General features: G+C 72.5%; 49 protein-coding genes and 2 tRNA genes (2 of these 51 running past the window's edge). 30 read left to right on the forward strand and 21 right to left on the reverse strand.

Annotated elements, in window-relative coordinates; genetic code table 11:
- The 3 genes in view from ACIO5D_RS26615 to ACIO5D_RS26625 are tightly spaced (at most 37 nt apart) and all read left to right on the forward strand, a layout consistent with a single transcriptional unit that may run on beyond the window.
- A protein-coding gene (locus tag ACIO5D_RS26615; RefSeq protein WP_400655861.1) for a LodA/GoxA family CTQ-dependent oxidase crosses the window boundary here: on the forward strand, window positions 1-653 show its end. 2,389 nt of this gene lie to the left of the window's left edge; only the last 653 of its 3,042 coding nucleotides appear in the window; the start codon falls outside the window, past its left edge; its stop codon occupies window positions 651-653.
- Window positions 654-673: 20 nt separating this feature from the next.
- Window positions 674-1,861, forward strand: a complete 1,188-nt coding sequence (locus ACIO5D_RS26620; RefSeq protein ID WP_400798207.1) for a tryptophan 7-halogenase — start codon at window positions 674-676, stop codon at window positions 1,859-1,861.
- Between the two features lie 37 nt (window positions 1,862-1,898).
- Window positions 1,899-3,830: a hypothetical protein gene (locus ACIO5D_RS26625; RefSeq protein ID WP_400798210.1), complete on the forward strand. Its 1,932-nt coding sequence runs from the start codon at window positions 1,899-1,901 to the stop codon at window positions 3,828-3,830.
- Window positions 3,831-4,100: 270 nt separating this feature from the next.
- Here ACIO5D_RS26625 and ACIO5D_RS26630 read toward each other — a convergent pair whose 3' ends face one another.
- On the reverse strand, window positions 4,101-5,153 hold the full coding sequence (locus tag ACIO5D_RS26630; protein WP_363608059.1) for an alpha/beta hydrolase: 1,053 nt from the start codon (window positions 5,151-5,153) through the stop codon (window positions 4,101-4,103).
- A 112-nt stretch (window positions 5,154-5,265) separates the two neighbouring features.
- On the opposite strand from ACIO5D_RS26630, the gene ACIO5D_RS26635 reads away from it, so the two are divergent.
- Together ACIO5D_RS26635 and ACIO5D_RS26640 are read left to right on the forward strand one after the other, a co-directional pair.
- Entirely contained in the window at window positions 5,266-5,892 is a 627-nt protein-coding gene (locus ACIO5D_RS26635) for a TetR/AcrR family transcriptional regulator (RefSeq protein WP_363608060.1), read from the forward strand.
- A 368-nt stretch (window positions 5,893-6,260) separates the two neighbouring features.
- Window positions 6,261-7,595 carry an NAD(P)/FAD-dependent oxidoreductase gene (locus ACIO5D_RS26640; RefSeq protein ID WP_400798213.1) on the forward strand — a complete coding sequence of 445 codons (1,335 nt, stop codon included), beginning with the start codon at window positions 6,261-6,263 and terminating at the stop codon, window positions 7,593-7,595.
- Between the two features lie 184 nt (window positions 7,596-7,779).
- Here ACIO5D_RS26640 and ACIO5D_RS26645 read toward each other — a convergent pair.
- Window positions 7,780-7,863 (reverse strand) — tRNA-Leu (locus ACIO5D_RS26645).
- A 62-nt stretch (window positions 7,864-7,925) separates the two neighbouring features.
- Entirely contained in the window at window positions 7,926-9,260 is a 1,335-nt protein-coding gene (locus ACIO5D_RS26650) for a hypothetical protein (RefSeq protein WP_400655845.1), read from the reverse strand.
- A gap of 388 nt (window positions 9,261-9,648) precedes the next feature.
- On the opposite strand from ACIO5D_RS26650, the gene ACIO5D_RS26655 reads away from it, so the two are divergent.
- On the forward strand, window positions 9,649-11,418 hold the full coding sequence (locus tag ACIO5D_RS26655; RefSeq protein ID WP_400798216.1) for an amidohydrolase: 1,770 nt from the start codon (window positions 9,649-9,651) through the stop codon (window positions 11,416-11,418).
- A gap of 130 nt (window positions 11,419-11,548) precedes the next feature.
- Here the strand turns inward: ACIO5D_RS26655 and ACIO5D_RS26660 are convergent, their stop codons facing one another.
- Window positions 11,549-11,998 (reverse strand): hypothetical protein, encoded by a 450-nt coding sequence (locus ACIO5D_RS26660; RefSeq protein WP_400798219.1) that lies wholly within the window; start codon window positions 11,996-11,998, stop codon window positions 11,549-11,551.
- A gap of 34 nt (window positions 11,999-12,032) precedes the next feature.
- Between ACIO5D_RS26660 and ACIO5D_RS26665 the strand changes: the two genes are divergently transcribed.
- Window positions 12,033-12,542, forward strand: coding sequence for a hypothetical protein (locus tag ACIO5D_RS26665; protein ID WP_400655837.1), 510 nt, complete (start codon window positions 12,033-12,035; stop codon window positions 12,540-12,542).
- Here ACIO5D_RS26665 and ACIO5D_RS26670 read toward each other — a convergent pair.
- Window positions 12,539-13,504 (reverse strand): GlxA family transcriptional regulator, encoded by a 966-nt coding sequence (locus ACIO5D_RS26670; RefSeq protein WP_400798222.1) that lies wholly within the window; start codon window positions 13,502-13,504, stop codon window positions 12,539-12,541. The genes ACIO5D_RS26665 and ACIO5D_RS26670 overlap by 4 nt on opposite strands.
- A gap of 150 nt (window positions 13,505-13,654) precedes the next feature.
- On the opposite strand from ACIO5D_RS26670, the gene ACIO5D_RS26675 reads away from it, so the two are divergent.
- Complete coding sequence (locus ACIO5D_RS26675; RefSeq protein WP_400798225.1) at window positions 13,655-14,266, forward strand: cysteine hydrolase family protein; 612 nt, start codon at window positions 13,655-13,657, stop codon at window positions 14,264-14,266.
- On the opposite strand, the gene ACIO5D_RS26680 is transcribed toward ACIO5D_RS26675, so the two are convergent.
- The gene (locus ACIO5D_RS26680) at window positions 14,267-14,434 is read right to left on the reverse strand and encodes a hypothetical protein (RefSeq protein ID WP_400798228.1); all 168 of its coding nucleotides are present in this window, start codon (window positions 14,432-14,434) and stop codon (window positions 14,267-14,269) included. It abuts the gene before it with no gap.
- A 736-nt stretch (window positions 14,435-15,170) separates the two neighbouring features.
- Here ACIO5D_RS26680 and ACIO5D_RS26685 point away from each other — a divergent pair.
- Complete coding sequence (locus ACIO5D_RS26685; protein WP_400655830.1) at window positions 15,171-16,088, forward strand: helix-turn-helix transcriptional regulator; 918 nt, start codon at window positions 15,171-15,173, stop codon at window positions 16,086-16,088.
- Between the two features lie 56 nt (window positions 16,089-16,144).
- Here the strand turns inward: ACIO5D_RS26685 and ACIO5D_RS26690 are convergent, their stop codons facing one another.
- The gene (locus ACIO5D_RS26690; protein WP_400655828.1) at window positions 16,145-16,663 is read right to left on the reverse strand and encodes a DinB family protein; all 519 of its coding nucleotides are present in this window, start codon (window positions 16,661-16,663) and stop codon (window positions 16,145-16,147) included.
- Window positions 16,664-16,695: 32 nt separating this feature from the next.
- Window positions 16,696-17,271: a nucleosidase gene (locus ACIO5D_RS26695; RefSeq protein ID WP_363608070.1), complete on the reverse strand. Its 576-nt coding sequence runs from the start codon at window positions 17,269-17,271 to the stop codon at window positions 16,696-16,698.
- 268 nt (window positions 17,272-17,539) lie between these two features.
- Between ACIO5D_RS26695 and ACIO5D_RS26700 the strand changes: the two genes are divergently transcribed.
- The 10 genes from ACIO5D_RS26700 (at window position 17,540) to ACIO5D_RS26745 (ending at window position 30,951) form a co-directional block, all read left to right on the forward strand.
- Window positions 17,540-18,943 (forward strand): hypothetical protein, encoded by a 1,404-nt coding sequence (locus ACIO5D_RS26700; RefSeq protein ID WP_400798231.1) that lies wholly within the window; start codon window positions 17,540-17,542, stop codon window positions 18,941-18,943.
- A 16-nt stretch (window positions 18,944-18,959) separates the two neighbouring features.
- Window positions 18,960-19,919 carry a glutamate ABC transporter substrate-binding protein gene (locus ACIO5D_RS26705; RefSeq protein ID WP_400798234.1) on the forward strand — a complete coding sequence of 320 codons (960 nt, stop codon included), beginning with the start codon at window positions 18,960-18,962 and terminating at the stop codon, window positions 19,917-19,919.
- Window positions 19,920-20,139: 220 nt separating this feature from the next.
- Window positions 20,140-21,555, forward strand: coding sequence for a hypothetical protein (locus ACIO5D_RS26710; RefSeq protein WP_400798237.1), 1,416 nt, complete (start codon window positions 20,140-20,142; stop codon window positions 21,553-21,555).
- Window positions 21,556-21,560: 5 nt separating this feature from the next.
- Window positions 21,561-24,098 carry a tetratricopeptide repeat protein gene (locus ACIO5D_RS26715; RefSeq protein ID WP_400798240.1) on the forward strand — a complete coding sequence of 846 codons (2,538 nt, stop codon included), beginning with the start codon at window positions 21,561-21,563 and terminating at the stop codon, window positions 24,096-24,098.
- A 3-nt stretch (window positions 24,099-24,101) separates the two neighbouring features.
- Entirely contained in the window at window positions 24,102-25,397 is a 1,296-nt protein-coding gene (locus ACIO5D_RS26720) for a protein phosphatase 2C domain-containing protein (protein ID WP_400798242.1), read from the forward strand.
- A gap of 77 nt (window positions 25,398-25,474) precedes the next feature.
- A complete protein-coding gene (locus tag ACIO5D_RS26725) occupies window positions 25,475-26,830 on the forward strand; it encodes a VWA domain-containing protein (RefSeq protein WP_400655822.1) in 1,356 nt (451 codons plus the stop codon).
- A 72-nt stretch (window positions 26,831-26,902) separates the two neighbouring features.
- Window positions 26,903-28,252 (forward strand): FHA domain-containing protein, encoded by a 1,350-nt coding sequence (locus tag ACIO5D_RS26730; RefSeq protein WP_400798245.1) that lies wholly within the window; start codon window positions 26,903-26,905, stop codon window positions 28,250-28,252.
- A gap of 131 nt (window positions 28,253-28,383) precedes the next feature.
- Window positions 28,384-29,301, forward strand: a complete 918-nt coding sequence (locus ACIO5D_RS26735; RefSeq protein ID WP_363608078.1) for an ABC transporter ATP-binding protein — start codon at window positions 28,384-28,386, stop codon at window positions 29,299-29,301.
- Window positions 29,298-30,458 carry an ABC transporter permease gene (locus ACIO5D_RS26740; protein WP_363608079.1) on the forward strand — a complete coding sequence of 387 codons (1,161 nt, stop codon included), beginning with the start codon at window positions 29,298-29,300 and terminating at the stop codon, window positions 30,456-30,458. Before ACIO5D_RS26735 ends, ACIO5D_RS26740 begins: the two co-directional genes overlap by 4 nt.
- Before the next feature lie 88 nt (window positions 30,459-30,546).
- Window positions 30,547-30,951: a globin gene (locus ACIO5D_RS26745; protein WP_363608080.1), complete on the forward strand. Its 405-nt coding sequence runs from the start codon at window positions 30,547-30,549 to the stop codon at window positions 30,949-30,951.
- Window positions 30,952-31,005: 54 nt separating this feature from the next.
- Here ACIO5D_RS26745 and ACIO5D_RS26750 read toward each other — a convergent pair whose 3' ends face one another.
- From ACIO5D_RS26750 to ACIO5D_RS26770, 5 genes are all read right to left on the reverse strand, one after another.
- Entirely contained in the window at window positions 31,006-31,698 is a 693-nt protein-coding gene (locus tag ACIO5D_RS26750) for a hypothetical protein (protein ID WP_363608081.1), read from the reverse strand.
- 46 nt (window positions 31,699-31,744) lie between these two features.
- Window positions 31,745-32,218 (reverse strand): thioesterase family protein, encoded by a 474-nt coding sequence (locus ACIO5D_RS26755; protein ID WP_363608082.1) that lies wholly within the window; start codon window positions 32,216-32,218, stop codon window positions 31,745-31,747.
- Window positions 32,219-32,327: 109 nt separating this feature from the next.
- A complete protein-coding gene (ettA, locus tag ACIO5D_RS26760) occupies window positions 32,328-33,992 on the reverse strand; it encodes an energy-dependent translational throttle protein EttA (RefSeq protein WP_363608083.1) in 1,665 nt (554 codons plus the stop codon).
- A gap of 342 nt (window positions 33,993-34,334) precedes the next feature.
- A complete protein-coding gene (locus ACIO5D_RS26765) occupies window positions 34,335-35,690 on the reverse strand; it encodes a Cys-Gln thioester bond-forming surface protein (RefSeq protein WP_400655813.1) in 1,356 nt (451 codons plus the stop codon).
- A 452-nt stretch (window positions 35,691-36,142) separates the two neighbouring features.
- The gene (locus tag ACIO5D_RS26770) at window positions 36,143-36,817 is read right to left on the reverse strand and encodes a single-stranded DNA-binding protein (RefSeq protein WP_363608085.1); all 675 of its coding nucleotides are present in this window, start codon (window positions 36,815-36,817) and stop codon (window positions 36,143-36,145) included.
- Window positions 36,818-37,319: 502 nt separating this feature from the next.
- Here ACIO5D_RS26770 and ACIO5D_RS26775 point away from each other — a divergent pair.
- Window positions 37,320-37,392: transfer RNA gene (locus tag ACIO5D_RS26775), tRNA-Arg, on the forward strand.
- 491 nt (window positions 37,393-37,883) lie between these two features.
- On the opposite strand, the gene ACIO5D_RS26780 is transcribed toward ACIO5D_RS26775, so the two are convergent.
- Complete coding sequence (locus ACIO5D_RS26780; RefSeq protein ID WP_400798248.1) at window positions 37,884-38,540, reverse strand: TetR/AcrR family transcriptional regulator; 657 nt, start codon at window positions 38,538-38,540, stop codon at window positions 37,884-37,886.
- A 96-nt stretch (window positions 38,541-38,636) separates the two neighbouring features.
- Between ACIO5D_RS26780 and ACIO5D_RS26785 the strand changes: the two genes are divergently transcribed.
- From ACIO5D_RS26785 to ACIO5D_RS26800, 4 genes are all read left to right on the forward strand, one after another.
- Window positions 38,637-39,185, forward strand: a complete 549-nt coding sequence (locus tag ACIO5D_RS26785; RefSeq protein ID WP_363608087.1) for a GNAT family protein — start codon at window positions 38,637-38,639, stop codon at window positions 39,183-39,185.
- Between the two features lie 22 nt (window positions 39,186-39,207).
- Complete coding sequence (locus tag ACIO5D_RS26790; protein ID WP_363608088.1) at window positions 39,208-39,345, forward strand: hypothetical protein; 138 nt, start codon at window positions 39,208-39,210, stop codon at window positions 39,343-39,345.
- Window positions 39,346-39,381: 36 nt separating this feature from the next.
- Window positions 39,382-40,191: an enoyl-CoA hydratase/isomerase family protein gene (locus ACIO5D_RS26795; RefSeq protein ID WP_400798251.1), complete on the forward strand. Its 810-nt coding sequence runs from the start codon at window positions 39,382-39,384 to the stop codon at window positions 40,189-40,191.
- Between the two features lie 154 nt (window positions 40,192-40,345).
- Window positions 40,346-40,933 carry a phosphatase PAP2 family protein gene (locus tag ACIO5D_RS26800; protein ID WP_400798254.1) on the forward strand — a complete coding sequence of 196 codons (588 nt, stop codon included), beginning with the start codon at window positions 40,346-40,348 and terminating at the stop codon, window positions 40,931-40,933.
- A gap of 89 nt (window positions 40,934-41,022) precedes the next feature.
- Here the strand turns inward: ACIO5D_RS26800 and ACIO5D_RS26805 are convergent, their stop codons facing one another.
- Window positions 41,023-42,246: an acyl-CoA dehydrogenase family protein gene (locus ACIO5D_RS26805; RefSeq protein WP_400798257.1), complete on the reverse strand. Its 1,224-nt coding sequence runs from the start codon at window positions 42,244-42,246 to the stop codon at window positions 41,023-41,025.
- Between the two features lie 220 nt (window positions 42,247-42,466).
- Between ACIO5D_RS26805 and ACIO5D_RS26810 the strand changes: the two genes are divergently transcribed.
- The gene (locus tag ACIO5D_RS26810) at window positions 42,467-43,132 is read left to right on the forward strand and encodes a TetR family transcriptional regulator (protein WP_400798260.1); all 666 of its coding nucleotides are present in this window, start codon (window positions 42,467-42,469) and stop codon (window positions 43,130-43,132) included.
- Between the two features lie 68 nt (window positions 43,133-43,200).
- On the opposite strand, the gene ACIO5D_RS26815 is transcribed toward ACIO5D_RS26810, so the two are convergent.
- Window positions 43,201-45,225: a M3 family metallopeptidase gene (locus tag ACIO5D_RS26815; protein WP_400655802.1), complete on the reverse strand. Its 2,025-nt coding sequence runs from the start codon at window positions 45,223-45,225 to the stop codon at window positions 43,201-43,203.
- 125 nt (window positions 45,226-45,350) lie between these two features.
- Between ACIO5D_RS26815 and ACIO5D_RS26820 the strand changes: the two genes are divergently transcribed.
- A complete protein-coding gene (locus ACIO5D_RS26820) occupies window positions 45,351-47,066 on the forward strand; it encodes a bifunctional 3'-5' exonuclease/DNA polymerase (RefSeq protein WP_400798263.1) in 1,716 nt (571 codons plus the stop codon).
- A gap of 50 nt (window positions 47,067-47,116) precedes the next feature.
- On the opposite strand, the gene dhaM is transcribed toward ACIO5D_RS26820, so the two are convergent.
- Window positions 47,117-47,509, reverse strand: a complete 393-nt coding sequence (dhaM, locus tag ACIO5D_RS26825) for a dihydroxyacetone kinase phosphoryl donor subunit DhaM (protein ID WP_400655796.1) — start codon at window positions 47,507-47,509, stop codon at window positions 47,117-47,119.
- 139 nt (window positions 47,510-47,648) lie between these two features.
- Between dhaM and dhaK the strand changes: the two genes are divergently transcribed.
- The gene (gene dhaK, locus ACIO5D_RS26830) at window positions 47,649-48,644 is read left to right on the forward strand and encodes a dihydroxyacetone kinase subunit DhaK (RefSeq protein WP_363608096.1); all 996 of its coding nucleotides are present in this window, start codon (window positions 47,649-47,651) and stop codon (window positions 48,642-48,644) included.
- A gap of 22 nt (window positions 48,645-48,666) precedes the next feature.
- Window positions 48,667-49,344 (forward strand): dihydroxyacetone kinase subunit DhaL, encoded by a 678-nt coding sequence (gene dhaL, locus ACIO5D_RS26835; protein WP_400798266.1) that lies wholly within the window; start codon window positions 48,667-48,669, stop codon window positions 49,342-49,344.
- Between the two features lie 22 nt (window positions 49,345-49,366).
- Here dhaL and ACIO5D_RS26840 read toward each other — a convergent pair whose 3' ends face one another.
- Entirely contained in the window at window positions 49,367-50,539 is a 1,173-nt protein-coding gene (locus ACIO5D_RS26840) for a PP2C family protein-serine/threonine phosphatase (protein ID WP_363608098.1), read from the reverse strand.
- A 243-nt stretch (window positions 50,540-50,782) separates the two neighbouring features.
- Between ACIO5D_RS26840 and ACIO5D_RS26845 the strand changes: the two genes are divergently transcribed.
- The gene (locus ACIO5D_RS26845; protein ID WP_363608099.1) at window positions 50,783-51,001 is read left to right on the forward strand and encodes a cation transporter; all 219 of its coding nucleotides are present in this window, start codon (window positions 50,783-50,785) and stop codon (window positions 50,999-51,001) included.
- 79 nt (window positions 51,002-51,080) lie between these two features.
- Window positions 51,081-53,399, forward strand: a complete 2,319-nt coding sequence (locus tag ACIO5D_RS26850; RefSeq protein ID WP_400798269.1) for a heavy metal translocating P-type ATPase — start codon at window positions 51,081-51,083, stop codon at window positions 53,397-53,399.
- A gap of 72 nt (window positions 53,400-53,471) precedes the next feature.
- Here ACIO5D_RS26850 and ACIO5D_RS26855 read toward each other — a convergent pair whose 3' ends face one another.
- The 3 genes from ACIO5D_RS26855 to ACIO5D_RS26865 form a co-directional block, all read right to left on the reverse strand.
- Window positions 53,472-54,191, reverse strand: coding sequence for an SDR family oxidoreductase (locus ACIO5D_RS26855; protein WP_363608101.1), 720 nt, complete (start codon window positions 54,189-54,191; stop codon window positions 53,472-53,474).
- Between the two features lie 522 nt (window positions 54,192-54,713).
- Window positions 54,714-56,003: a citrate synthase gene (locus tag ACIO5D_RS26860; RefSeq protein ID WP_363608102.1), complete on the reverse strand. Its 1,290-nt coding sequence runs from the start codon at window positions 56,001-56,003 to the stop codon at window positions 54,714-54,716.
- A gap of 224 nt (window positions 56,004-56,227) precedes the next feature.
- Window positions 56,228-57,270, reverse strand: the final stretch of a protein-coding gene (locus ACIO5D_RS26865) for an ATP-dependent RecD-like DNA helicase (RefSeq protein WP_400798272.1). 1,195 nt of this gene lie beyond the right edge of the window; only the last 1,043 of its 2,238 coding nucleotides appear in the window; the start codon falls outside the window, past its right edge; it ends in the stop codon at window positions 56,228-56,230.

Raw genomic sequence — 57,270 nt, forward strand, 5'->3', positions numbered from 1 at the left:
ACCCGGCGGCGCCTCCCCCGCCCGACTACGGCCAGACCCTGACGCCGGAGCTCGCGCTCTCCCTCGACGGCCCGCTGCACGCCCAGGGCCCGGGCGACCTGACCCGGTGGATGGCGGTGCCGTGGCAGACCGACACGGCGAGCTGCCGGTCGGGCTACGAGTACGGCGTCTCGCTCGGCTTCGGCCCGTACGACCCGTACCTGCCCACCTTCTGGCCGGCCCGGGTGCCCAACCACGTGCTCGCCGAGGAGGACTACGACGTGGTGATGGACACCTCCCGCCCGATCGCCGATCGCCTGGCCGCGTTCCAGAACCGGCGGACCTGGCTCCGCTGGCTGCCCCGCGACTACACGGCCGCCATCAACGCGATGGTGCAGGACTTCGGCAGGCTCGGGGTGGTCGAGCGTCGGCCCGGCCCCAGCGACGATCCCCGTCTCCCGGCGGAGGTCCTGGTGGAGTCCGAGGTGAGCTTCCCCGCCGAGCCCGCCCCGCCGGCCGGGCGCAACCTGGTCACCGTGCACGTGGACCGCGGCGCGGACCCCGTCCTGGGCGCGGCCGCGCTGGCCACCGCGGCCACCATGGCGGACGCTCCCGACGAGGAGGTCTCGGCCGGGTTCATCGACAAGGTCAAGCGCCTGCGGCCCAGCCGGTGAACCCTCGCCCGCCGGTTCGCGTGCGCCCGTCCGGCCCCGTCGACGCCGTCGACGCCGTCGTGGCGGGCGGCGGTCCGGCGGGCGCCGTGGCGGCGCTCGTCCTGGCCCGGGCCGGCCACCGCGTCGTGCTCCTGGACGACGGCGGCCACTCCCCGCCACGCGCCGCGCCCCCCGCCCGGCCCGCGTTCAAGATCGGGGAGTTCCTGCCGCCCGCCGCCCGGCCGCTGCTCGGCGGCCTCGGGCTGCTGGACGCCTTCCTGGCGTCCGGTCACCCCGTCTCCACCGGCACGTACGCCGCCTGGGGGTCGGAAGCGCTGCACGGCCGCAGCCACCTGTTCGACCCGTACGGGCACGGCTGGCACCTCGACCGGCTCCGCTTCGACGCCTTCCTGCGGGACACGGCCGTCGCGGCCGGCGCCGAACTGCGGCAGGCCACCGCACTGGAGCGGATCGACGACCGCCTGATCGTCCGCGAGCGGACCACCGGCGCCGTGGCGGAGCTGTCCGTCCGCTGGACGGTCGACGCGACCGGCCGACGCTGCGTCATCGGCCGACGCGGCGGCCACCGCCGACGGCAGGACCGGCTCGTCGCCGCGTACGCCGTGTTCCCCGACCGCCACCCGTCGGGCCCGGCGCAGCCGGCCGGCCCGGAGGGCCCGGGGGACGCCGAGGCCCGCACCCTGGTGGAGGCGGCGCCGCACGGCTGGTGGTACACCACCCGGATCCCGGCCGGGCGCCTGGTCGCCCATCTGACCGACGCCGACCTCGCCGACCCGTCCCTGCGGACCCCGCAGGGCTTCTGGCACGCACTCAGTCGCACCGTCCACGTCCGGCGCCGCCTGACCGGACACGGTCCGGCCGCGACGCCCGTGCCGCGCTGGACGCCGGCCCACGGCCTGCGGCTCACCCCGGCGGCCGGGCCCGGCTGGGTGGCGGCCGGGGACGCCGCCCTCGCCTTCGACCCGCTCTCCTCGCAGGGCATCCTCACCGCACTGCACACCGGTGCCCGCGCCGGACGGGCCGTGGCCGACTGCCTCGCCGACGGGGAACGGACGAGGGCATCGCTCGCCGACTACACGGCGTTCCTGGACGGCATCGCGGCGGCCTACCGAAGGAATCATGCGTACGCGTACGGCCAGGAGCGGCGTTGGCCTCTGAGTCCCTTCTGGGGTCGCCGCCGAACGGCGGACAGCCCTGCGGCGGCATAGCCTGAAAGGGCCGGAACGCTCCTCCAAGGGGTCAGTCATGACTACTCAGACGCTCGCCGTACTGGACGCCACGGAGGTCACCCAGGCCATTCAGGACCTCCAGCACAGCGTTACCCTGATCGCCGGCAAGGTCACCGTGATCCGCGCCTACGTGAGCGGCGCGAGCGGCCCCGCCACCGGCGTGAACGGCACCGTGACCCTGCTCCGGTCGCCCACCGATCCCCCGATCACCGTTTCCTCAGCCAATACCGTTTCCCTCGATCCGGCCACGCCCAAGGACCTGCCCACCCGTCGGGCCGACGCAAGTCTGAGCCTCAACTTCGTCGTGCCGAGCGTGCTGACGGCCGAAGGGGCACTCAGCGCGAGTTCGATCTCCCTGACCGACACCATGACGGGTGCCGACGTCCCGTTCAACGGGTCGTCCGGCGGCCCGACCGTGTGGTTCCACACGTCCCCGCCGCTCCGGGTGCGGGTCCTGGGGCTGCGCTACACCATGGCCGCCGCCGGGAACCCCCCGGTCACCTACACCCCGCGGGACATGGACCACACCTTCCTGATCAGCTGGCTCAGGCGCGCCTACCCGGTGGCCGACGTCGTCGAAGCACCACACGCCGTCATCGACGTCACGGCCACCCCGCCGTTCCAGTGCACCGACACCAACGCCCAGATCGCCGCCATCCGCGCGCTCGACATCAGCGCCGGCGGTGACCGGCGCACCCACTACATCGGCCAGGCGGCCGACGGCGGGTTCTTCATGCGCGGATGCGCCTCCGGGGTGCCCGACACACCCGATCCCACCACCGTCGCCTCGTCGCCGTGCGGTGCGGCCACCTGGGGCTGGGACTTCGACGGCACGTACGCCGACTGGTACGGCGGGCACGAACTCGGCCACACCTACGGCCGCAAGCACCCGGGATTCTGCGGTGAATCGAAGGACGACCTGCAGAACTACCCGTTCCAGAACGGACAGCTGGCCGACGACGCGAACAGCTTCGCCGGATTCGACGTGGGCGACCCCCAGCTGAATCTGCCGATGGCCGCCAAGCCAGGGGTGCCCTGGCACGATGTCATGACCTACTGCAACCTCCAGTGGCCCTGCAGCTACACCTACGAGGGCATCCGCCGGCGCCTGCTGGCCGAGGACTCCCTCGCAGCCGGCGCCCCGGCGCCCACCCCGGTGGCTCCGCTCCGCGAGGCCGCCCACGAACTGAGAGTCACCACGCGGAGCGGTGGCCGCCCCGACGACCGGTTCCCGAAACTCTCGGTGACCACCGTGCCGGCCCCGATACCGGCGGCCGACGAAGCGGCACGGGGAGCGGCACCCGACGCCGGGCAACTCGTCAGCGTGGTCGGGACGGTCAACCTCACCCAGCGTGCCGGTGCCATCCGCTTCGTCAACCCGGTGTCGGCGGCGGCCCAGCAACCGGCCCGGCCGGCCCCGGCCGGACAGGCCGAACAGCCGGACGGCGCCGGCCCGGACGGAGGGGTCCCGGTGGTCCTGCGGATCCAGCAGGCCGGCGGCGCACCGCCGCAGGACTTCCCGGTCACGGTCAAGCTGTCGTCGGACCCGGAACCGGGGCAGGATCGCACCGGCCTGGTCGACGCGGTCCTCCCGGTGGGGACCGACCCGGCGTCCGTCGAACTGCTCGTCGGCGGACAGGTCGTGGACACCTTCCGCCCCGGAGCCCCGCCCCCGGTCCTGCGCGGCGCCCGTCCGACGACGGCACAGGACGGGAACGTCGGGCTTGATCTGGACTTCGGCCCGGTACCGCAGGACGGTCAGACCTTTGCGACCCAGGTCAGCACTGATGGGGGACGGACCTGGCAGACCGTCGGGGTCGGCCTGAAGAACCCGACGATCACGATCGACCGAAGCCAGTTCTCTCCGGGGACACAGGTTCAGGTGAGGGTCATTTCGACCAACGGCTTCACGAGCTCGACATCGGACATCCAGAGCTTCCAGGTGTGAAGTGAAGGAGTTGCAGGAAGCGACGGAAAACAACGAGGCCGGTCAACCGTGGGGTTGACCGGCCTCATCTGTTCGTGGCCAACCGACGCAATCCTCCACCAGCAGCAATCCACCGGCGCTCCCGTCTGCGTTCCCGGCCGGATGGAGATCATTTCCCGGACGCCGCTCACCGTTCGGACGCTCACCCGCGGCTGGCTGCTCGCCCGGAGCAGCCCCTTCGCTCTCCTGAGCCGGCCGCCGCGGTGAGCTTCCCGTGGCAGGAGCGCCGAATCAGCCGGTCAGGGTGTCCTTCAGCCAGGGGGCGATCACGGCCATCGCCTCGTCGAAGCGCGAGATGGCGCAGTGGCCGGTGTCCGGGATCAGTTCGACCCGGGTGTCCCGGCGGCCCTCGAACACCAGGGTGTCGTCCTGGGGGACGTGGACGTCCTCGGCGCCGTTGACCACCAGCATCGGCCCGTTGGCGTCCTGGTCCAGCAGCGGGCGCAGGTCGAATGCCGCGAAGGCCTCGTCGAGCTCAGCCCTGGTCGGCACGGCGTCGAAGCCCAGGGCGTTGCCGACGATGCCGTCCATGCCGAAGGCGAAACCGCGACCGGGAGCGAAGGAGCGCTCCACCGGGCCGCCGAGCACCACGGAGGCGTCCACCGCCCCGGTCAGTCCGGTCCGGGCGGAGTAGTAGCCGCCCATCGAGATGCCGAAGTGGCCGACCTTCCCGTTGCCGGCCGCGCGGGCGAAGCCGACCAGTGCGGCGATCACCTCGGCCCCGGCGTCCGGGGTCATCGGCAGGTGTGCGGTCTCGCCGGTGCCGGGGAGGTCGAACAGCAGCAGCCGCGCCGGCAGGGTGAACGCGAGCTGCTCCCACATGCCGTGCAGGTCGGTCTTCCAGGAGTCCACGCCGCCGCTGGCGAGGACGACCGGGGCGTCGGCGGGCAGGCCGGGGGCGGCCATCAGGTGGACCGGCAAGGTGGCGTCGCCGCCGCGGTAGGGGACGGTGAGCGTGCGGCGCTCGAACTCCACCGGGAAGCCGGGGGCGGCGAGCACGTACTGCTCGACCTGGCGGGCGAGCGCGGTGCGCTTCGGGTCGTCGGCGAGCGAGGGGAACTTGGCCCAGCCGTACGCCTGCGCGGCCAGGCGGTGGCGCCCGGCCTCGGCGTGGCGGGCGGCGAGGGCGGACCACTCGTACACCCAGCCGCCGGGCCGGTCGGGCCACATCTCGGTGACGGCGGCGCGGACCGCGTCCACCTCGTCGGCGGGCAGGCCGAGGGCCATCTGCGGGTAACGCTCGACGAACAGGTCCTGCGGGTCCAGGGGCCAGGTGAAGGACATGGTGGTGCCTCCTGTCGCACTTAAAGCCGGAATTCCTGCGTTAACGACTATGCGCCCGGGCGACGCCTAACGCAAGCATCCTTGCGTTAATGTGGTGGCCGAGGTGATCCGCATGACCGAAGAAGAGCCGGAACCGATCCGCCGCCGCCCGGGCGGCCGTGCCGCCCGCGTGCGCCAGGCCGTTCTGGCGGCCGCCGCGGAGCTGCTGGCCGAGGAGGGCGTCGACCGGCTCAGCATCGCCGGGGTGGCGGCGCGCGCAGGGGTCAACGAGACCACGGTGTACCGGCGTTGGGGCACCCGGGAGAAGCTCGTGCTGGATGCCATGCTCACCGGCAGCAACGAGGGCATCCCCGTCCCCGACACCGGAGCCGTCCGCACCGACCTGGCCGCCTTCGCCCGCGCGCTGGCCCAGTACCTCGCCACCCCGACCGGCCGCTCCGTCGCCCGGGCGGCCGTACTCAGTTCCGACGACCCCGACCTCGCCGAGGCCTGGCAGACCTTCTGGCAGTCCCGCCTCGACCAGGCCGGCGCCATCGTCGACCGGGCCGTCGCACGCGGGGAACTCCCCACGGACACCGACACGGCCCTGGCCCTGGAACTGCTCTGCGCCCCGCTCCAGACCCGCGCCCTGCTCGGCCACCGCCCGATCGAGCCCGACCTGCCGGAGCGCCTGACGGACATGGTCCTGGACGGACTGAGGGGGAAGAGCCAGGCCCTCCACTCGTTCGGGCGCAGCTGACCGCCCTTCGGTTTCCGGCCTTCCCCTCGAGTCCATGATCCGCCCGGATGGCGCCCCATCGGACGTCCCGACCCTCCAGGAAAGGCACAGTTCGCACGACCACAGAGGGCGGAAAGCCGATCGCGGCGATCACCGACCTCGCCCGGCCGGCCGCGGCGCAGGCCCTTGATGCGGCAGGGAGACAGAACGGCCGGTCGGCCCGACCGCAAGGAGAACCTGCGGAGCCCGCCCCGGCCCACCCAGCGCGAAGGCGTGGCACACAGTGAAGATCTGCATACGCACCGTATGATTCGGCCCAGTCGATTCCGCCCGGGTGGAGCGCAGGCACCGCCCCGAACGGGACCCCGCCGTCCGCAAGGAGGAGCACGATGCCGAAGCCCACGGCCACGATCACGGCGAAAGCCAAGGACAAGACGGTCGAACGGATCAAGCGGTTTCTGGAACTCGGCGACTACGACGTCAAGGTGACGATCGATCCGAACGCGACGGACACCGTGGTGACGGTCGGCACGACGACTCTCAAAAACCCCACGCCGGCCCAGCTCGCGGCGACGATGGATCTGCTGCTTCCCAAGAAGAGTTCGACGTACGACCTCGTCGTGATCGGGGGAGGCCCGGCCGGCCTGGCCGCAGCCATCAACGCCCGCAGCCTCTACGACCTCACCACGCTCATCATCGAGCAGTACGCCCCCGGCGGAACGGCCGCCACGGCGGTCAACCAGATCGACAACTACCTCGGGTTCGATGAGGGGATCGACGCCGGCGACCTGTGCCACAGGGCCGTCCTCCAGGCGAAGAAGTTCGAGGCGCAGTGGCTTCCCGGCTACGGCGTGACGGCCTTCAAGCCCAGCGACGATCCGAAGACGAAGAAGCACGAGATCACCGCGACGAACTCGGACGCCCCCCACGACGCCGTGACGGTGAGCGCCTCACTGGTCCTGCTCGCCACCGGCGTCATCCCGCGCAAGCTGACCCAGCCCACCGCCGCCGCCTTCGAGGACGAGGGCATCTACTACTACGCCCTGCCCGCGGACGCGGAGGGCGTGACGGCGAAGGACACGATCATGGTCATCGGCGGCGGCGACTCGGCCGGACGGGCCGCGCTCATGTTCTCCGGCAAGGGCGCCAAGGTTGTCATGCTGATCCGCGACACCTTGACCAAAACGATGCTCAAGGTGATCTCCGACAAGATCAAGGCCGACAAGAACATCACCGTCGTGGAGAACACCGAGGCCACCGAGTTCGACGCCATCAAGACCCCGCCGCCGGACAACCCGAACGCGAAACTGACGGTGGTCGCCAAGGCCAAGTCGTACGCCGTCACCGCCGTCTACGCCCTCATCAGTGCCGACCCCCAGACCAAGTGGATCGAGGACGCGGGCATCACCGTCGTCCGCAAGAACGAGACGGACAAGTACGGACTCGTCGCCACCGGCCTGGACATCTTCCTCGACGCCATCAAGAAGGGGACGTTCAAATACGAGGAGCACAAGAAGGACCTCGAGAACGTGACCGACATGGCCACCAACAAACCCGGCGTCTTCGCGGCCGGAGACGTCCGCTACCGCGCCGAACGCCGCATCGCCACCGCCGCGGGCGAGGGCACGGAGGCCGCCCTGGCCATGCACAACTACCTGAAGGCCAACCCCAAGGTCCTCGACGCCGAGGCAGGCCGGGCGGCCCCCTACTACTACCTGGCCTGACCCCCGGCGCACACCCGGGCCGTGCCCGGCCGCCACCATCCGCCACACCCCACCTGAACAGCGAAAACGCGGATCGCCCCTCACGGTGTCGTGAGGGGCGATCCGCGTCTCCTGACGTCAAAACGGCCGGGCAAACCGACATGGTGTCGGTTTGACCGGCCGCATTGGGTCGGTTGACCTTTTGTGCGCGAGGGGGGAGTTGAACCCCCACGCCCTTTCGGGCACTGGAACCTGAATCCAGCGCGTCTGCCTATTCCGCCACCCGCGCATCTGGGTGATGGGGTAAATCGTAGCCCATCCACGGGGGTGCTCCGGACCAGGCCGGAAGGGTCAGGGGGCGATGCGCTCGACGATCCAGTCGATCAGGGCGCCGGAGATGTGGCCGTGCTCGTTGTTGTCGGTGTCGAGGGCGTAGTCGTCCAGGTGGCTCTTCCCGCTGTCGGGCGTGGGGACGGGAGCCTTCAGGTCGACGTCCCACTTCGCCGGGTCGTAGTCCAGCGCCACCGCGCTGACGGCCGGGACGAAGGCGCCGCTGCGGTAGTCGTCGGCGATCTTCGCCTTGAGCGCGTCCGCGACCAGGCCGAAGGTGCCCATCGTGCCGCCGGGCGCGTTGTCCAGCGCCGGGACCTCGGTGGTGGTGCTGCGACGCACCGCCAGGCCGAGGTGCATGCCGCCGATCTTCTGCTTCTCGCCCTTGTCCGGCTGGAACCGGGCGGTGGCGCTGGCGATCAGGGCCTGCCAGTCGAAGGCGACCTCGCCCGTCGGCAGCGGAAGGCCGACGCCGTCGCCCCGGCCGTTGGCGACGCCGAGCTTGAGCGGGCGCTGCGGGAAGTTGCCGATGCTCTGGAAGTCCCGCAGGAAGTCGTCCCGCAGTTCGCTGGACCGCGCGGCCACCGGGCCCTCGTACTTGGAGTTCTCCACCCAGGCCCAGAGCAGCTGCTGCGCGGCGGGGCTCCGGATCAGATCGGCCTGCTTGGCCCCATCGGGCCCGGCCGGGGTGAAGTCCTCGAAGAAGTAGGCCATCTGCTGGAGGATCAGCGGGATCCAGGCGCCGTTGTGCGGCGAGTCGTACGAGAGGTACGTCGCGGTCTGGTGGTCGACCTGCTGGGACTCCAGCTTGGCGAGCGCGTAGCGGGTGACGATCCCGCCCATGCTCACCCCGCCGACGGTCAGCGGCGTGTCGCTCTTGCGCTCCTCGATCGCCCTGAGGATGGCGCTGATCGCGACCTCGGCGTTGGCCTGGATGTGGGTGTGCCGCTCCTCGAAGCCGAGCAGGATCACGTCGATGCCACGGCGCAGCAGCTGGTCGAGGAAGCCCGGCTTGCCGGCCTCGTACTCCTGGTTGAAGTGCGCGAACAGCCCGGGCAGGTCGCTCGGGCCGTAGCTGAAGCCGTCCGAGAAGATGAACGGCCGGCTGAGGCCGAACTTCGGGTTGGCGTAGTAGACCGCGGCCTGGCCCTTCGCGACCTGGCCCTCGTAGGGCGAGGCACCGGTCAGGTCCCACACCACGTCGGGCTGCCGTCCATCGGCGGGGGCGGTCAACGCCGTGGTGAACCAGATCCCCGGCGTCAGCTGGGCGGTCGCCTCCGCCAGCTCCGCCCGGGAGGGCTCCGCCTGGCCCTCCAGGAGGGTGAGGGCGACATCGACCCTGGGTTCCTGTGCCATGAACTACCACCTCTGTTGATCGAACAGGGATCATCCGTGCACGCTGGGCGACGCTAACTGCTCGACTACTCACAGCACCAGCCCAAAACGCAGAGTGATCGAAAATGTTTGGTCAGGATCGCCAGGCGATCAGAAACGGTCAGCCAGGCGGGGAAAAGGAGGGCGGACGCGGGCCACCCCTCGCCAACGAGCCGACCGGGCACCGGGGTTGCCGCCCACGCACGGCCGGGATCGGCGAGTTCGCCCGGGCGCGCCCGCACCCGGGCCCACGGACCCCGCCTTCGGACGCACGCAGAGTGTGATCACTGTGTGACGAAGCGGGGTTGGCGATCGATCACCTGGGGTAGTGCCCGCACGACAGACCGCAATCGGCGCGAGAGGAACCAGCATGGGCGATCAGCCGCAGGCACCGTACGACGAGGCCGACCTCATCTTCCACAACGGTGAGATCGTGACGGTGGCCGAGCCGCCCACCGCCGAGGCCGTGGCGGTGAAGAACGGCATCATCGTCTTCGTCGGCGACCACGCCGCGGCCCTCGACCGCTGGCGCGGTCCCGCCACGCAGGTGCGTGATCTCGAAGGCCGGGCGCTGCTCCCGGGGTTCATCGACGCGCACGGCCACCTCGGGGGCATCGGCCTCCAGGCCACCATCGCCAATCTGCTGGCCGACCCGGACGGCGACGTCACCGACATCGCCTCGCTCCAGCAGAAGCTGCGGGACTGGGCGGACACACCGGTCGGGCGTGCCTCGGAGTGGATCGTCGGCTTCGGCTACGACGACGCCATGCTGGAAGAGGGTGCGCACCCCACCCGGGACGACCTGGACGAGGTGTCCACCGAGCGGCCGGTGCTGGCGATCCACCAGTCCTTCCACCTGGGGGCGGTGAACAGCCTGGGGCTGGCAGCGCTCGGCTACACCCCCGACAGCGACGACCCCGACGGCGGCGTCATCCGCCGCCGGGAGGACGTCGAAGCCCCTCCGCACGGCGAGCCGAACGGGGTGCTGGAGGAGACGGCCTTCTCCCCCGCCTCGGCGGCGGCGATGGCGGGCCTGCCGGAGTCCGCGCGGCTCGGCCTGTTCGGCAAGGGGGCGGAGTCGGCGGCCTCGTTCGGCTTCACGACGGTCCAGGAGGGCGGCACCACCCTGGAGAACCTGGACATCCTGCGGGCGATCGCCGCCGCCGTGCCGTTCGAGATCGACGTCGTCGCCTACGCGCGGGCCGACGAGGCCACGGCGGCGGTGCTGAACCGGGACGCGATCGGGGACCCGGTCGAGGCAGGCCCGAAGTACGTCAACGGTGTGCGGGCCGCAGGCGTGAAGATGTACCTGGACGGCTCCCCGCAGGGCCGCACCGCCTGGCTCACCAAGCCGTACGCGAAGCCCCCGGCGGGCAAGCCGGACGACTACCGCGGCTACCCCGCCATCAAGGACGACGCCGTCGTCCTGACCCAGGTGCGGACGGCGTACGAGCACGGCTGGCAGGTGCTCGCGCACGTCAACGGGGACGCCTCGATCGACCAGTTCATCGGCGCGGTCAGGGCCGCCACCGAGGAGGCCGGGCCCGGCGACCGGCGGACGGTCGCGATCCACGCCCAGACCGCCCGCCATGACCAGATCAACGACTTCGCCCTGCTCGGCATCATCCCGTCGTTCTTCTCCATGCACACCTACTACTGGGGCGACTGGTACCGGAAGACCGTCCTCGGCGAGGAGCGCGCCGCGAACATCTCCCCGGCCCGCTGGGCGCTGGAGCGCCGCATGATCTACACCTCGCACCACGACGCCCCGGTGGCGCTGCCCAACTCGATCGCCATCCTGTCCAGCCAGGTCACCCGCCGCACCCGCACCGACAAGGTCGTCCTCGGCCCGGACCAGTGCGTGTCGGCCCTGGACGCCGTCCGGTCGATCACCATCAACGCCGCCCACCAGTACTTCGAGCAGGACACCAAGGGCAGCATCGAGGTCGGCAAACTCGCCGACCTGGTCATCCTCAGCGCCAACCCCGTGACGGTCGCCCCGGAGGAGATCCAGCACATCAAGGTCGCCGAGACCATCAAGGCCGGCCGGACGATCCACCCGGCGATCGCCTCCCGCACCGTCCCCCACGGCGCCGTCCGGACTCCCCCGGTCGACTACCAGTGGCACTGCAACTGCTGACCCGCCCCGGGACGGTCGGAGGCCGGCAGCCACCGCAACCGGCGGCTGCCGGCCTCCGAACACTCACCGACGACGATCCGCGATGGCGCGTCGGCCGACCTGCCGACGCGCCATCGATGCGCTGTGCGACTCAGGGCAGCAAGGTGAGAACGGCGCAATGCGCGGGCTTCACGACCGTGAAGTGCCGACGATCCAACGTCGCCACCCGATCCACGCCCAGCCGCTCGGCAAGGTCCGCCGGACCATCGATGATTCCCGCAAGGGACAGCAGCCGGTCGGAGTGCCCGGCCTCCGCCTCCCGAGTCTCGTCCTCCGCGGTCAGGCCCTCCGCCACCGGCGCCAGTTCCTCGTCCTGCGTGACGAGCGGCATCAATCGCCGCACCTGGGCCGGGGTCATCCGATCCACCAGGTGGTGCATGTCCTCGCAGTCGTGCGCAACGCTCACATCGGCAGTCCAGTTCTTCACACCCTCGGCGGCCACGCGATCACGCTGAGTTTCCACCTCGACGCCTGGGCGAACCCTGAGCCAAGGTTTCGAATCCCGTCGACACCCCTCCACGCCGATGGTGTACTTGACCAATGCCTTTCCCATCCAAAGCAATTGGGGTGCATCCATGTTCCGCAGCACCGGCCCGCGCGACTTCCGCATCCCGTCCTCCCGCGAGGTGGCCGAGGATTTCGGCGAGCCGATCGCCGTCCTGCGGCAGCCTCCGGGCGAGTGGTTCACGCTGCTGGGGCGGCAGAATTCCAACGGGTTCCTCTGCCACCTCGACGTCAACTACCACGTGAACAAGGACCTGGTCGCGATCGTCCAGACCTCACGGCCCGTGCCCGAGAGTCACCGGGTGAAGTCGCTGACCACACCCGAGACCCAGCTCCAGGTCTTCCTCGCCAACTCGGATCGGCTCGGGCCAGGTCCGTACCGGGGCCGCGTCATCACTCCGGACTCCCGGCGCACCGAGGTCCGGCTGGACGGGGTCGCCGTCGCCGTCGACGCGTACTCCGCCGAAGGCTGCACCAGCGCCCGGCTCCCGCACGGCGCCGGGTACCTCATCGTCACCGCGCCCGACGAGCACTGGGCGCTCGCCTCCGACCTCGCCCTCCGCCCGCCCGCCGCGTTCTAACCGGCCTCCCGTCCCCGGAAGGTCCGCCGGTACTCGCGCGGGGCGACGCCGACCCGTGCCACGAAGGCGGGCCGCAGGGACACCGCCGAGCCGAAGCCGCAGCGGACGGCGATGGCGTCCACCGGCAGGTCGGTCTCCTCCAGCAGCCGCTGCGCCGCCAGGACCCGCTGCTCCAGCAGCCACCGCAGCGGGGTGGTGCCGGTGGTCTCGCCGAAGCGGCGGGCGAAGGAGCGCTCCGACATCAGCGCCAGCCCGGCCATCCGGCGGACGCTCCACGGGGTGTCCAGCGAGCCCAGGATCTCCGTGCGGGCCCGGGCCAGCGTGTCGTCGCCGCGGCCGGCGTCCTCCGGCACCGGGGAGGGGATGAACTGGGCCTGGCCGCCGGGCCGGAACGGCGCGGTGACCATCGCACGGGCGATCGCGGCGGCGGCCTGCTGGCCGTGCGCGGCGCGGACCAGGTGCAGACAGAGGTCGATACCGGCCGCCACTCCGGCGGAGGTCCACAGGTCGCCCCCGCCGGTGAACAGCACCTCGGGGTGGACGTCCACGGCCGGGAAGCGGCGGGCGAGTTCGGGCGCGAGGGCCCAGTGGGTGGTGGCGGTACGGCCCTCCAGCAGCCCGGCCTCGGCGAGGACGAACGCGCCCGCGCAGAGCGAGGCGATCGACACGCCCCGTTCGTGTGCGGCCCGCAGCGCCGCCAGGACCGCCGGATCGCGCGGCTCCGTCGGGTTCTCCAGCCCGGGCACGACGATCAGATCGCAGTCCAGCAGGGCGTCCAGCCCGAAGTCCGGCACCCGCTCCAGGCCGCCCCCGAGCCGCACCCGGGCGCCGTCCGGTCCGCACACCCGCAGCTCGAAATGGGGCAGCCCGGGCCGGGTGACCCGGTTCGACCACACCTCCCCGATCACCGCGTAGTCGAACGGCCGGACACCATCGAAGATCAGACAACCCACCCTGCGCATGGCAGAAATCTAGCGGCGGCCGACCCCTGGGGCCCGGAACCAACACGTGCCCGGCCGGTGGGACCGGACCGCGCACCCTGGCAGAAATCTATCGATACCTGGCACCACGACCCATCACGGACGGTACGCGTCGCGTTGCAGGATGGAGCCATGACCAACACCAGCGCGCTCGACGCGCCACTGACCATTGACACCGACTCCGTCCTCGTCCTGATCGACGTTCAGAAGGGTTTCGAGGACTACGCGTTCTGGGGCACCCGCGACAACCCGGAGGCCGAGCAGCGGATCGGCGAGCTGGTCTCCGCATGGGAGAGCACCGGACGACCGATCGTGGTGGTGCAGCACGCGTCGCAGGTCGGACCGCTGGTGCCGGGGACTTCCGGGTTCGAGCTCAAGGACGTGGTCGCGGGCGTGCGCGCGGACCTGCACATCACCAAGCCGGTCAACAGCGCCTTCTACGGCACGCCGGACCTGCACGCCTGGCTCCAGCAGCGGGGCGCACGGCAGGTGGTGATCACCGGGATCATGACGAACGTGTGCAACGAGACCACCGCACGGATGGCCGGCAACCTCGGCTACGACACCGTCTTCCCGGCCGACGCCATGCACACCTTCGACATGGCCGGCCCGGACGGCGCGACCGTCCCGGCCGCCGAACTCGCCCGCGCCACCGGGGCGGTGCTGCACGCGATGCGGTTCGCCAAGGTCACCACCACCGAGGCCGTGGTGGCGGCGGCCCAGTCGGCCGCCGTGATCAGCTGATCAGCCACTCAGTCGCTCATGGACCGTCCCCTCCACCGCGTCGAGTAGCACGACGTCCCGGCCGGGACCGGTGGCCACCTCGTAAAGGCGGGCCAACGCCTCGACCTTGGTGGGGAGTTCAAGCCAGAGCGCGGCGGCCGCCGCCGCCCGGAACATCGTCAGCGCCAACCCCGACCCGACAACGCGACCGCTCCTGGGGGGACGGCCGCGCTGAACCGCGGCACAGGGTGAGGAACTGACATACAACCAGCTCCTTCGCGGCACGGAAGCGGCACGGCCCGGCAGAGGGCTAGGCTTTTCGCACCACCCGAACGGCCCTCTGAAGCCGCGGCGCAGACACGCCCAGGCCGGACAGCACTCCAACCGGGGCCGTGAGCGCGCGAAAGGGCACTTGGTGTCTCTGCTCGACCTTGACTCGGCCCCGGCCAGAGCCGTCACCGAGGCCGCTTCCTCCCGCCTCGACGTTCGACTCTCCGGATGCGCGGCGGCGCATCCGGCCGGGCGGCATGCCGGACACAGCCCGATGGAGGTGCCCTGGTGGTAGGCGCCCCCCTGTCGCCGGGCGGTCACCCGAAGAAGGAGATTCGGGAGGCGTTGGAAAAGTGGGTGGCCCAAGGCTGGGCTCTCCACCAGGACGGACACTGGGGCAGGCTTTACTGCCCGTGCGCGGCCCGGTGCACCACGATCCCGATCAGCAGCACCCCGAGGAATGCCGGAAACGAAGCCAAGCGGATCAACCGTACGGCCGCCCGCTGCCCACTGCCGCCCGAGGCCGCCAACCGAAGCCTGACAGGGTTGCCCCGCAACTAGTCACACAGCGAAATGTCCACTTTATGGCTATTTAACCGTTGACGAACGACAACACTTCTGCCATCGTGAGGATGTCGAGCAGAAGGGGGACGCCATGGAGTACGAGTTCACCTTCGTTGTCGCCGGTGTCGATGTAGACGACGATTCGGCGGTTGAAACCCTCCGCGAGCAGATGGATGCAATGCTGGCCCGCGCGGGCGGCTTGAATTTGTTGACGGTCGCCTTTGACGGCGCCACTGCTGTCCAGGCCGCACTCGGTGCGGTGTCGGTGGCACACGCGACACTTCCCCAGCTTCGGGTGCTGAGGCTCGACCGAGATCTCGTGGGCATCCACGAGATTGCCGACCGGACCGACCGGACCCGCCAGAACGTGGCCCAGTGGATCAACGGAAGCCGCAAGTCGGGAGGCACCCCCTTCCCCCCTCCGGAAGGTACGGCGGGCCGCTCCCAGGTCTGGCTGTGGACCGAGGTCAATCAGTGGCTGGCCCAGCACGGCCTGGCCGATGACATCGCCTACCCGACACGGGAAGAGATGACCGAGATCGACTTCGCCGTCGCGAACTCGATGTCCCTGAACTTCCGCGCGGCGTCGGACGACCCGTCATTCAATCTGGCGCGGGATGCCGTGATCGAACGTCTCCGGTCGAACGACATCACCGGTTTCATGAACTTCCTCTCCAGCATCGACGGTGGCGCAGGATCCGGTGAGCACGACCTGATCGTGGCGGCCGCCGACGAGCCCGCGCGTCATGTCATGGAACGCATCGGACGGATCGGCCACCAGTCGATCCTGGTAACGATGATCGACAACAGCCTTGTGGCATCCGTGATGTCGCCGCGGCTACCGGCCCGCCCGGTCAGCGTCGTCCCCGTACCGCACGGAACCACGGTCCGCACGTGGATGGAGTTGCTTCGGGAGCATCCGCACGCCGCCTTCGCCCCGGTGGCGGAGGACGAAGAGCCGGGCGGGGCATCAGGGGCGATTCAGCGGGTTCTCTCCATCGCGGCCTGAGCGCTTCGCGGGCCGCTGCCGCCCCCGCCGGCAGCGGTCGGTGCCCGGCCCAAGCCCTAGCGACCGACCGAACCGTCCAGCTGTTCGCGGAGGATGTCGGCGTGGCCGGCGTGCCGGCCGGTCTCCTCGATCATGTGGACGAGCAGCCAGCGCATCGACGGGGCTTCGGCGTCGGGGCGCAGCGAGCGCACGCCGGGGTGGTCGAGGTCGGTGGCCGCGGCGGCGATCACCTCGTTGGCCCGGGCGATCGCGGCCCGGTAGGCGGCGACCGATCCGGCCACCGTCTCGTCGCCGGGCGAGGGCGCGTCGTCGTCCCAGGGTTCGACGTCCGCGCCCCGGTAGGCCCAGACGAACCAGTTGAGTTCGACGGCGGTGAGGTGCCGCACCAGCCAGAGCAGGCTGGTGCCGGAGGCGACGCCGGGCCGCCGGGCGTCCTCGTCGGAGAGCCCCGCGGTCTTGCCGATGACGGCCTCGCGCAGGTAGTCGAGAAAGGTGAGCAGGGTGGTCGGCTCGTCGGCGTTGAGCCCGGGCGGGCGGACGTCGCGGCCCACGGACGGTGTGGTCTTCCCGTTCACTCGTACCCCCCTGAATCGCTCCGGCCGCACCGTCACCAGCCCTGGGTGTGCAGCCAGTCGGCGAGGTGGCGTGCGCAGTCGTCGACCGACTCGCGCCAGGTGTGCCCGGCGTCCGCGCCGGCCTCGTCGCTGACGTGCTTGACCAGCCGGACGGGCACGCCCGCCCGGTGGGCGACGGTGGCGAGGGCGTAGCCCTCCATGTCGACCAGGTCGGCGTGCTCGGCCAGGCGCTCGCGGGCGGCCGGGTCGGAGACGAAGAGGTCGCCGGTGGCCAGTACCGGGCCGTCGCCCTTGCCGACGACGAGCGGCGCGCCGTAGGTGCGGCCGGTGAGGGCGTACAGGGCCGGGGTGTCGATGTCGTGCTGGAGCACCTGGGTGACCTGGTGGGTGCCTTCCCAGCCGGGGCGCAGGGCGCCGGCGGTGCCGAGGTTGACCACCTCGCTGGGGTGCTCCCCCCGGGCGAGGACGGTGGCCAGCGCGGCGGCGGCGTTGACCTTGCCGATGCCGGTGAGCAGCACGGGGAGCCGGTCGCCGAGGTGGGCGGCCTCCTCCCGGACGGCGACGACGAGCAGCGGACGGTCGGCGGAGATGGTTCCAAGCAGGCGCATACGGCCCATGGTACGGAGCGGTCCCCGCCGAACCGGTGCCCGGACACAAGCGGACCCCTCCCCTCCGACTGTCCGGGGAACCGCATAAGGTGCATCCCGCGTCGCAGCGATCGCCGCCCGCCCCGCGTCCGGCGGCAGCGGCCGTTCCGCCGCTCGGAGATGCTCAAGATCGGCGCAAGTCGGGTGTGGCCGCGGGGACTGACGGCCATACTGCTGGCAACGGCCGGGCCCCGGATGACGGGGCGGGCCACAGGGGAGGGTGAGGCGGGTGGCGACACCAGTACGTACACAGGAGCCGGGCGCGGTGGTGCCGGTACCGCCCGGCGGCCCGGCGGCGGCGGTCCCGGCCACCGGGCTGCGCGCCCGGCTCGGCCGGGCCACCGGAACGGCGCCGGGCCGGCTGCGGCTGGCCGGGGCCCTGCTGGCCGTGCTCACCGTGGCGTTCGGCGCGCTCACCGCCTGGCAGGTCAACTCCCGTGCGCAGGCGGCGGAACGGGTGGTCTCGTACAGCCAGCCGCTGAGCCAGGCGGCCGCCGACATCCACCGCTCGCTGGCCGACGCGGACACCACGGCGGCCACCGGCTTCCTGCTGGCCGGTGCGGAGCCGAAGGCCGTCCGGGACCGGTACGAGCAGGACCTGGCGACGGCCTCCCGGCTGATCACCGAGGCCGCGGCGCGGACCACCGCCTCCTCCCCAGCCCAGGGCTGGCTCACCACGCTCAACCAGCAGGTGCCGGTCTACGCCGGTCTGGTGGAGGCCGCCCGGGCGGACAACCGACAGGGCTTCCCGCTCGGCGGCGCCTATCTGCGGTACGCCTCCGACCAGATGCGGACGGTGCTGCTGCCGGCCGCCGCCCAGCTGACCGCCGCCGAGAACCAGGAGCTGGCGGACGACTTCGCCGAGGCCAAGGCCGTGCCGTGGGCGGCGTACGGGCTGGGCGTGGTGACCCTGGGCGCGCTGGTCTGGGTGCAGATCAGGCTGTTCCGGCGCACCAACCGGGTGTTCAACCCCGGTCTGCTCGGCGCGACCGCCGCCGTGCTGGCCGGGGCGCTCTGGCTGACGGTCGCGGGGCTGGACGCGCACAACGGCCTGGCGCGCAGCGAGTCCAGGGGCGCGGCCCCGCTGCGGGCGCTCAACGCGGCCCGGGTGGACGTGCTGACCGCCCGGCTGGCGGAGAACCTGCACTTCGTCGCCCGGGGTTCGAGCACCACGTACGCGGACCTGTGGACGACGACGACCGAGCACCTGGAGAGCCGCAAGGAGGGCGACGGGGATCTCCCCCGCGGCGGCACGCTGGTGACGGCGCTGCGGCTGGCCCCGCCGGACGCGTCCCCGGCCATCGGGGACGCCAGGACGCGGTACGAGGAGTGGTACGACCGGCACGCCGCGGCGAGCAGGCTGGAGAACGTCGACGCGGACTACCAGGGCGCGCTGGACGCCACGGTGACGGTCAAGGAGGCGGACGTGCCGAAGAGCGCCGACGCCTCGTTCAGCGCCGCCGACCAGGGGCTGGCCAACGCCGCCGGGATCGAGCTGAAGGAGTTCCGGCAGGCGGCCGAGGGCATCGACGGGGACCTGCGCACCGCCGCCGTGGCGGTGGCGCTGCTGGCCCTGGTGGCGGCCGTGGCGGCGGCGCGCGGCCTCGGCCGGCGACTGGCCGAGTACCGGTAGAGGGGGAACGGACATCATGCGCAAGGGAAACGTACGGGCCCGGTCGGTGACGGCGGTGGCGCTGCTGGCGTCCTGCGCGGCGGTGCTGGGCGCGGGCGCCCCGCAGGGCGCCGTGCTGCCGGCGGCGGCCGCGGGGCAGCGGGCACCCCGGGCAGAACAGGCGCCGCAGCAGCCGCAGGCCGACTGCGACGTCTACAAGAGCGTGCCGGCGAGCACCGAGGACGGCCCGGCGGTGAAGGCGATCAAGGCCCGGCGCAGCCTGGTGATCGGCGTGGACCAGAACAGCTACCGCTGGGGCGCGCGCAACCCGAACACCGGTCAGATCGAGGGCTTCGACATCGACCTCGCCAAGGCGATCGGCACGGCCCTCATGGGCGACCCGGAGAAGGTGACCCTCAAGGCGGTGCCGACCGCCGAGCGGATCAAGTTCATCCAGGAGGGCCGGGTCGACCTGATCGTCCGGACCATGACGATCACCTGCGACCGGCTGGACCAGGTCGCCTTCTCCAAGCCGTACTTCACCACCAGCCAGCGGGTGCTGGCGCCGAAGTCGTCGCCGGCCAGGACCATAGACGAGGCGGTGAACGGCAAGACCGTCTGCGCCGCGTCGAGCTCCTCGGCGGAGGACGAGCTGAAGGCCCGCCCGAAGGTCGGGAAGATCGTCACGGTGGAGAACCACCTGGACTGCCTGGTGCTGATGCAGCTCGGCAAGATCGACGCGACCATGACCGACGACGGCCTCGCGGCGAGCCAGGCGGCCCAGGACCAGACCGTCCGGGTGGTGGACGGCGAGGTCCGGCCGGCCGTCATGGGCATCGCGATGCTGAAGAACAGCACCGACCTGACGGCCCGGGTGAACCAGGTACTCGCCGACTACCACTCCGGCGGCGCCTGGCGGGCGGGCTACGACCGCTGGCTCAAGCCGTACATGCTGAACGACGCCGACCACTACTGGCCGAAGGAGCAGGCCCGCTGAGCGGCGCCCGACCGGATCGGTGCGAGGCGCGCCGATGAGGGCGTCCTGACGGCCCGCGCCCGGCCCGTCCTCCGGGCCACCGGCTAGGGTCGGGACGGTCGCGGTGCGGCCGACGACCGGAGCGGAGGGACCCGGACAGCGCGGCGGACACCACGGCGGACACCGCAGCGAGCGGCACCGGACGGCACAGCGAGCGACACCAGACAGGAAGGACACGGCGTTGGCAGCATCTGCTGGCCCGGTGCTGAGCCGGGAGGAGGTGGACCGCGCGCTGGCGCGCCTCGGCGCGGAGCGCGACGCGGTCGAGTCGGCCCTGCTCTCGCTCCAGGACCATCCCGGTCTGCGCCTGCTCGACGGCGCCGAGCTGGCCGGCCGCACCCAGGAGCGCTGGACGGTCGCCGGGCAGGGCCTGCCGCTGCTCTGGGCGCTGTTCGACCGCTACTCGGAGGCCCTGGCCTCCGCCCGCGCGGTGCGCGCCCGCAAGGCCAGGCCCGGCACGCCCGAACTCGCCGAACTGAGCGAGCTGCTGACCGGCGAGGCGGTCACCGTGCCCGGCGGTGCGCTGCCGGACGGCCCGCAGCTGCTCGGCGCACCCGCCAGGCTGGTCGAGCGGGTCAGCCTGGACGCGCTGATGGTGCGGATGAACTCCTGGTACGCCACCGTGCTGGAGGTGGTGAGCGCCGCCGACGCCGTCTGGTCCGCGCTGCCGGCCCGGATCGACCTGCTGCTGGCCGAGCTGCACCGGGTACGGAACCTGGCCGGTTCGCTCGGCGTCCGCACCGGCCACCACCCGCTCGCCGACGACCTGGTCGGGCTGGACGCCGATCTGACGGAGCTGCGGGCCGAGGTCCGCAGCGACCCGCTGGCGCTCTGGCGACCGGCCCGGGTGCCCGCCCAGCGCGGCACCACTCCGGACGGCACCGCGCTGGCCACCCCCTCCGGAATGGTGGACACCGAACGGTTCGACCGGGCCGGGCGGGCGCTGGACGGCGTCCGGCTGGAGCTGGAGAACATGCTGCGGCTGCGCGACGACGCCGAGGAGCGGCTGCAGGGCGTCGGCGAGCTGCTACAACGGGCGGACGCCACGCTGGCGGAGGCCCGCCGGGCGCGCGGCGAGGTGCTGGCGAAGATAGCGGCCACCGAGGTGCCCGCGGTGCCGGGCCCGGCCTCGGCGCTGCGCGAACGGATCGTGCTGGCACTGGAGTTGCGCCAGAGCGGCCAGTGGTACCGGCTGGCACCGCTGCTGGACGCCCTGGAGGACGCCGCCGCCAAGGAGCTGGGCCGGGCCCGGCAGTCGCTCACCGAGGTGACCCAGCCGCTGGCCGTCCGGGCCGAGCTGCGCGGACGGCTGGACGCGTACAAGGCGATGGCGGCCCGGCTTCGGGTCGCCGAGGACCCGGAAGTGGTCGAGCGCTACGAGAAGGCGCGCTGGCTGCTCTGGAGCGCGCCCTGCGACCTGCGGGCGGCGGCCGCCGCGGTGACCCGCTTCCAGCAGTCGCTGCGGCCCACCCCGGACGTGTCGGAGCAGGACGGGCCCGGAGCGGGCGGGGCCGGAGCCGGCGGGGCCGCGCAAGGAGAGGCCGTGCAGGGAGAGGCCGGCGGGGCGCCGGTCGACGGACAGGTTCAGGGGGGCTGAGGTTCATGGGCGAAGCGTGCGAGCGGCCGGAGTGCACCGGCGGCGGGACGATCGACGAGGACGGCTACTGCGACGAGTGCGGGCTCGCACCGGCGGGCGCGTCCTCGGTGAAGACCGCCGCCTCCGGCAGCCCGGCGGGCACCCCGGCCACCGCCGCGGGCCCGGGTTCGCCCTGCCCGCGCGACTGCGCCGGGACGATCGACGACGACGGCTACTGCGACGAGTGCGGCCTCACCGCCCCCGGCGGCGACACCGGGCTCACCCAGCCGTACCTGCCCTCGGCCCGGGTCGCCCCCGACTCCGGGCGGAGCGGCTCGTCCCGGGCCGGCTCCGGCTCGTCCCACACGATGTCCGGCCGCTCCCGCTCGCACCGCTCCACCCGGACCGGCAGCGGCCGCTCGGTGTCGGTGCGCAGCAGCCGGGGCAGCGTCAGCGCGGGCACCCGCAGCCGGCTCGGCGCCGGCCTGGTGACGGTGCCGAGCGTCCCGGACGCCAACCCGGCGCAGGCCGTGCTGGCCAACCCCGAGGTGCCGGAGCGCAAGCGGTTCTGCTCCAAGTGCGACACCCCGGTGGGCCGGGAGAAGAACGGCCGCCCGGGCCGCCCGGAGGGCTTCTGCACCAAGTGCGGCACGCCGTACTCGTTCACGCCCAAACTGCGCCGGGGGGACCTGGTCGGCGGGCAGTACGAGGTGGTGGGCTGTCTGGCGCACGGCGGGCTCGGCTGGATCTACCTGGCGGTGGACCGGCGGGTCAACGACAAGTGGGTGGTGCTGAAGGGCCTGCTGGACACCGGGGACGAGGACGCGCTCGCGGTGGCCGTCGCGGAGCGGCGCTTCCTGGCCGAGGTGGACCACCCGAACATCGTCCGCATCATCAACTTCGCCGAGCACCCGGACCTGCGCACCGGCTCCACCGACGGCTACATCGTCATGGAGTACGTCGGCGGCAAGTCGCTCAAGGACATCGCCAACGATCGCCGCACGCCGGACGGCCACCGCGAGCCGCTGCCGGTGGAGCAGGCGATCGCGTACGCGCTGGAGGCGCTGCCCGCACTCGGGTACCTGCACAGCCGGGGCCTGGTGTACTGCGACTTCAAGATCGACAACGTGATCCAGAGCGGCGACGCGCTCAAGATCATCGACATGGGCGCGGTCCGCCACCTGGACGACGACGGCCCGATCTACGGCACCATCGGCTACCAGGCCCCCGAGATCGCCACCGACGGCCCCTCCCCCGCCTCCGACCTCTACACCGTGGCCCGCACCCTCGCGGTGCTCACCTTCGACTTCCAGGGCTACAGCACCACCTACCGCCACTCCCTGCCCGGGCCCGAGGCCGTACCGGTCTTCGCCGCGTACGAGTCGTACTACCGCTTCCTGGTCCGTGCCACCGACCCGGACCCGGCCCGCCGGTTCGCCTCCGCCGAGGAGATGGCCGACCAGCTCACCGGCGTGCTGCGCGAGGTGCTGGCGCTCCAGGACGGCCGGCCGCGCCCCGCCCTCTCCACCCTGTTCGGCCCGGAGCTGCGGGTGGTCGACACCGAGCTGGTACTGCCCGGCACCGTACCCGGCGAGCTGCGGGTGGCCGCCCTCGACCCGGCCGCCGCCGCGCTGGCGCTGCCCGCCCCCCGGGTCGACCCCGCCGACCCCAACGCCGGCTTCCTCGCCACCCTGCTCGGGGCCGACCCCGAGGAGGCGCTGACCGCCCTGGCCGGCGCGCCCGCCGACTCCGTCGAGCGACGGCTGCGCGAGCTGCGCGCCCAGCTGGAACTCGGCCGGCACCGCGAGGCCGCGGACGCCCTGACCGCTCTGGAGAACGACCACCCCGACGACTGGCGGGTGGTCTGGTACCGCGGCCTGACCGCCCTGGCCGGCTCCGCCACCGCGGCGGACCGGGCCCCCGACCCGGGCGGCGTACGCGCCGCCGCCGAGGCCTTCGACGCCGTCTACGACGCCTTCCCCGGCGAGAGCGCCCCGAAGCTGGCCCTCGCCATCTGCGCCGAACTCCTCGGCTCCGGCGGCGACTCGGCCGAGTTCTACCGGCTGGTGTGGAGCACCGACCAGGCCTACCTGAGCGCCGCCTTCGGGCTGGCCCGGGTCCGGCTCGGGGACCTCGACCGGCCGGGCGCCGTCGCCGTCCTGGAGTCGGTGCCGGCCACCTCCAGCCAGTTCACCGCCGCCCGGATCGCCGCCGTCCGGGCCCGGCTGCGCGAACGGCCCGCCACCGACCCGCTCGGCGCCGACCTCGGCGCGAGCTCCGCGCAGCTGACCGCGCTGCGCCTGGACGACCGCCGCCGCGAGGAGCTCGCCGTGGAGGTGCTCGGCGCCGCGCTCGGCTGGGTGACGGCCGGCTCTCCCGGAGAGGGCGGCCAGGCCCGGTCGGCCGGCGAGGTCACCGTACTGGGACGGCCGGCCGTCGAACGGGAACTGCGGTTCGCACTGGAGCAGTCCTACCGGGTACTCGCCCGGTTGGCCGACCGGGCCGAGACCAGGATCGAGATGGTGGAGCGGGCCAACCGTGCCCGCCCCAGGACGTGGGTGTAGCCAATGCCACAGCAGACCGTGTGCCCGAGCTGTTCCGAGCCGCTGGATCCGGAGGACGTCTTCTGCGGCTCCTGCGGGGCCGGCCGGGACGGCCGCCCGGCCCCGGGCGCGATGCCCGCCAGCTGGTCCGCCGCCCGCGGTGAGGACCACCCGCCGACCGTCCCGGCGCAGAGCGCTTCGGTCTGCGTGCACTGCGGCGTGCCGCAGGTCACCACCGACGGCTACTGCGAGGCCTGCGGCGGCGCCCAGCCCCGCCCGCGCGACCACATGGAGAAGTCCCTCGCGGGCGTCGCCGGGGTCAGCGACCGGGGCGTGCGCCACCACCGCAACGAGGACTCCTTCACCGTCGCCGCCACCTCGCTGCCCGGTGGCGAGCCGGTCGTGGTGGCCGTGGTCTGCGACGGGGTCTCCTCCTCCGACCGGCCCGACGAGGCGTCCGAGACCGCCGTCGACACCGCCTCCGAGTCGCTGCTCACCGCGCTGGAGGCCGGCCACGAGCCCAACGCGGCGATGCGCCAGGCGATCGCCGACGCCGCCAAGGCCGTCGCCGACCTCGCCGTGGACGGCGCCTCGCCCACCCGGCCCGACCTCAACGCGCCCGCCTGCACCTACGTCAGCGCGATAGCGTCCGGCGGCCGGGTCACCATCGGCTGGGTCGGCGACACCCGGGCCTACTGGATCCCGGACGACCGGGCCTGCGCCGAGCCGTTCCGGCTCACCCAGGACGACTCCTGGGCCGCCCGGATGGTCGAGGCCGGGCTGATGGCCGAGGCCGAGGCCTACGCCGACCCGCGCGCCCACGCCATCACCGGCTGGCTCGGCGCGGACGCCGAGGAGGTCGTCCCGCACACCCTGGACTTCACCCCGCACGTCCCCGGTGTGCTGCTGATCTGCACCGACGGCCTCTGGAACTACGCCGAGGCCGCCACCGACCTGGCCTACTTCGTCCGCCAGGACGCCCGCGCCGAACCGCTCGCCGCGGCGCAGACCCTGGTGAAGTTCGCGGTCGCGGCCGGCGGGCACGACAACATCACCGTCGCCGTCCTGCCGATCGACCCGACCACCGGGCCGGCCGCCGGGCCCGCCGGCGGGGAGGACACCGGGGAGGACGCCCGGACGGCGACCGCGCTGGACCTGCCGGTGATCGGCGCCGCACCGGAGGGCCCCGAGGAGGAACACGACCCGACCCTCCCCGACCTGCCGGTGATCGGCTCGCCCGCCGCGCCCCTGCCGCCCGCCGCGCCGCCCGCCGCACCGCCGGTCGTCCCCCCGCGACCGCCGCACCCGCCGACGGCCTGACGCACGCGCCGCCCCGGCCCCACCCGCCCCCACCGACCGTTTCGCACCTTCGACCACCCGACGGGAGCCACCGGCCCATGGCAACACTGGCGAAGCCGAACCTGCCCAGGTTCGACGTGGACATCTTCCAGAACGAGTTCCTCGCGGACGGCGCCCGCGAGGTGAACGCCATCGTCACCGTCACCGCGACCGGCGGCGGCACGTCCGGCGGCCGTCCGCTGGGAGTGTCCGACGCGGGGTCGCAGGGCGCGGGCAACCAGTCCGCCGCCGTGGTGATCATGGTGGACTGCTCCGGCTCGATGGACTACCCGGCCAGCAAGATGCGCGGCGCCCGGGAGGCCACCGCCGCCGCCATCGACACCGTCCGCGACGGCGTCGCCTTCGCCGTGGTGGCCGGCACCCACGAGGCCCGCGACATCTATCCCGGGGACGGCACCCTCGCGATCGCCTCCGAGGCCACCCGCGCCCGGGCCAGAGAGGCGCTGCGCCGGCTCAACGCGGCCGGCGGCACCGCCATGGGCACCTGGCTGGCCAAGGCCGACAAGCTCTTCCTCAGCCGCCGCGACATCGCCATCCGGCACGCCATCCTGCTGACCGACGGCAACAACGAGCACGAGTCGGCGGCCGACCTGGACCGCGCCATCGAGCGGGTGACCGGCCACTTCACCGCCGACTGCCGAGGCGTGGGCACCGACTGGAAGGTGGACGAGCTGCGCAAGATCTCCTCCGCGCTGCTCGGCACCGTCGACATCGTCGCCGAACCGTCCGGCCTCGCCGAGGACTTCCGCTCGATGATGGCCGGCGCGATGGGCAAGCAGGTCGCCGACGTCGCGCTGCGGATCTGGACGCCGGCCAACGCGGTGGTCAAGTTCGTCAAGCAGGTCGCTCCCTCGGTGGAGGACCTGACCGGCCGCCGCGCGGAGGCCGGCCCCCGCGCGGGCGACTATCCCACCGGCTCCTGGGGCGACGAGAGCCGCGACTACCACGTCTGCGTGGAGGTCCCGGCCGCCGCCGTCGGCAACGAGATGCTCGCCGCCCGGGTCAGCCTGGTCCTGCCGCCGCAGGCCGGCGGCGGGCCCGAGGTGCTGACCCAGGGCCTGGTCAAGGCGGTCTGGACGGACGACCTGGCCTCGTCCACCCGGATCAGCCCGCAGGTGGCCCACTACACCGGGCAGGCCGAACTGGCCTCCTCCATCCAGGAGGGGCTGGAGGCCCACCGGGCCGGGGACGTGGACCGCGCCACCGCGAAGCTCGGCGCCGCCGTCCGGATCGCCCACGCGACCGGCAACGAGGGCACCTTCAAACTGCTCCAGAAGGTGGTGGACGTGGTCGACCCCAAGGAGGGTACGGTTCGGTTCCGTAAGGACGTGAGCGAGGCCGACTCGATGACCCTTGAGACCCGGTCGACCAAGACCGTACGTGTGAAGAAGTGACCGGTGAGGACGTGACCGGGCCCGAGCCCGGCCTGACGCTGCCCCAGCTGGCTGGAATTGAGGGGGGACCTGATGCCGATCTGCCCGAGGGGCCATGAGTCGCAGGCCGAGGACTGGTGCGACTTCTGCGGCTTCCCGATGACACCACCGCCACCGGTCCCGCCGCCGCCCGGCACTCTCCCGGGCGCGCACGGGATCCCTGGGACGCCCGGAGGGCACGCGGCCCCCGGCGGCTACGGCTCCCACAGCTCCCACGGGGCGCCCGGCGGTCACGGCGGAGCGCCGTTCGGCGGACCGGTGGCGCCCGGCGCGGTACCGCCCCCCGCCACGCAGGGCTACCCGGAGCTCACCGAGGGCCTGGTGGTCTGCCCGATCTGCCGCAGCCCGCAGACCGGCCGGTTCTGCGAGGAGTGCGGGTACGACTACGACCTCTCCGCGCCCTCGCACCGCCAGCCCACGGCCGACGGCGGCATCCCCGGGCAGGCGGCCGGGCCCGCCCCGCTGAACATCCCGGCCGCGTACGGCGGCAGCCCGCAGCCCGGCGGCCAGGGACAGCAGCAGCCGGCCCCGCACCAGCAGCCCCAGCACGGCCAGCTGTCGCACGCCCAGCCCCAGCACGGCCAGCCCCAGCACAGCCAGCACCAACACGGTCAGCACCAACAGGCCCAGCACCAGCCGCAGTTGCAGCAGCCACCGCAGCCGCAGCACCCGCAGGGCCCCCACGGCGGCGCGCCGTCCGGCTACGGCTACCCGCCGCCCCAGCCCGCCAACGGGCAGCAGGCGCCCGCACCCGCGCACGGCTCGCCGTACCAGGAGAACCCGCCCCGCGAGGACTCCGGCCCGGTCTACGCCCAGCCGGGCCCGACCGGTCGCGGCGAGGAGTTCGGCACCTCGTTCAACCTGGCCCCGCCGGTGCCGCCGCAGGTCCAGCAGGCTCCCCCGCAGGCCCAGCAGCAGCCCCCGCTGGGCCACCCCGGCCAACCAGGGCACCCCGGCCGGCCCGAGCCGGTGCGGTCCAACTGGCTCGCGGTGGTCTCGGCCGACCGCGACTACTTCACCGACATGATGGCCCGCAGTGGCCCGGAGGCGGCGGGCCTGTTCTTCCCGCCGTACTGCCCCGAGCGGCGCATTCCGATCACCGGTCGCGGCCAGCTGCGGATCGGCCGGCGAAGCCAGCACCGCGGCACCGTACCGGAGATCGACCTGTCGGTACCGCCGGAGGACCCGGGCGCCTCGCACCAGCACGCGCTGCTCGCCGAACAGGCGGACGGCAGCTGGGTGCTGGTCGACCAGGACTCCACCAACGGCACCACGGTGAACGGCGGCGCCGAACCGATCGCCCCGCACACCGCGATCCCGCTGAACGACGGCGACCGGATCCACATCGGAGCATGGACCACCATCACCCTGCACCGCGCCTGAACCTCCGGCCCGGGCCGAGCGGTCGTCAACCACCGCTCGGTCCGGGCGTATTACCGCCCCAGGCAAAATGATCTCCCAAAGACCGTGCTCCACCTGCACGGCGTTCCTGAATACCCGTAGGGTCAGGATGTATGACTGCTGCTATATCCGCCGACGGAATCCGTCAGCGGTACGGGGACGTACAAGCCGTCGACGGAGTGTCACTCACCGTCGAGGTCGGCGAGTTCTACGGGATCCTGGGCCCGAACGGCGCCGGGAAGACGACCACGCTGGAGATCCTGGAGGGAATCCGCAAACCCGACGAGGGCCGGATCGAGCTGCTGGGGATGGCTCCCTGGCCGCGTAATCCGAAGCTGCTGCCGCGCATCGGCGTGCAGTTCCAGGCTTCGGCCTTCTTCAACAAACTGACGGCACGCGAGACGATCCGCACCTTCGCCTCCTTCTACGGCGTCGGCCCCAAGCGCGCCGACGCGATGCTGGAGCGGGTCGGCCTGGCCGAGTCGGCCGCGGTGATGACCGACAAGATGTCCGGCGGCCAGGCCCAGCGACTCTCCATCGCCTGCGCGCTGGCCCACGACCCGGAGCTCGTCTTCCTGGACGAGCCCACCACCGGCCTCGACCCACAGGCCCGCCGCAACCTCTGGGACCTGCTGCGGGGCATCAACTCCGAGGGCCGCACGGTCGTGCTCACCACCCACTACCTGGACGAGGCGGAGGTGCTCTGCGACCGCGTCTCGGTGATGGACCACGGGAGGATCCTCAGGACCGGTGCTCCGGCCGCCCTGGTCCGGGAGATCGACGACACCGTGCGGGTCAGCGTGGAGTCCGGCCTGCTGAGCGCCGACACCGCCCGCGAACTGCTCGCGGCGGCCGGTGCCGAGATCGCCTCGATCGAGGACGACGGTGTCTCGCTCTCCGTCTCCACCCGGCTCCCGGCCCCGGTGCTCTCCGTACTGGCCGAGCGCAACGCGTTGCGCGGCCTCGAAGTGCGCGGCGCCACCCTGGAGGACGTCTTCCTCCAGCTCACCGGACGGGAGTATCGCGCATGAGCGCCGACCGCACCCAGGCCACCGCAGTGCCCGCGCAGCGGGCCCAGGCCCCGGCCGGCGGCCCCGCCGGAACGCCGGAACGCGAGCGGGTCAGCGCCTTCGGGAGTCTCTCGCGGGTGATGCTGGTCTCCTTCGTCCGGGACCGCGCCGCCGTCTTCTTCGTGATCCTCTTCCCGTTGATGTTCCTGCTGCTGCTCGGCACCCTGCTCAAGGGCGCCACCAGCCCGCACGCCAAGGTCGTCCAGGTCGGCGCGGTCCAGATCCTGGACTCGGTGCAGGGCGACGGCCGGGCCCAGCTGGAGAAGGTCCTGACGATCAACCGCAGCGACGACGAGGCCGCCGCGCTGGACAAGGTCCGCAAGGGCGACCTGGACGCGATGATCAAGGAGGGGCCGGACGGCAAGGTGGTACTGCGCTTCAGCGCGGCCGACCAGGTCCGCGCCGGCTCCGTCCAGGGCATCGTCAACTCGGTGGTCCAGCAGGCCAACCAGGCCGCCACCGGCAAACCGCCGGCCTTCGTGCTGGACGCGAGCCAGGTCGAGGACAACTCGCTGAAGCCGATCCAATTCCTCACTCCCGGCCTGCTCGGCTGGGCGGTGGCCACCGGTGCGGTGTTCAGCGCTTCACTGACCCTGGTCTCCTGGCGGCAGAAGAAGGTCCTGCGGCGCCTGCGGCTGGCCCCGGTCAGCGCCGGGTCGATCGTGGCCTCCCGGATCGCGGTCTCGGTGCTGACCGCGCTCGTCCAGACGGCCGTCTTCATCGCGGTCGCCACCACCCCGTTCTTCGGGCTGAAGCTCACCGGAGACTGGTGGCTGATCATCCCGCTGGTGGTGTGCGCCACGATCGCCTTCATGTCGATCGGCCTGCTGGCCGGGTCGGTCGCCAAGACCGAGGAGGCGGCCAACGGCATCTCGCAGATCATCGTGCTGCCGATGTCGTTCCTGTCCGGCTCGTTCTTCCCGGCCGATAACATGCCCGGCTGGCTGAAGACCTTCTCCGAGGTACTACCGCTGAAGCACCTGGTCAGCGCGGCGCAGTCGGTGCTCTCCCGGGGCGGCGGCGTGATGGACGCGCTGCCGACGATGGGCGGGCTGCTGGCCTTCGCCGCCGTGCTCACCGCGATCGCCGGGCGGTTGTTCCGCTGGGAGGACGCGTAGCAGCCGCTCCCCGTCGAGGGGTCCCGCACGGGGTCGTAGGCCGGAAGTCCCGGTGTACGACCCCGTCGGCGTCTGCGACCATGGTCGGGTGAAAGAGATCCGGCGTGGCACGCTCAGCGAGGAGACGTTCTTCGAGCAGGTCGGCGGCGAACCGACCTTCCGTCGACTGGTGCACCGTTTCTACCAGGGCGTCGCCGAGGACGAGTTGCTGCGGCCGATGTACCCCGAGGAGGACCTCGGGCCCGCCGAGGAGCGCTTCGCCCTGTTCCTGATGCAGTACTGGGGCGGCCCCCGCACCTACAGCGAACAGCGCGGCCACCCGCGGCTGCGGATGCGGCACGTGCCGTTCAAGGTGGACCGCGCGGCGCACGACGCCTGGCTGAAGCACATGCGGACCGCCGTGGACGAACTGGCCCTGCCGGCCGACGCCGAGCGCCAGCTCTGGGACTATCTCGTCTACGCCGCCGCCTCGATGATCAACACCGAGGGCTGACCGGCCCGGCCTGCCGCCCGGAACGCGACGGGTCGGGTCGCGCCGGGTCCGGTCCTACCGGACCGGGCTGAGCCCCAGACCCGCGCCCGGCGCGGCCGCCGTACGGACCGCCACCGATCCGGCCGGGGCGCTCAGCCGGAGCCAGCCGCCGGCCCGGTGCACGGTGAGCGGGACGGCCGGCTTGAGGAAGCCGATCACATAGGCCGCGTGCACGGCGCGCAGCGGCAGTTCGGGCAGGGCGGCGACCGGCCGGGACCAGATCTCGTCGGCGAGCGCGTCCAGCACCGCACGGGTCCGGTGGTGCTCCGGAACGGCCTCGCTGCGCTCGCGGAACTCCCTCACCCCGGCCATCAGTTCGGGGTACACCTCGTCAACGGGGGGCTCACCGGCCGGCCGCCAGCCGGAGCGCGGCGGCAGCAGACCCGCCCAGGCCGGGCCGGTGACGGGCGCGGGCAGCGTGACGGTGTTCGCCTCGCCGTTCACACCGTCCAGCAACTGGCCCGCCGAGACGGTGCGGTCGACGGGCGCGGCGAGCGCGGTCAGCCGCGCGGTGCGGATCGCCAGCGCGCCCGAACCACCCAGCGGCAGCCGCCCGAAGACCGCCAGCACACTGTCGGCCCCGGGCCGGGCCACCGCCTGCAACCGCACCGCCGCCGCCTTGTCGAAGCGCAGCAGGCGGACCAGGAAGGCGGCCAGGTCGGCGGCCTCCCCGGCGTCGGCGAGGGCGAGGGGGGCGGTGGTGGTCAACGCTCGTCAGCTCGAATCGTCAGGTCGTCGGTGGTGGAGCGGATGCTCAGGCGGCCGCGCCGGCCGTCTCCCCGGCCGGGCTGCGGTCGTCCATGCTGCGGTCGTCCATGAAGCGCGTGAGGAACTCCCGCTCCACCGGGCTGATCCGGCGCGGCCGGCCCTCGGCCAGGTCGTAGGGGACGACCACGGTGGACGCCCGGACGTACACCGTCTCGGTGCCGTCCTCGGCGGTGTCCTTGATCTCGTACGAGACCGTCAGCGAGGCGCCGCCGATCCTGGTCACCCAGGTCTCGATGGTGACCGGCTCGGGCCGGTGCACCAGCGGGCGCTTGTAGTCGATCTCGTGGCGGGCCACCACCGAACCGCCCGCGAACTCCCCCGCCCCGGCCGCGGCGGCCTGGGTGAACATGAAGTCGATCCGGGCCTCCTCCAGGTACCGCAGGAAGACCACGTTGTTGACGTGCCCGAAGGCGTCCATGTCGGACCAGCGCAGCGGGCAGGCGTAGATGTGGCGTGCCACGAGTGTTCTCCTCGACGTCCGTTGACCCGCCGGACGGCTGTGGCGGCGGGCCGCGGCCCGGCAGGCCGCCCCGGAGGGCAGTCTGCCGGGCCGTTGTGACAGCTGGATGTCAGCCTCGGGTCAGCTTCTTGTAGGTGGCCCGGTGCGGACGGGCGGCGTCGGCGCCCAGCCGCTCGATCTTGTTCTTCTCGTACGACTCGAAGTTGCCCTCGAACCAGAACCACTTGCTCTCGCCCTCGTAGGCGAGGATGTGGGTGGCCACTCGGTCCAGGAACCAGCGGTCGTGGGAGATGACCACGGCGCAGCCGGGGAACTCCAGCAGCGCGTTCTCCAGCGAGGAGAGCGTCTCGACGTCCAGGTCGTTGGTCGGCTCGTCGAGGAGCAGCAGGTTGCCGCCCTGCTTGAGGGTGAGCGCCAGGTTCAGGCGGTTGCGCTCACCACCGGAGAGCACGCCGGCCGGCTTCTGCTGGTCCGGGCCCTTGAAGCCGAACGCCGAGACGTAGGCGCGGGACGGCATCTCGACCTGGCCGACGTTGATCCAGTCCAGGCCGTCGGAGACGACCTCCCAGAGCGTCTTCTTCGGGTCGATGTTGGCGCGGGTCTGGTCGACGTAGCTGATCTTGACCGTCTCGCCGACCTTGACCTTGCCGGAGTCCGGGGTCTCCAGGTCCTGGAGCATCTTGAACAGCGTGGTCTTGCCGGCGCCGTTCGGGCCGATGATGCCGACGATGCCGTTGCGCGGCAGGGTGAAGCTCAGGTCGTCGATGAGGATCTTGTCACCGAACGCCTTCGAGAGGTTCTCCACCTCGATGACGATGCTGCCCAGACGCGGGCCCGGCGGGATCTGGATCTCCTCGAAGTCCAGCTTCCGCATCTTGTCGGCCTCGGCCGCCATCTCCTCGTAGCGGGCCAGACGGGCCTTGGACTTCGCCTGGCGGCCCTTGGCGTTGGAGCGGACCCACTCCAGCTCCTCGCGGAGCCGCTTGGCGCGCTTGGCGTCCTTCTGGCCCTCGACCTTGAGGCGCGACTGCTTGCTCTCCAGGTAGGTGGAGTAGTTGCCCTCGTAGCCGATGGCGCGGCCGCGGTCGAGCTCCAGGATCCAGCCGGCCACGTTGTCCAGGAAGTACCGGTCGTGGGTGACGGCGACGACGGTGCCGGCGTACTTGGCCAGGTGCTGCTCCAGCCAGTTCACCGACTCGGCGTCCAGGTGGTTGGTGGGCTCGTCGAGCAGCAGCAGGTCGGGGGCCTCCAGCAGCAGCTTGCAGAGCGCCACGCGGCGCTTCTCGCCACCGGAGAGCTTGGTGACGGCCCAGTCGCCGGGCGGGCAGCCCAGCGCATCCATGGCCTGCTCCAGCTGGGCGTCGAGGTCCCAGGCGTTGGCGTGGTCCAGATCCTCCTGGAGCTTGCCCATCTCGTCGAGCAGCGCGTCCGAGTAGTCGGTGGCCATCAGCTCGGCGATCTCGTTGAAGCGGTTGAGCTTCCCCTTGATCTCCTTGACGCCGTCCTCGACGTTCTCCAGGACGGTCTTGGTCTCGTCGAGCGGCGGCTCCTGGAGCAGCATGCCGACGGTGTAACCGGGCGAGAGGAAGGCGTCGCCGTTGGAGGGCTGCTCCAGACCGGCCATCATCTTCAGCACGGTGGACTTACCCGCGCCGTTGGGGCCCACGACGCCGATCTTCGCTCCGGGGAGGAAGCTGAGCGTCACGTCGTCAAGGATGACCTTGTCTCCGTGCGCCTTGCGTACCTTGCGCATCGTGTAGATGTATTCCGCCACGTGAGATCGCTCCGGCGTCGTCGGGAGTAATTCGGCTTGCAGCCTTCCATTGTGCCGCACCCGCCGGGAGCCCCGAACCGCCCCGGCTGCCCCACCGGGGTATCCGCCCGGGCCACCGGACACGGCTGCGCGAGGGCAGGGGCGGCGGACGCGGCGGCGCGAGGGCAGGGACGGGCATGACGGCGGGGTGCCCCGGACGCGAAGCGGCCCGGCCCCCCGCAACAGGTGCGGGGAGCCGGGCCGGGAGTACAGCCGCCTTCGGCGTCCGGCGCCGGTGGCGTTCGGGCGCTCTCGGCGCCCCGGCTGCCTCAGTGGGCCGGCAGCCTCAGTGCCTCAGCGGCCTCAGGCGGCGCTGCGACCGTGGCGGCCGCGACGGCGCAGGACGAAGACCGCGGCACCGCCGGCCACGACCAGACCGCCGGCGGCGGCGGCGATCATCGGGGTGGCGTCGTTACCACCGGTCTGGGCCAGGTCACCGGTGGTGCCGGGGGCCGAGCTGCTGCCGGCCGGAGTCGGCTGCCCGGCCGCGGTGCTGGGGGCGGCCGACGGCGTACCGCTGGGGGTGCCGGTCGGGGTGCCGGTCGGGACCGGGGTGGCCGACGGGCTGGAGGTCGGCGGGGTCACGCTGGAGACCTTGCAGTCCAGGATGCCCTTGAACTCCTTGCTGAAGCCGTTCGGGCCGGTGACGGTGATGTCGTAGGCGGTGTCCTCCGCGACCGGGACGACGACGCTCTCGGCCTTGCCCGGCTGCACGGTGAGCGACTTGCCCGGCTTCACCGTGACGGTGGCCGCCTCGTCACCACCGTTGGTCACGGTGACCCGGACGCCGTTGGAGTCGCACTCGACCTGGGCGGTGCTGTCCAGCAGCGCGCCCTTGCCCTGCTTCCAGGAGCCCTTGGCCGCGTCGGTGACGCTGAGCTTGGTGGAACCGGCCAGGATCATGGTCTGGCTGTGCTTCTCGGGGGTGTAGCCCTTGCTGAGGAAGACCCGGCCGCTGGGCACCACGGTGTCGGCCGCGGCCGTGACGGTGGCCGCGCCGTCCGGGGTGCCCGCGGGCACGTCCAGGAACAGCTGGGTGTCCTTGGCGACCGGACCGGTCAGGCCGGTGACCGGCTTGCCGTCCTTGTCGACCAGCTTCACCTTGTCCGCGGCGTCGCCGGACAGCGCCAGCTTCACCTCGGAGGCGCTGGAGTTGATGGTGAACGGGCCGAGCTTGTTGCCCGGCTTGCCCGACGCCGAGTCCGGGGTGAGGCTCAGCGAGGGCTTGGGCTCGGCGGCGATGCCCTTGTTCTTCTCGCTGACCAGGTAGTCGCGCAGTTGCTTGGCCTGCGAGTCCTTCGGGATGGCGTTCTTGCCGTCCGAGAAGCGCCAGATCGCGGCCTGGGTGCCGGCGGCGGCGTCCTCCTTGGTGAGCTCGCCCTGGACGCCGGCGTCCGTGGCGAGCTTCTTGAGGTCCGTCACCTGCGGGTAGGAGTTCTCCAGGATCCAGCGGATCTTGGCGGCGTCCTGCGCCTTCTCCTTGCGGCCGAGCGAGCTCGACTTCCAGTCCGACTCCTGGTACTCCACCCCGCTGGTGATGTTGACCGGGTGGTCGATGTCGATGCAGTACGTCTGGATCACACCGTTGGCCGTCTTGAGCGTGAACAGACCGCCCTGTATGGAGTGACCGCCCTCGATGGCGATCTCCTCACTCGTCATCGTCGGCTGAATGACAGCCGTGACGCCCGCACCGGGCGCGTCAGCCGCAGCCGCCGCACCGGCCGCGAGCAGGCTTCCGCCCAGCACCAAGCTAGTCGTGAGCATGACAGTGGTGACGCGCGGAAGACTCCGCCCCTGCCTGTGGAACATCTGGGATCCCTCCGGGCCGGGCCATGCCGATGGGCAGCCCGCCTTGCATTGCCGCGCCCCCTGTGGCGCAGCCGCATGTGTGTGAACCAGACGAATCCTATTGAGTCCAGGAGGCGCGCAAACCCCCATGCGAAATCAGGACGATTCCGTATCTGTATCGTTATCAACACTCCCAGCTTCCACACAAGCTGACGCTCAGCCAGAAAGTCTGGATCTTTCGGTAAACCGATCCGGGATTGCGCGTGCGGGCACAACAACCGTCTCGATCAACATATTTGTCGACAGTTAAGATCACCCGCCGGTCAGATCAGGGCAGCCTGCTCGCCACCCCCATTCCCCTCGTCGGCCACCTGGGTGCCCGTCACCGACGCCATCGCCGACGCCTTTCGCGCCTCCAGCGCGTCCGCGATCCAGCCCGGCACGGCCTCCCCGACGAGCACACCGGCCGCCGGCCCGGCACCGCCCACGGACTCGCCCCTGACCCCCGACGACCAGCGGAAGACCGTGGTACCGCGAGTGAGATCGTGTCCGACCGACCGGGCGTCGATCTCGACCCTGCTGCGCCGTGCCTCCCCTTCGGTCCACTCGCGCACCCTCAGCCGACCGTTCACCACCACCGGATCACCCTTGGCGAGAGAGCCGATCAGATGCACCGCCAGCGCACGCCAGGCCGTCACCGTCACCCACTGGGTCTCGCCGTCCACCCAGCCGTCCTTCTGCCGGTCGTAACGGCGCTCCGTCGACGCCAGCCGGAAGTTGGCCATCGGGACACCGCCGGCCGTCTCGGCGTAACTCACCTCGGTCGCGACATTGCCGATCACCGTCACCTGGGTCTCGTTCACAGAACACTCTCCGTTCTCCGCGATGCACCGTACGGAATCGATCGGCGCGAGTTGAGAGTGCTCTTCTCCGGAAATCAACGCCAGCGAGATCGGAAATCCTGTGGACAACTCGGGCCTGTGGAAAACCGGGGTCACTCGCAGGAGTGAATTTGAGCCCTTCAAGAGTCCGCTTCACACCCACTTCCGCGCGGCCATGACAAGAAACCGGCCGCTTCCCGCCCCGACCGCACACCCCGAAGGGTGGTTCACTCCACCGTCCGCGCACGTCATCCGACCGAACGAACCCGAATACGACCCCCCACCCGCGTTGGCCGCGACACTTTCTCCGTGCCGAATCCATAACGGGTGGGGCGGCAGCCCCGTAACGACTGCACAACGTCCGGCACGGAAGGCCGCCAGACCGCTGCACTCACGGCCTTCACCTGCGATTATCGGACCGCTCCACCGAAGCCGACACACCCGCGACGGTGTTGTTACACCCGGCCGAGGAACTGGACACCCTTATCCTGTCCCCGACAGGGCAAGGGTCCGCCAACCCCCACCCGCACCCTCAGGCACGGGGCCGGGCAGCGGGCGCAGCACGCGCCCGTCGCCCGACCCCGGCAACGGTCACGCCCGCCAGGGCGCCGCCCGTCCCGCCCCCATAGCTCAGCGGATAGAGCACCCGCCTTCTAAGCGGTAGGTCGCAGGTTCGAATCCTGCTGGGGGCACACCTCACCTCTCACCTGGGAAGTCGCCAGGCGTTCGGCACTTTGGCCCAATACGCGGCGGTTGGACACCAACCGCCCGGGCAAATTGGCCATCACTACCCAGCGTGACCACACGGCAACGCCGGCGCCGGTTTCACCGAATCCCCCCGCCCGTTCCGCCCGACTCTCCCATTACCTCCCGGGTCCGATCCCCGCACGCCCGGAACCCACCCGCGGACACTCGGTGAAATCGGCGAACACGAGGCGTCGCAGCCCGCTCACTTTCTGCTGGCATATGCACGACGGAGAAGCGGAACACCCGCACCCGGGGTACCGGAGGACATTCGCCGCGAACACAGCGAAGCTCACATCACCGACCTCCCCGAGCGGGCCTCGGGACGGAAATGCGCACCTGGCATTCCGCAGCCCGAGAGCCGCCCCCGAGCGGCCGGTGGATGACACCACGGTTCCTCCCCGCCCGGCAGCACACCACGAAGCGGGCACCGCCCCGCTCAACCCGCCGTCGCAACCGCCGGGTCCGCCGGGTCCGCCGGGTCCGCCGCCGTCGGCAGACCGGCCAGATAGCCGTCCAGCAACGCGGTCTGCCGCTCGGCCGGGAACTCCCCCGGGGCGAACAGTGCCTGGACCACCAGCCCCAGCACGAAGGCCTGCGCGCCCGCCGCGAGCCGCGCCGCGTCCGCGCCGGCCGGCAGCTCGCCGAGCCGCTGGGCGTCCGTGATGTGCCCCGCCAGTGCCTCCCGCGAGCGCCCGTAGCGGCCGGCGTGCGCGGCCGCCAGCTCGGGGTCGGCCAGCGCCACGTCCCAGGAGCCGACCCAGATCCGGTTGCCCGCCACGGCCGCCTCGTCCAGCGGCAGGACGTCCAGCAGCGCCGCCCGCAGCCGGGCCAGCCCGGCCGGCGGCGGGGGGCCGTCCACCGGGGCGGCGCGGCGCGGGCGCTCGCCGGACCGCCGGTCCAGCACGTCGAGCGCATACGCCACCAGGGCCCGCTTGTTGGCGAAGTAGTGCGTCAACAGCCCGGTGGAGGCGCCCATTTCGGCGGCCACCGCACGCAGCGTCAGGCCTTCGAAGCCATGGGCCGACAGCACCCGCCAGACCGCTTCGGAGACTTCCAGGCGGCGGGCGGCATGGTCTCCACGGGCTGGCGTCATGCCGCTATCTTACGTACCAAACGTTTGTTATGTATATATGACTCAACCGGTTCGCACTCCGGCCGCACCCCGACCCTCGCTCCGAAAGGCCCGCCCGTGTTTGCCGTACCGCTCGCCGAGAACGCCGAACTGCGCCCGCTGGAGCCGTGGCAGGCGGCCGAGTTCCTGGCCCACATCGACCGGGCCCGCGCCCACACCGACCCCTGGATCCCCTGGGCCTCCCGCTCCACCGACCTCGACTCGGCCCGCGCCACCCTCCAGGGCTACGCCGACAGGCAGGCCGCCGACACCGGCCGGATCTACGGCATCTGGCTGGACGGCACGCTGGTCGGTGGCGTGATGTTCGTGCACTTCAGCGCCGACGCGGGCAACTGCGAGATCGGGGTCTGGACGGAACCCGCGGGCGAGGGCCGGGGTCTGGTCGGCGCCGCCGTCCGCCATCTGATCGACTACGCCTTCGGCACCCGGGGCCTGCACCGCGTCGAGTGGTACAGCAGCTCGGCCAACGCCCGCAGCCGGGCGGTCGCCCAGCGCATGGGCATGAAGCTGGACGGCACGCTGCGGGAGTTCTTCCTGCACAACGGGGTCCGCCACAACAAGGAGGTCTGGTCGATCCTGGCCCCCGAGTGGAAGCCCGCGGGCTGACGCCGACCCCGGACGGGGCCCGGTGGACGCACCACCGGGCCCCGCCGCACCCGCCCGGCGTCCGGCGTCCGGCGTCCGGCCCGAGGCCACCGAAAACGCCCTGCGCGCCTTCGCCCTGATCGAACGGGGGCTCGGCGACCACTGCGCCGCCACGCCCTGAGAGAGTGGGCCCCACCACGATCTCCCGGAGGTACGCATGGCCCGGCCGCCGCTCACGCGGGACCGCTCCCCGTTCCCGACCCAGGTCGAGGGCCTCAACGCCTTCACCGGCGAGGACGGCGTGGCCGTCCTGGAGTTCGCCCGCCCGCACCGGCGCAACGCCGTCACCCTGGCCATCTGGCAGGCGCTGCCCAAGGTCCTGCTCCGGCTCGCCGAACAACCGGGCGTCCGCGCCCTGCTGGTCACCGGGGCGGGCGGAACCTTCAGCGCCGGCGCGGACATCGCCGAACTCGTCGAGGTCTACGCCGACCCGGACCAGGCCGACGACTACCACGCCGTCAACGTCGCCGCCGAGGAGGCGCTGGCCGCCTTTCCGCACCCCACCGTCGCGGTGGTGCACGGCGCCTGCGTCGGCGGAGGCTGCCAGCTGGCCGTCGCCTGCGACCTGCGCTTCGTCGCCGAGGACGCCCGGCTGGGCATCACCCCGGCCAAGCTCGGTGTGGTCTACCCGGCGGTGCCGACCCTGCGGCTGGCCCGGCTGGTCGGCCCGGCCCGGGCGAAGTACCTGCTGTTCTCCGGGGAGTTGGTGACCGGGCGGGACAGCGCCGCGATCGGCCTCGCCGACCGGGTCGCGCCGGGCGCCGAACTGGACGCCGCCGCACTGGAGTTCGCCCGGCTGCTGACCCGGCGCTCGGCGCAGACGATCGGCGCCGTCAAGGCCGCGCTGGCGGTGCCGCCGGAGCACGCCGCGGCCGCCCTGGAGCCCTGGGAGCGGCGGTCCCGCGAGGCCGGGGACGTCCGCGAGGGCCTCGCCGCCTTCCTGGAGGGCCGCCCGCCCCGGTTCTGATCGACCTCCGCCGGTTCCGAACGGCCTCGCCCCGGGCCCCTCGCCCCGGCTCCCGGGCATCGGGCATCGGGCATCGGGCATCGGGCATCGGGCATCGGGACATTACGATCATCCGACCGCCCCGCACCCGATCCCGCCTGGAGCACGCACCCCGATGGCCGAGCCGACGACCAAGACGACCTGGGCCCGGCGAGTCACCGACGGCGTCGAGCCGAAGAACGTGATCATCGCGATGCTGCCGCTGCTGGGCGTGCTGCGCTACGGCTGGAAGGGCCTCGGCTGGGCGGCGTTCGCCGCACTGTTCGCGGCGGTCGTCCCGACCCTGTTCATCCAGCGCGGCATCCGCAAGGGCACCCTGGAGGACCGGCACGTCGGCCACCGGCAGCGGCGCCTGGTGGTGATCCCGTTCATCATGCTGTCGGTGCTGACCAGCCTCGCGGTGATGCTCTGGCTGGACGCGCCCGCCGACCTGACCGCGATGGTGCTGGCGATGCTCGCCTCACTGGTCCCGATCCTGGTGATCACCGTCTGGTGGAAGGTCTCCATCCACACCGCCGTCGCCGGCGGCGCGGTGGTCTGTCTGGCCGTCGCGCTCGGCCCCTGGTGGCTGCTGCTCGCCCCGGTGGTCGCACTGATCGGCTGGTCCCGCGTGGTGCTGCGGGACCACACCGCCGCGCAGACCGTCGCCGGCGCGGCGGTGGGTGCCCTGACCGCCGGACTCACCTTCTGGGCCGCCCGGTAACAGCCACCGGAGCGGCCACCCGTGGCCGCCCGCAATCACCCGCGCGATCACCCACCCGAACCCACCCGCCCGAACCGCTTCGCGACCGGTCACCGAATCGGCAGGCCGGAGATCGCCCGGGCGATCACCAGCCGCTGGATCTCGCTGGTCCCCTCGAAGATCGAGTAGATCGCGCTGTCCCGGTGCATCCGCTCCACCGGGTACTCCCGGGTGAACCCGTTGCCCCCGAGGATCTGCATCGCCTGCGCGGTGACCCACTTGGCGGTCTCACCCGCGTACAGCTTGGACATCGAACCCTCGGCCGAGGTGAACGGCTGGTTGGTGGCCGCCATCCAGGACGCCCGCCAGACCAGCAGCCGGGAGGCGTCGATCCGGGTCCTCATGTCGGCCAGTTGGAAGGCCACACCCTGGTTGTCGATGATCGGACGGCCGAACTGCACCCGGGTCTTCGCGTAGTCGAGCGCCACCTCGTACGCGGCCCGGGCGATGCCGATCGCCTGCGCGCCGACCGCCGGGCGGGAGGCCTCGAAGGTGGCCATCGCGGCGTTTCCCCGGCCGCCGCCCTTCCGGGCGCCCTCGCGGGCCCGGGCCAGCCGCTCCGTCAGCTTCTCCCGGCCACCGAGCAGGCAGTGGCCGGGCACCCGGACACCGTCCAGGACGACCTCCGCGGTGTGCGAGGCGCGGATGCCGTGCTTCTTGAACTTCTGGCCCTGACTCAGCCCGGGCGTACCCGGCGGGACGACGAAGGACGCCTGCCCGCGCGCGCCGAGCCGCGGATCGACGGTGGCCACCACCACGTGGACGGCGGCGATCCCGCCGTTGGTGGCCCAGGTCTTGGTGCCGTTCAGCACCCACTCGTCCTTGGCCTCGTCGTAGACGGCGCGGGTGCGCAGCGCGGAGACGTCGGAGCCGGCGTCCGGCTCGGAGGAGCAGAACGCGGCGACCTTGACGTCGCCCGGTGTGCCGAACATCTGCGGCGCCCAGGTGCCGATCTGCTCGTCGGTGCCGTTGGCGAGCACCGCGACGGCGGCCAGCGTGGTGCCGACGATGGCGAGGCCGATGCCCGCGTCGCCCCAGAACAGTTCCTCCATGGCGATCGGGATGCCCACGCCGGAGGGGTCGAAGTACTGCTGGGCGTAGAAGTCCGGGGAGTAGACGCCCAGCCTGGCGGCCTCCTGGATGATCGGCCAGGGGGTCTCCTCGCGTTCGTCCCACTCGGCCGCGGCGGGCCGCATCACGTCGGCGGCGAAGCCGTGCAGCCAGTCGCGTACGGCGAGCTGGTCCGCGCCCGGGTCCAGCGAGAACGTGCCCATGGTGCCTCCGGTCGAAGGGGTCGAGGGGGTCCGGACGGTGCGGGAGGGTCTGCGGCGGCACCCGCGGCGGGCCCGGGGAACGGGCGCCCGCGAGCGGCCCCCGGGGAGCGGGCGCCGAAACGGTGTCGAGCCGGTGTTACCGGCGGTAACATCGCCGGAGTCTGCTACTGATGGGCAACACGTGTCAACGCCCCCGCCCGGACCAGCCAGGAGCCCCCGTATGCCATCCGCCGACCCCGCCAACCCCGGCGAGCCGCGCCGCGAGCAACTGCTCAACGCCGCCGACCGGGTGATCCGGCGCGACGGGCCGGCCGCCAGCATGAACGCCATCGCCGCCGAGGCGGGGATCACCAAACCGATCCTCTACCGCCACTTCGGCGACCGGAACGGGCTGATCCGGGCCCTGACCGAGCGCCACACCCGCAGTCTGCTGGCCGCCGTCCGGGCCGCACTCACCGAACCGCTGGAGCGCCGGGACCGGGTCGAACACGTACTGGACACCTACCTGGCCGGCATCGAGGCCCGCCCTCAGGTCTACCGGCTGCTCACCCACCCCGAGCCCGGCGACCCGAGCGGCGCGGGCAACGCGCTCGCCCCGGCCCTGCGGCAGATCGCTGAGGAGATCACCGGGGCCGTGCGGAGCCAGGTGGACCTCGGCCCCGACCGCGACCTGCTCGCCGAGGCCTGGGGCCGGGGCATCACCGGCATGGTGCTGGCGGCCGGCGACTGGTGGCTGGAGTCCCGGCCCTGCTCACGCCCCCGGATGGTCCAGGCGCTCGCCGACCTGCTCTGGGGCCGGCTGGCCGCGGCCGCCGACCTGCCGACCGCCCTCCCGCCCACCGCACCGGCCCCCGATCCCGCCGCACCGGCGTCCGACCCGCGCTGAGGCCCCCGGCCCGTGGCCCGGCACCGGTGGCCCGCCGACGAGGGGCGGGCCACCGGACGGGCGCTCCCCTACGCCAGGCCCCGGCGCGCCAGCAGCGGCCCGGTCTGCGGGTCCCGCCCGATCACCGCGCGGAAGGAGTCCAGCGCGTCCCGGCTGTCGCCGCGCGACAGCAGCTCGGCCCGGAACACCTCGCCGCTCTCCCGCACCCCGCGGCCGTTCCCCTTGAACCACTCCACCGTCTCGGCGTCCAGCACCTCCGACCAGATGTAGGCGTAGTAGCCCGCGCTGTACCCGCCGGCGAAGATGTGCGTGAAGTAGGCCGTCCGGTAGCGCGGCGGGATCGCCGCCACCGCGAGCCCCGCCTTGGCCAGCGCCCGCGCCTCGAACTCCTCGGCGTCCGCGATCTCCTGGCCGGCCGGCACGGTGTGCCAGGCCCAGTCCAGCAGCGCCGCCGCCAGGTACTCGACCGTGCGGAAGCCCTGCCCGAAGCCCTCCGCCGCCGCCATCCGCTCGACCAGCTCGGCCGGCAGCGGCTCGCCCGTCACATGGTGCTTGGCGTAGTTGGCCAGGACGGCCGGCCAAACCATCCACATCTCGTTGACCTGCGAGGGGAACTCGACGAAGTCCCGCGGCACGGCCGTCCCCGCGAAGTACGGGTAGCGGACGTCCGAGAACAGCCCGTGCAGCGCGTGCCCGAACTCGTGGAACAGCGTGCGCACCTCGTCCCAGGAGAGCAGCACCGGCTCGCCGGACGCCGGGCGGGCGATGTTCAGGTTGTTCATCACCACCGGCCGCCGGCCGAGCAGCCTCGACTGGGTGACCAGCTCGTCCATCCAGGCGCCGCCGCGCTTGGACGCCCGCGCGTGGAAGTCCCCGAGGAACAGGCCCAGCGAGCCGCCGTCCGCCTCGAACACCTCGAAGACCCGCACGTCCGGGTGGTACGCCGTCAGGTCCGGCCGCTCGGTGAAGGTCACCCCGTACGCCAGGTTCGCCGCGAAGAAGACGCCCTCGTGCAGCACCCGCTCCAGCTCGAAGTACGGGCGCAGCGCCGCCGCGTCCACCTGGTACGAGGACTGCCGGACCAGCTCCGAGTAGTACGCCCAGTCGTGCGCCGCGATCTCGTCGATCCCGTCGGCCGCCGCCAGGGCGGCCAGCTCCGCCGCCTCCCGGCGCGCGTTGGCCACCGCCGGCGGCACCAGCCTGGCCAGCAGCCCGTCCACCGCCTCGACGGTGCCGGCGGTCTCGTCCGCGACCACGTGGGCGGCGTGCGTGCCGTACCCGAGCAGCCTGGCCCGCTCGGCGCGCAGGGTGGCCATCCGGATCGCCAGTGGGCCGTTGGCCCGGGCCGCGCGGCCCAGCGAGGCGGCCATCAGGCGTTCGCGGACCGAGCGGTCGGTGAGGAAGGCCAGCTCGGTCTGGTTGGAGAAGTTCTTCAGGCTCAGCACGTACTTGCCGTCGTGCCCGAGCGCCCGCCCGTTCTCCGCCGCCGCGGCGATCGCGTCCGGGGAGAGCCCGTCCAGCTGCTCGGCGGAGTCCAGCACCAGCGCCCTGGCCTGCGAGTCGGCCGACACGTTCTGCCGGAACGCCGTCTCGGCGGCGGCCAGTTCGGCGTTCAGCCCGCGCAGCCGCTCCTGGTCGGCGGCCCCCAGCCGGGCGCCGGCCCGGACGAAGGCGGTGTGCCGGCGCTCCAGCAGCCGCAGCGACTCCCCGTCCAGGCCGAGCCCGTCGCGCCGCCCGTACAGCTCCTCGATCCGGGCGAACAGCTCGGCGTCCAGGTGGATCGCGTCGTCGTGTGCGGCGAGCTTCGGGCTGACCTCGGCGTCGATCCGGTCGATCACCGGTGTGGTGTCGGAGGAGGACTGGTTGAGGAACACCGCGTTCACCCGGCGCAGCAGCGACCCCGAACGCTCCAGCGCGATCACCGTGTTGTCGAAGGTCGGCGGCTCGGGGTCGGCGGTGATCGCGGCGATCTCGGCGAGCTGGTCGGCCATACCGCGCTCGAACGCCGGCAGGTAGTGCTCCTCCCGGATCTCGGCGAACGGCGGCAGTTCGTAGGCCAGGGTGCTGGCCTTGAAGAACGGGTTCTCGGTCATTTCGCCGACCCTACGCGGTGTCACCCGGGCTGCCTACGCCCCCCGCCCCGAGCCGGACGCCGGTTGTCGTACCCACCGGCTACCGTCGAGGTCACACGCCCGTACGCCCGAGAGGAGGAGCCCCCGTGGCACCCCGGATCGCCCTCGTCCCCGACCCGCACGGCCCGGGTGGCCGGCTCCAGCCCCTCGACGACTCCGGCGCCCCGCTCGGTCCGCCCGCCGCCACCGCCGACCTCGCCGCCGCCGTCGCCGAACGGGAGGCGGCCGAGCACCCGCGCTGGGTCTGGGCCGCCGCCGACAGCGGCTACGCGCCGCTGCTCCCCCGACTGCCCGACCGGCTCGCCCGCTGCCACGACCTGCGACTGGTCGAGGCGCTGCTGCTGGCCCACGAGGGCCGGTTCGGCGCACCGCGCTCGCTCGGCGCGGCCTGGGCCCGGCTGAAGGGCCTGCCCGTCCCCGCCGATCTGCCCGAGCCGGGCTCCGCCGACTCCGGCGACGGGCAGGACACCCTGTTCGCCCCCGACCGCCTGCAACTGCCGCCGGGCGCCGACCCACTGACCGCCGTGGTCGCCGTCCACGCCGAGCAGCAGCGCCGGCTGGCCGCCATCGCCGACCCGGCCGCCCGGTCCCGGTTCCGGCTGCTGGTCGCCGCCGAGTCGGCCGGCGCACTGGTGGCCGCCGAGATGGCGGACGACGGCCTGCCCTGGCGCGCCGACATCCACGACCGGCTGCTCACCGAACTGCTCGGCCCGCGTCCGACCGTCCCCGGCACCCAGCCGAGGCTGCTGGCCGAGCTGGCCGTCGAGCTCCAGCAGGCGCTCGGCGGGCGCCCGTTCAACCCCGACTCGCACAGCCAGGTACTGCGCGCCTTCGCCGACCGGGGCATCCAGCTCGGCTCCACCCGCTCCTGGGAGCTGAAGGAGGTGGACCACCCGGCCGCCGCGCTGATGATCCGCTACAAGGAGCTGTCCCGGATCCACGCCGCGCACGGCTGGGCCTGGCAGGACGCCTGGGCCCGCGGTGGCCGGTTCCGCCCCGAGTACGTGGTCGGCGGCGTGGTCTCCGGCCGCTGGGCCAGCCGGGGCGGCGGCGCCCTGCAGATCCCGCGCATCCTGCGCCGCGCCGTGGTCGCCGACCCGGGCTGGCTGCTGGTCGTCGCGGACGCCGCCCAGCTGGAGCCGCGGGTGCTGGCCGCCCTCTCCCAGGACGCCGGGCTGGCCCGCACCGCCGCCGGCGGCGACCTGTACGAGGCGCTGGCCGCCAGCGCCTTCCAGGGCGACCGCGACAAGGCCAAGCTCGGCCTGCTGGGCGCCATGTACGGGCAGACCAGCGGCGACATCGGCCCGCTGCTGAACACCCTGCGCCACCGCTACCCCGCCGCCATGGGGTACGTGGAGGCGGCCGCCCGTACCGGCGAGGACGGCGGCGTGGTCGTCTCCCGGCTGGGCCGGGCCTGCCCGCCGCCCTCGGCCGACTGGCTCGACCTCACCGAGGCCCCCGAGAACGCGGCGGACGCGGGCGGCCGCTCGGCCCGCGCCCGGGGCCGCTTCACCCGCAACTTCGTCATCCAGGCCAGCGCCGCCGACTGGGCGCTGGCGCTGCTCGCCGCGCTGCGCCGCCGACTGAACGCGCTGCCGGCGGCCGGCCCGGACGACCGCCCGCACCTGGTGTTCTTCCAGCACGACGAGGTGGTGGTGCACACCCCGGCCAATCTCGCCGACCAGGTGGCGGCGGCCGTCGCCGAGGCGGCCGACGAGGCCCGGCAGCTGGTCTTCGGGGACACCCCGGTCCGTTTCCCGCTGACCACCGCGGTGGTGGACTGCTACGCCGACGCCAAGTAGCGCCTGAGCCGCCCCCTCGCCCACACCTCCCGGGCCACCGCCTTCCGGCCCTACACCTTCCGGAAGGCCCGCGCTTCCTCGGCCGCCGCGACCACCTCGGCCAGCGCCGCCCCAGTGGAGGCCGTCACGGCGGCGGCGACCGCACCCTCCACGAACGGCGCGTCCACCAGCACCGTGCCGGGGCGCGGCTCGTCCTCCAGGACCGCGACGGCGGTCAGCACCGAGCTCCCCAGGTCGGGCAGCACCACCACCCCCGCCCCGCCGTCCGCCGCCACGACGGCCCGCGCGATCAGGTCGTAGCTGGTGCCGAGCCCGCCGTCCTCCGTCCCGGCCGCCACCACCACCCGCACCGCGTCCGAAGCCAGTTCGCCCAGCAGCTCGCGCAGCCCGGCGGCCAGCTGCGCGCTGTGCGAGACCAGGACGATGCCCACGTAGTCGCTCATGGCCCCGACCCTACGACCGGCCCGCTGCTCCGGCGGAGTGATCCGTCCGACCCCGTCCTCCGCGTGTCGCAACCGGTGCCGACCACCCCCGTCTGGCGTAGCGTCGGGGCAGCACCGTCTGCCGAGGGAGCGAAGCGCTGTGAAGAAGCTGATCAACACCCCGGAGAGCGTCCTGGAGGACGCGCTGGCCGGAGTCGCGGCCGCCCACCCGGAGTTGACGGTGGACATCGCGAACCGGGTGATCACCCGCGCGGTCCGCCCGGAGGCGTCCAAGGTCGCCCTGGTCTCGGGCGGCGGGTCGGGCCACGAGCCGCTGCACGGTGGCTTCGTCGGCCCGGGCATGCTGGACGCGGCCTGCCCGGGCGAGGTGTTCACCTCCCCGGTGCCGGACCAGATGCTGGCCGCCGCCAGGGCCGTGGACTCCGGCGCCGGGGTGGTCTTCGTGGTGAAGAACTACACCGGCGACGTGATGAACTTCGAGCTGGCCGCCGAACTGGCCGCCGAGGAGGGCCTGGAGGTCCGCACCGTCCTGGTCGACGACGATGTCGCGGTCGAGGACTCGACCTGGACGGCGGGCCGCCGGGGCACCGGAGCGACCGTGCTGGTGGAGAAGGCGGCCGGTGCGCTGGCCGAGCGCGGCGCGACGCTGGACGAGGTGGCAGCCCTGGGCGAGCGGGTCAACGCCGCCTCCCGCTCCTTCGCGGTCGCGCTGACCGCCGCGACCGTCCCGGCGGCCGGCAAGCCCGGCTTCGACCTGCCGGAGGACGAGATCGAGGTCGGGGTCGGCATCCACGGCGAGCCCGGCCGGCGCCGCGAGAAGCTCCGCCCGGCCCGCGAGCTGGCCGCCGAGGTGGTCGAGACCATCCTCACCGACCACGACCTGACCGCCGGGGACGAGGTGATCGCCCTGCTGAACGGCCTCGGGGGCACCCCGCTGCTGGAGCTGTACATCGTCTTCGGCGAGGTCGCCGCCCGGCTGGCCGGACGCGGTATCACGGTGGCCCGCAGCCTGGTCGGCAACTACGTCACCAGCCTCGACATGGCGGGCTTCTCCCTCACCCTCACCAAGGCCGACGCCCAGCTGCTGGAGCTGTGGGACGCCCCGGTGGACACCCCCGCCCTCAAGCGGGCCTGAACGGAAGGCGGACACCACCGTCATGGACAACGCAGTCAGGGACGGCGCGGCCGAGGGCGGTGCGGCCGAGGGCTTCGGCACCGCCCGCGCCGAGGCCTGGGTCCGCGCGATCGCCACGGCCGTCGAGAAGGAGCAGGATCGGCTCACCGAACTGGACTCGGCGATCGGGGACGGCGACCACGGCAGCAACCTGCGGCGCGGCTTCGCCGCCGTGCTGACCGCCCTGGACGGCCTCGACCCGGCCGGCCCGGGCGCACTGCTGAACAGGACCGGCACCACGCTGATCTCCAAGGTCGGCGGCGCCTCCGGCCCGCTGTACGGCAAGGCCTTCCGCGCCATCGGCGCCGCCCTGCCCGACACCGCTCTGCCCGACGCCGCCGCACTCGGCGAGGCGCTGGCCGCCGGCCTGGACGCGATCCGCGCCCTCGGCAAGGCCGAGCCCGGCGACAAGACCATCGTCGACGCGTACACCCCGGCGGTGGCCGCCTACCGGGCGGCGGTGGCGGCGGGCGCCGGGCTGCCCGGGGCCGCCTCGGCGGCGGCGGCCGCGGCCGAGCAGGGGGCACGCGACACCGTACCGCTCCAGGCCCGCAAGGGGCGCGCCTCCTACCTCGGCCCGCGCAGCATCGGCCACCAGGACCCGGGCGCCACCTCGACCGCGCTGATCTTCCGCGCCCTCGCGGAGGTCACCGCGGCCTGAACCGGGAGCCGGCCGGTGCCCGCTACCGGTCGGTGCGGGTGATCAGCAGCAGCAGCGCGTCGTCGCGCAGTTCCCCGCCGGTGTGCTCCAGCAGGTCGGCGTAGATCCGGCCGACCGCCGCCTCCAGCTCCGCCGCCGAGCGGGCCGCGCCCCGGACCAACGGGCCGGCCCGCTCCGCCAGCGGGTAGAACTCGCCGTTCTTCCGGTGCCGGGCCTCGACCACACCGTCGGTGCAGAGCACCAGCACGTCGTCGTGGCCGAACGGCTGGTCCCAGGTGGCCGGCTCACCGGGGGCCAGCCGGCCGAGGCCCAGCGGCACCCACGGGTCCGGGGCGTCCAGCACGTGCGCCCGGCCCTCCCGGTCCACCCGGATCGGCGGGACGTGCCCGTACTGGAGCAGTTCCATCACCCCCGGCGTCCGGAACTCGGCGAACAGCGCCGTGGTGAACTCCCCGGCCGGCGCGTGCCGCTCGACGCTGGCCTCGATCCGCGCGGCCACCCCGCGCAGCCCGGCCTCGTCGTACGCGGCCTCCCGGAACGAGCCGAGCACCACGGCGGCGGTCTGCACCGCCCCCAGCCCCTTGCCGCGGACGTCCCCGACCGCCACCCGGGTGCCGTGCGGGGTCTCCAGCACCGAGTAGAGGTCGCCGCCGATCCGCGAGGCGTCGGCGGCGGAGACGTACCGCACCGCCAGATGCAGCGGTCCGACCACCGGGCCCGGCAGCCGCAGCAGCGCCCGCTGGGCGGCCTCGGCCACCGAGCTGACGGCCGCGAAGGCCGCCGCGCGCCGCATCCGGATCTTGGCCACCCAGGCGGAGAACAGCGTCAGCATCAGGTAGCTGACCATCGCGCCGTACAGGAAGCGGTCGTCGTTGACGTCGGCGACCTCGTCGTAGTGGCTGAGCCCGAAGACCGAGAGCAGCCCGAGCGAGCAGACCATCAGCAGCTCGACCGGCCGCAGGGTGAGCGCGGCGATGGTCGGGACGACGGACATCAGCGGTGCGAGGTAGCGGTCCTTGCCGGAGAGGAAGTCCGCGAGCGCCACCAGCAGGATCGCGATCAGCGCCGGGGTGGCCCGCCGCCAGAACGGCACGTCCTGGAGATCGGCGGCCAGCAGGGCGCCACGTCGCCGGTCCGGCGGGAGTCCCGAGGCAGTCGGGACCGCGGGCGACTGGGCACGGCGGATCGGAAACACATATCGAACATAACGGACGATCAACGCACTCACCCACCCACCCGCCCCATCGCCCCGCCCGCCCCCGGCGTGGATTCCGGCACGACGTAGTCACACGCATACGCTCTGCACTCGGATCGCACCGCAATGCGATCCACGCCACATCACTCACTCTCCCGAGGAATACCCCTTGGGGGTATGGTGTTATCAGAATCAGAGTCCGGGCGCAGACCCGTGGCAGCGCAAATCCTTTCGGAGGCCCCGATGTCCAGCACCATCACCTACACCGTGACCGGCATGAGCTGCGGCCACTGCGAGAGCTCGATCAGCAAGGAGCTCTCCACCCTGACCGGCGTCACCGAGGTGGCCGCCGACGCCAAGGCAGGCACCGTGACGGTCTCCTCCGCCACCGAGCTCGACGACGACCAGGTCCGCGCCGCGGTCGACGAGGCCGGCTACGAGCTGGTCGGCCGGTCCGCCTGAGCCCCCCGCAGTACGGCGGGGGCCGGACGAGCCCCACCCCGCGCCCCCGCCGTACGCTCTCTTCAAGGAGCTGATCAGCATGAGCACCTCCACTCCGGGCACCAGCGCCCCGGGAGCGACCGCCGGCATAGGCGGCCAGGACGGCCGGGCCGCCGTACAGGACCGGGTCGAGCTGTCGATCGGCGGGATGACCTGCGCCTCCTGCGCGGCCCGGATCGAGAAGAAGCTCAACCGGATGGACGGCGTCGAGGCCACCGTCAACTTCGCCACCGAGAAGGCCCGGGTCGACTTCGGGCCCGGAGTGAGCGTGGCGGACCTCATCGCCACCGTCGAGAACACCGGGTACACCGCCGAGCTGCCCCCGCCGCCGGCCACCGCGGCCACCGCTCCCGGCACGGCCGCCGCCGCCGAGGAGCAGCCGCCGGCCGACCCGCTGCTGGACCGGCTGCTGATCAGCGCCGTCCTCAGCATCCCCGTGGTCATGCTGTCGATGGTCCCGTCCCTGCAGTTCACCAACTGGCAGTGGCTGGCCTTCGCACTCACCGGCCCGGTCGTCGTCTACGGCGGCCTGCCGTTCCACAAGGCCGCCTGGACCAACCTCAAGCACGGCGCCGCGACCATGGACACCCTGGTCTCGCTCGGCACCCTGGCCGCCTTCGGCTGGTCGTTCTGGGCCCTGTTCTGGGGCGAGGCGGGCATGGCCGGGATGCGGCACGACTTCTCGTTCTCGATCGGCGACACCGACGCCTCCTCCACGCTCTACCTGGAGACGGCCGCCGCCGTCACCGTGCTGATCCTGCTCGGCCGCTACCTGGAGGCCCGCTCCAAGCGCCGCGCCGGCGCCGCCCTGCACGCCCTGCTCGACCTGGGCGCCAAGGACGTCGCCGTGCTCCAGAACAACCGCGAGGTGCGGATGCCGGTGGCCCAACTGGCCGTCGGGATGCGCTTCGTGGTCCGCCCGGGCGAGAAGATCGCCACCGACGGCGTGGTCGTCGAGGGCGCCTCCGCCGTGGACGCCTCGATGCTCAGCGGCGAGTCCGTGCCCGTCGAGGTCGCGGTCGGCGACTCCGTCACCGGCGCCACCGTCAACGCCGGCGGCCGTCTGGTGGTCGAGGCCACCCGGGTCGGCGCCGACACCCAGCTCTCCCGGATGGCCCGGCTGGTCGAGGACGCACAGAACGGCAAGGCCGCCGCCCAGCGGCTGGCCGACCGGATCTCCGCCGTCTTCGTGCCGGTCGTCATCGTGATCGCGCTCGGCACCCTGGTCGGCTGGCTGCTGGTCTCCAACAGCCCCACCGAGGCGTTCACCGCCGCCGTCGCCGTCCTGATCATCGCCTGCCCCTGTGCCCTGGGTCTGGCCACCCCGACCGCGCTGATGGTCGGCACCGGGCGCGGCGCCCAGCTCGGCATCCTGATCAAGGGCCCGGAGGTACTGGAGACCACCCGCCGGGTGGACACCATCGTGCTGGACAAGACCGGCACCGTCACCACCGGCCGGATGGCGCTCGCCGCCGTGCACACCGCCGACGGTGTCACCGAGACCGAGGCGCTGCGGCTGGCCGGCGCGCTGGAACACGCCTCCGAGCACCCGATCGCCGCCGCGATCGCCGCGGCCGCCGCCGAGCGGACCGGCGAACTGCCGCCCGTCGAGGGCTTCGAGAACGTCCCGGGCCGGGGCGTGCAGGGCGTCGTCGAGGGCCACGCCGTGGTCGCCGGGCGCGAGGCGCTGCTCGCCGACTGGGCCCAGCACCTGCCGCCGGCCCTCGCCGCCGCCAAGGCCGCCGCCGAGGCCGCCGGCCGGACCGCCGTGGCGGTCGGCTGGGACGGCGAGGCGCGGGCTGTCCTGGAGGTCGCCGACGCGGTCAAGCCGACCAGCGCCGAGGCGATCGCCGACCTGCGGGCCCTGGGCCTGCGGCCGGTCCTGCTGACCGGCGACAACCGGCTGGTCGCCGAGGCGGTGGCGGCCGAGGTCGGCATCGCCCCGGAGGACGTGATCGCCGAGGTGCTGCCGGAGGACAAGGTCAGCACCGTCAAGCGCCTCCAGGCCGAGGGCCGCTCGGTCGCGATGGTCGGCGACGGCGTCAACGACGCCGCCGCGCTCGCCCAGGCCGACCTGGGCCTGGCGATGGGCACCGGCACCGACGCCGCGATCGAGGCAAGCGACCTGACCCTGGTCCGCGGCGACCTGCGCTCAGCGGCGGACGCCATCCGGCTCTCCCGGCGGACCCTCGGCACCATCAAGGGCAACCTGTTCTGGGCCTTCGGCTACAACGTCGCGGCGATCCCGCTCGCTGCGGCCGGCCTGCTCAACCCGATGATCGCCGGTGCCACGATGGCCTTCTCCTCGGTCTTCGTGGTCACCAACAGCCTCCGGCTGCGCCGCTTCCGGGCCGCCTGAACCTACGGACGCCGAAGGACCCGTACCAAGCGGTGCGGGTCCTTCGGCGTCCGCGACCGCGCGGCCGGGCCGTCAACGGCCGAGCAGCTCGCCGCCGTTGCAGTGCAGGATCTCGCCGGTGATGAACCCGGCCTCGGGCGAGGCCAGGAAGTAGACCGCCGCCGCGACCTCGCCGGTCTCGCCGACCCGGCCGAGCAGCGTCCGGGCGGCCCGGCGGGAAACCTCCGCCTCGTCCAGCCGCGGACCGAAGAACTCGGTGCCGGCCACCGTTCCCGGGGCGACGATGTTGGCGGTGATGCCCGAGGTGCCCAGCTGCGCGGCCAGGAAGTGGTTCCAGGCGTGCAGCGAGGCCTTGGCCGCCCCGAACGAACCGGCGCCGCGCAGCGCCGCGATCGAGCTGATGGTGACCACCCGGCCGGCGCCCGGGGTGAGCCGGTCGCGGATGGACTCGGTGAGCATCACCACGGTCAGCACATTGCGCTCGAAGTCCCCGCGCCAGCGGGCCAGCAGGGCGTGCGGCCCGGCCCCGATCACCGTCTCCCGGCTGCCCGCGTTGTTCACCAGGACGTCGATCCGCTCCGGCAGCGCGGCCAGCGCGGCCTCCACCGCGTCCGGGTCGGCGAGGTCGCAGACCAGCGGGGTGACGTTCGGCCCGAGGTCGGCGGCGGACTGTTCGAGCACCGCCCGCCGGCGGCCGACGATCACGACCTGTTCGCCCGCCTCGGCGAACCGCCGCGCCACCTCGTACCCGATACCCGTGCCACCACCGGTGACAACGACGTTCCTGGCCATCTGCGCGCTCCCTCCCCAGTTCCGCCGCCACGCTGCGAGGGTGCGGGACGGTCCCTACCGGAATGCCACGATTCCTATCACGCTCGGTTGCCGTGACTGCGGGGAGGGTGACGTCGCGCGCGCGGGAAGGTGTGGTATGGGCGCGGCACCACGCGCACACGGAGCGTGGCGAGAGGCAGCTCACACCCCCCCGGCGTAACTTCTCGCACCCTGATACGTCTTAGGTTGGTAGTGCGGCAGTTTTTTTGGTGGGCGGAGACGTGGCGAACGGCATCATGTCACCGCGTTGCCACGCTGCCGCCGACGGGGCTCCGGCGGGCCCCGGGTCGGTCGTCGACTTCGACGGCCTTCGCGCACGACGCCGGGGTGTGGCGGGTCAGGGACGCTTTGAGCGGCCGTCCCGGGCTGCGGCCGGCCCCGGAGTCGTGCGCCGTACGTGTGCGGCCCCGCGAGGGACGCGGAAGGGCCCGGTCGCACTCCCCGGAATCTCGGGAGTGCGGCCGGGCCCTTCCGGTGCCTGGGTCAGCGGGCGTCGAGAGCCACGTAGTCGCGGATCGCGGTGCCGGTGTAGATCTGGCGCGGACGGCCGATCCGGCTGGTCGGGTCGTTGATCATCTCGTGCCAGTGGGCGATCCAGCCCGGCAGCCGGCCGAGGGCGAACAGCACGGTGAACATGCTGGTCGGGAAGCCCATGGCGCGGTAGATCAGGCCGGTGTAGAAGTCCACGTTCGGGTACAGCTTGCGGGAGACGAAGAAGTCGTCGCTGAGCGCGTGCTCCTCCAGCTTCAGCGCGATCTCGAGCAGCTCGTCGGACTTGCCGAGCTGGCCGAGCACCTCGTGCGCAAGGATCTTGACCTGCGCGGCGCGCGGGTCGAAGGCCTTGTAGACGCGGTGGCCGAAGCCCATCAGCTTGACGCCGTCCTCGCGGTTCTTCACCTTGCGGATGAACGCGTCGACGTCGCCGCCGTCCTTCTGGATGCTCTCCAGCATCTCCAGCACGGCCTGGTTGGCGCCACCGTGCAGCGGGCCCCAGAGCGCCGAGATGCCGGCCGAGATGGACGCGAACTGGTTGGCGTGGCTGGAGCCCACCAGGCGGACGGTGGAGGTCGAGCAGTTCTGCTCGTGGTCCGCGTGCAGGATCAGCAGCTTGTCCAGCGCGTTGACGATCACCGGGTTGAGCTCGTAGTCCTCGGCCGGGACCGCGAAGGTCATCCGGAGGAAGTTCTCGACGTAGCTCAGGTCGTTGCGCGGGTAGACGAACGGCTGGCCGACCGACTTCTTGTACGCGTAGGCCGCGATCGTCGGCAGCTTCGCCAGCAGGCGGACCGTCGACAGGTGGCGCTGGGCGGCGTCGAAGGGGTTGTGGCTGTCCTGGTAGAAGGTGGACAGCGCACCGACCACCGAGGACAGCATCGCCATCGGGTGGGCGTCGCGCGGGAAGCCCTGGTAGAAGCGCTTGACGTCCTCGTGCAGCAGGGTGTGCTGGGTGATCTCGCGGTTGAACTCCGCCAGCTGGTCCGGGGTCGGCAGCTCGCCGTTGATCAGGAGGTACGCGGTCTCGATGAAGCTGCCCTGCTCGGCGAGCTGCTCGATCGGGTAGCCGCGGTACCGCAGGATGCCGTTGTCACCGTCCACGAAGGTGATCGCGGACTTGTACGCGGCGGTGTTACCGAAGCCGTTGTCCAGGGTGACCAGGCCGGTCTGCGGGAGCAGCTTCGAGATGTCGAAGCCGGCGTTGCCCGCAGTGCTCTCGACGACGGGGTACTCGTACTCGCCGTCCTGGTACCGCAGTACTACCGAGTTGTCGCTCACGTCTTCCTCACCGACGAAATGAATCCTCTTCCAAGGTGCCCTGACTGTCTCTACCATCCCCCATCTGGCGGACAGCCGCGCACCCGGGGTGGCCCGGAAGGGCCCGCCCCTACAAAACCTTCTGCCGCAGCCGGTACGAACCGGACAAGATCGGCACCACCCTAGGCTCTGTCGTAAATCTCTTCACGTCAAGAGAACAATAGAGGCAACCATCCCTTGGAGAATCATCCAGTTGCCAGCCGGTGATCCAACGCGGCATGCCTCCTACCTGCACTGACGGTTCGAACAGCCTGAGCGATCGCCTTCCGTGACCCGACCAGCACAACCAGTTTCCGCGCCCTGGTCACAGCGGTGTAGAGGAGGTTCCGCTGGAGCATCGTCCAGGCGGACGTGGTGACCGGAATCACCACCACGGGATACTCGCTGCCCTGCGACCGGTGGATCGTCACCGCGTACGCGTGGGCCAGCTCGTCCAGCTCGTCGAAGTCGTACGGCACCTCCTCGTCCTCGTCGGTGAGCACCGTCAGCCGCTGGTCGTCCACGCTGAGCGCGGTCACCACTCCCACTGTGCCGTTGAAGACGCCGTTCCGCCCCTTGTCGTAGTTGTTCCGGATCTGGGTGACCTTGTCCCCGACCCGGAACGTCCGCCCGCCGAACCGCCGCTCCGCCAGCCCCTCCCGGGCCGGCGTCACCGCCGCCTGCAGCAGCGTGTTCAGGTTCCCCGCGCCCGCCGGGCCCCGGTGCATCGGCGCCAGCACCTGTACGTCCCGCCGCGCGTCGAACCCGAACCGCTGCGGAATCCGCCGCGCCACCACGTCCACGGTCAGGCCCGCTGCCTGCTCCGTGTCGTCCTCCACGAACAGGAAGAAGTCCGGCAGGCCCTCCGTCAGCGGCGGCAGGCCCTCGTTGATCCGGTGCGCGTTGGTCACCACCCCCGACTCCTGCGCCTGCCGGAAGATCCTGGTCAGCCGCACCGACGGGATCGGCCCACCCGGCGTCAGCAGATCCCGCAGCACCTCGCCGGCGCCCACCGACGGCAGCTGGTCCACATCCCCCACGAACAGCAGGTGCGCCCCCGGCGCCACCGCCTTGACCAGCTTGTTCGCCAGGATCAGGTCCAGCATGGACGCCTCGTCGACCACCACCAGGTCGGCGTCCAGCGGGCGGTCCCGGTCGTACGCCGCGTCCCCGCCGGGCCTCAGCTCCAGCAGCCGGTGAACGGTGGACGCCTCCACCCCGGTCAGCTCCGACAGCCGCTTCGCCGCCC

Source organism: Kitasatospora sp. NPDC087315 (assembly GCF_044744345.1).
Taxonomy (GTDB): Bacteria; Actinomycetota; Actinomycetes; order Streptomycetales; family Streptomycetaceae; genus Kitasatospora.

Bases quoted from the DNA above. Each gene is read 5' to 3' on its own strand.
- ACIO5D_RS26725 (WP_400655822.1), top strand. From the start codon at position 25,475: ATGGCAACACTGGCGAAGCCGAACCTGCCCAGGTTCGACGTGGACATC.
- ACIO5D_RS26780 (WP_400798248.1), bottom strand. From the start codon at position 38,540: ATGACGCCAGCCCGTGGAGACCATGCCGCCCGCCGCCTGGAAGTCTCC.
- ACIO5D_RS26850 (WP_400798269.1), top strand. From the start codon at position 51,081: ATGAGCACCTCCACTCCGGGCACCAGCGCCCCGGGAGCGACCGCCGGC.
- ACIO5D_RS26640 (WP_400798213.1), top strand. From the start codon at position 6,261: ATGCCGAAGCCCACGGCCACGATCACGGCGAAAGCCAAGGACAAGACG.
- ACIO5D_RS26675 (WP_400798225.1), top strand. From the start codon at position 13,655: ATGACCAACACCAGCGCGCTCGACGCGCCACTGACCATTGACACCGAC.
- ACIO5D_RS26845 (WP_363608099.1), top strand. From the start codon at position 50,783: ATGTCCAGCACCATCACCTACACCGTGACCGGCATGAGCTGCGGCCAC.
- ACIO5D_RS26810 (WP_400798260.1), top strand. From the start codon at position 42,467: ATGCCATCCGCCGACCCCGCCAACCCCGGCGAGCCGCGCCGCGAGCAA.
- ACIO5D_RS26815 (WP_400655802.1), bottom strand. From the start codon at position 45,225: ATGACCGAGAACCCGTTCTTCAAGGCCAGCACCCTGGCCTACGAACTG.
- ACIO5D_RS26665 (WP_400655837.1), top strand. From the start codon at position 12,033: ATGTTCCGCAGCACCGGCCCGCGCGACTTCCGCATCCCGTCCTCCCGC.
- ACIO5D_RS26805 (WP_400798257.1), bottom strand. From the start codon at position 42,246: ATGGGCACGTTCTCGCTGGACCCGGGCGCGGACCAGCTCGCCGTACGC.
- ACIO5D_RS26715 (WP_400798240.1), top strand. From the start codon at position 21,561: ATGGGCGAAGCGTGCGAGCGGCCGGAGTGCACCGGCGGCGGGACGATC.
- ACIO5D_RS26695 (WP_363608070.1), bottom strand. From the start codon at position 17,271: ATGCGCCTGCTTGGAACCATCTCCGCCGACCGTCCGCTGCTCGTCGTC.
- ACIO5D_RS26635 (WP_363608060.1), top strand. From the start codon at position 5,266: ATGACCGAAGAAGAGCCGGAACCGATCCGCCGCCGCCCGGGCGGCCGT.
- ACIO5D_RS26800 (WP_400798254.1), top strand. From the start codon at position 40,346: ATGGCCGAGCCGACGACCAAGACGACCTGGGCCCGGCGAGTCACCGAC.
- ACIO5D_RS26720 (WP_400798242.1), top strand. From the start codon at position 24,102: ATGCCACAGCAGACCGTGTGCCCGAGCTGTTCCGAGCCGCTGGATCCG.
- ACIO5D_RS26740 (WP_363608079.1), top strand. From the start codon at position 29,298: ATGAGCGCCGACCGCACCCAGGCCACCGCAGTGCCCGCGCAGCGGGCC.
- ACIO5D_RS26705 (WP_400798234.1), top strand. From the start codon at position 18,960: ATGCGCAAGGGAAACGTACGGGCCCGGTCGGTGACGGCGGTGGCGCTG.
- dhaL (WP_400798266.1), top strand. From the start codon at position 48,667: ATGGACAACGCAGTCAGGGACGGCGCGGCCGAGGGCGGTGCGGCCGAG.
- dhaM (WP_400655796.1), bottom strand. From the start codon at position 47,509: ATGAGCGACTACGTGGGCATCGTCCTGGTCTCGCACAGCGCGCAGCTG.
- ACIO5D_RS26670 (WP_400798222.1), bottom strand. From the start codon at position 13,504: ATGCGCAGGGTGGGTTGTCTGATCTTCGATGGTGTCCGGCCGTTCGAC.
- ACIO5D_RS26855 (WP_363608101.1), bottom strand. From the start codon at position 54,191: ATGGCCAGGAACGTCGTTGTCACCGGTGGTGGCACGGGTATCGGGTAC.
- ACIO5D_RS26730 (WP_400798245.1), top strand. From the start codon at position 26,903: ATGCCGATCTGCCCGAGGGGCCATGAGTCGCAGGCCGAGGACTGGTGC.
- ACIO5D_RS26735 (WP_363608078.1), top strand. From the start codon at position 28,384: ATGACTGCTGCTATATCCGCCGACGGAATCCGTCAGCGGTACGGGGAC.
- ACIO5D_RS26765 (WP_400655813.1), bottom strand. From the start codon at position 35,690: ATGACGAGTGAGGAGATCGCCATCGAGGGCGGTCACTCCATACAGGGC.
- ACIO5D_RS26655 (WP_400798216.1), top strand. From the start codon at position 9,649: ATGGGCGATCAGCCGCAGGCACCGTACGACGAGGCCGACCTCATCTTC.
- ACIO5D_RS26795 (WP_400798251.1), top strand. From the start codon at position 39,382: ATGGCCCGGCCGCCGCTCACGCGGGACCGCTCCCCGTTCCCGACCCAG.
- ACIO5D_RS26630 (WP_363608059.1), bottom strand. From the start codon at position 5,153: ATGTCCTTCACCTGGCCCCTGGACCCGCAGGACCTGTTCGTCGAGCGT.
- ACIO5D_RS26625 (WP_400798210.1), top strand. From the start codon at position 1,899: ATGACTACTCAGACGCTCGCCGTACTGGACGCCACGGAGGTCACCCAG.
- ACIO5D_RS26685 (WP_400655830.1), top strand. From the start codon at position 15,171: ATGGAGTACGAGTTCACCTTCGTTGTCGCCGGTGTCGATGTAGACGAC.
- ACIO5D_RS26650 (WP_400655845.1), bottom strand. From the start codon at position 9,260: ATGGCACAGGAACCCAGGGTCGATGTCGCCCTCACCCTCCTGGAGGGC.